Origin of the sequence: Pectobacterium sp. IFB5596 (assembly GCF_021432585.1) — a bacterium.
Taxonomy (GTDB): Bacteria; Pseudomonadota; Gammaproteobacteria; order Enterobacterales; family Enterobacteriaceae; genus Pectobacterium; species Pectobacterium punjabense.
In genome coordinates this window covers 403,700-461,370 of sequence record NZ_LXFY01000023.1, presented here as the reverse complement: position 1 = coordinate 461,370, position 57,671 = coordinate 403,700, and the positions used below count along the sequence as shown (strand labels likewise).

Genomic DNA, 57,671 nt, shown 5'->3' with positions numbered 1-57,671 from the left:
GAATAATATGCAGGGCAAGTTCCACCCAGGATAATGGTCCGCCGGTGGTAATGATGCCATCTTGTTCTTCCAGCGCTTTGCCCCACACCGGTTTTGCCTTCGGGTATTTCTGCTTAAAGGTGTGGTAGAGCCACCATGTTGTGGTGCAGAAGCGACCATCCAATAGCCCTGCTTCGGCCAGAATAAACCCACCCGCACAGGCACCGCCTATCAGCGAGCCCTGCTGGTATTGCTCCCTGAGCCAAATGGCGGACTCATGAACGGATGATGCCGCTAGCGGTAATTTATCCGGTCCGAGCATCATTCCGGTTGCCAGCACGACATCTGCTTTACCCACCGTATCAAACGAGCTGTCTACGTGAATGAGCCTGCCTTGGGCATCACGTACTGGCTTGCCGTCTGCACTGATGATGGACGTTTCAAAAGAGAGCGGAGGGGCGGAGGAAGAAGCGCTCTCAGGCGGTGTAATCAGTGCCTGATTGACCATCCAGAAGATATCGGAAAGCCCGGAGATGGCCGACTGCATACTGCCCGGCAGCGCCAGAATAGAGATGTGCATAGTGACGTTTCCTGTCCGACAATATTTGGCGAGTTTTGCATGAACTATGTCAAGTTTGCCATCTTACTGCAAGCGCCAACCGCGATTAAAATTCAACCATTCGCCCCCAGAAGCGATGTGTCGCGTCGGGGAACTGGCGATGGTATCAACCCGTTTAAGGAGAACGTATGGCGCATTATCGTATGAAATGGCTTGGGCACCTGGCTATCGCATTAGGTCTGGTGCTGTCTGCCAGCGTTCACAACGTTGCGGAGGCAGCAAAAATTAACAATATCGTTTTAGTCCACGGTGCCTTTGCCGATGGTTCCAGTTGGTCTGCCGTCACGACCCGACTACAGGAAATGGGATACCACGTAACTGCGGTGCAAAACCCGCTCACCTCTTTAGCGGATGACGTTGAAGCGACGGATCGCGTGCTGCAAAGGCAGCAGGGTGATGTGCTGCTGGTCGGGCATTCATGGGCGGGGGCTGTTGTGACGCAGGCCGGCAATGATCCCAAGGTTCGCGGCATCGTCTATTTATCAGCCCTGGTCCCAGACAGCGGGGAATCTGTTTCTGATTTATTGCAGCGCCTGAAGGCGCCGATGGACGGCATGGCACCCGATGCCAGCGGGTTAATTTGGCTGGATAATCCCGAGCAGTATCGTGCAGTCATGGCGGGCGATGTGCCGCTAGAAAAAGCGCAGGAGTTGGCTGCGGTGCAGCAGCCGATTGCGGCAAAAGCGTTTGGCGATCGTGTCCAGAAAGCGGCGTGGGAAGCTAAACCGACTTGGTATTTGCTGACGGAGAATGACAAGGCATTAAATCCATCTATTCAGAAAGAAATCGCGAGCCATATCGGTGCAAAGACGCGTTCTATTGCCTCCAGCCATATGTCTCTGGTGTCACATCCGGAAGCTGTTGCGGATTTTATTGATAGCGCGGCTAAAGCAGTTAACTAAGTGAGCTTTGAAACTCAAATGTAGGAGAGGCCATTGTGAACATTTTACATATAGACTCCAGTATTCTTGAGAGCGGTTCCGTTTCCCGACAGATTTCTGCTGACGTGGTGAATGAGTTAGTCAAACAACATCCCGATGCCGCCGTCTCTTACAGGGATGTGGTTAAGGATGAAATACGCCACTTAACGGGACCGATTGCCGCAGGGTTTCGCGAAATAGCGTCCTCTTCGGTAGATGACGCCACGCTGCGTGAACACCACTTGTCTGATGCATTGGTCGCGGAATTTCTGGAGAATGACGTGATTGTCATCGGGGCACCGATGTATAACTTTTCCGTCTCCAGCCAGTTGAAATCATGGCTGGATCGGCTCGCACAAGCTGGAAAAACCTTTAAATACACGGAAAAAGGTCCGGTAGGTTTATCTGGGGGAAGAACGGTTATTGTGGTTTCTTCCCGTGGTGGTTTCTATACCACACCGCCTTTTTTAGATATGGATTTTCAGGAGCGCTATCTTCAGGGTTTTTTCCAGTTTCTTGGTATTAGCGGTATTCATTTTGTCCGTGTGGAAGGTGCTTCAAAAGGGGATGAAATCAAGAATCGTGAAATTCACAATGCGAAATCCTCTATTCATTCCATTATTACATCTATGGCCGTTCAATAATTATTGAGGTAGCAATCATGCTCTATGCTATTACGCTTTCTTACACCAGCCCGAAAAATGAACTTGAAAAGAGTATTGATGCGCACAAAAAATGGCTGGCTGATAACATTAAAAAGGGAAATGTTATTTTTGCCGGCCCACTGGAAGATGGCTCCGGCGGGTTTATTTTAGCCTACGGGCTAGCACTTTCTGATATAGAAGATCATCTTTCCGATGATCCATTTGTCAATTTGGGATTAGTCAAAACAGAAATAAAGGCAATTGAGCCGGGGATCTGTTCGAACCATTTCTATGCTGAATGGGCAGGAGATGCGAAGTTGTTATAAGTAGCCTGTAGATATCCTTAATTATTATCATGAGCAAAAGCGCCATGTTCCCATGGCGCTCTAATATTAGAGTATAATAAATATAATTTCGGGAAATAATTTTCCTATTTATAGTCCTGCAAATTTAAATGGCGTAGCCTGTTTAAAATGTCCTGAGGCTTGACCAGAGTAAATTATACTTTGGTTTGGCCCTAAATCTAACTTGCTGGCGTTATTTCCTCGCGGAGCAAAATCGATCTTCTTCAAATCAACCCAAAAGATATTGGGAGAAACAGCAGATTCAAAGAAGTATTGCAGTGATGTATGGTCGATAACGGTACGCCAGCGCGTTGAGGCAATATTCGGCATGTTCGGTAAGGAATAGCCATAAGGAACCGACACATTACGTATGATACTGAATGCAGTGGCTAAGTCCGCTTTGTCTTTTTCTATTTTATTTTTCTCTGCTATCCCAGGAATGAGTTTATTGGGGGTAGAACTTTCCACATAGAATGAGGCTCGAACGAAACGGTCGGCAGCGCGGTTCGTTCCTGGTAGCATCACATTACCACCGATCTGATCCCAATAGGCATTAAGCGCTAATTGCTGATCGAACGTGGGGGAGTTGGTCATTACCTGATAGCTCTTATTATGGTGAATAACCTGTTTGCCGTCGATATATTCAATAATCGCACTGTCGCCAGAGGAATCTGATAACGAAAGGTGCAGTGTTGCCTTCCGGTTCTGCCCTGGTACATCTTTGGTAACCAGTATAAATTTTTCCTGTTGTAGCGATTTCACTGCTTCATCGACGGTAGCAAAATTATCCAACACGTACTGGGCCCACGCGGCGACGCTTAATCCCGGTTTTTTCGCTGTCGGTTTGGTTTTAGGGTATTCAGACTCCGCTAGCCAAAGCACGTTAGCCGCCAGCCCTTTCTCATTCAAACCATCGGTTGTGGAAGCCATTTTCTCGTCGCCATCAAAAGCAGAGGCAATAACACTGCCGTATTTTGATGTCCACTCCAGAGAATACTGACCAGCGGCGCCAGAGCGGTTTAATTCTCGAGGGAAAATCCAGAGATTAGTATGGGTATCCTCGGCCCAGTCCATTGAGCGGGCGGTAATAGGGTAATCAGGATTTTGTGGGTCCAGATAAACAAAGCGCGTACAGGCGAGTGAAACTGCGGAGCCCAATGTTAATGCGGCTAATGATAATGCACATACCGTAGACTTAATACGCTTATTATTTTTAATCATTTAATTTCTCCACTTTCTACCAGAGGTGTGTTGTTAATTGAATTTGCAGATTTATTATAGTCAGTGGTTTTTTAATAGTGATAAATAATTAAAATAAACTGAAAGATGTTTGTTGGTTGTTTAATAATTGCATCGTGTAAATATATTATCTCCATGGTTGTTTTTTTTACACAATATCATGCTGCTGTGTGCGGTGGATTTTTTAGATGCTTGATAAAGAAGTAATGTGACTCTCCAGGTAAGGGCGAATTTTCAACTTTTTCAATAATTTTATATCCTTTCTTCTCATAAAAACCGGGAGCGTTGAAGCTCATTGATTCCAAATAGACGAAGAGACAGCCTTCTTCTAAGGCCGTTTTTTCTGCCGCAGCCAGCAGCTGCCCGCCTATGCCTTTTCCGTGGTAACGATCGTCCACGACAACCATTTCTATTTGGAGATAATTGAAAAAGATGGACCCAACGATCCGGCCAACAACGTTATCGTCTTCTTTATAAATAAAGCTGACCTTCTTTTCTTTAAAGCAGAAATTATCCCCTAGCTTATTTTCCGTATACGCATCCAGCGCCTTACCGGCCTCTTTTTCGTTTTTCCTGTAATCTTCTGTGCAAATCATTTTTACATTCACTTGTTTTTGTTGCATGACGTGCCCCGAGTAAGCGTGATTTCACTCGGGCAATCGGGGAATTCGAGTGCAGCCAATCAGGCGGTTTCTTCTGTTTTTAATCCATCGAAGTTTTCAAAGTGCCAGGTTTCGCTGATGCGTCCTCCTTCAATACGGTGCATATCCATACCCGAAAAACGTACCTGTCGACCAGACGCTTTCCAGCAATCGAAATCACCGATATGTCGGCCACTCATGGCAATTCGGCAAACGATGAGATCGTTCTCGACAACGACCGCTTCGATATCAATATGGAAGCCTTCAAAAGCCGCATGCGTTTGCGCCACCGCGCGTTTGAATCCCGCGGGTGTGTTCGGTTGACCGGGGTCAGCAGGGTGATTGACCCAATTGGTCGCAAGTAGGCGGTCGAAAGCCGCGCTGTCATTGGTATTGAAGGCCTGATAGAACGCGGCCGCCAGAGACGAGTTATCGCTCATATTGTTGTTCCTTGGCATTTTTTAGCGTGGTGTATTTCGCACATAGAATGTGACATGAGGATCAGATAAAAGGAAGAATTTTACCTGCCTGCATCCGCACAGCGTAAAAATAGGTCAAGGTTTTATCCAATGCTTTAATCTGACTGCCAACTGGCAGTAAACTGGTTGCCGTGATTTTTTGACCGATTTTCACTGTGGGTACTCGCCCGCAGGCGTATCGATTCTGTTCCACTCCTTTTCTGCGAGCTATTTGGCCTATGACGTACCTCAAATTCTTGGGGATTGGGTTTATTTGTGTGCTGTTACTGTCTTTTTGGCAAAGTTGGGCGCAATCAACGCGTAACGGCGAGACGTTTAGTGGACAAAGTTGGTGGTCTGCTAAACGTGATTCCTCCGGGTTAGCGCCGAATCCGGTGCAATTCCGCCAGACTGCCGTTGTACAGGTGTATGCGGCGCCGACTTATGGCTGGCGCGGGCTGGTGGCGGTGCATCCGTGGATCATTTTCAAGAAAGCAGGGGAAACCCAATATCGCCGTTACGAAATTTTGAGTTGGGGGAGTGATAACGTCATCCATCTGAACCGTTCGGCAGCCGATGCGTATTGGTATGGCGCGAAACCGAAACTGTTGGTGGATCATCGAGGTAACAAGGCGGAAGCGATGATCCCGCAGATTGAAGCCGCCATCAAAAGCTATCCGTGGCCGAATACCTATCATGCGTGGCCAGGGCCAAATAGCAATACGTTTCTGGCGCACATCGGCCGTGAGGTGCCTGCGCTCAAGCTGGATATGCCTGCCAATGCGATTGGTAAAGATTACCGCCCAATCACGCGTCCCGTTGGCCGGTCACCGTCGGGGAGCGGTGTGCAGATTTCACTGCTGGGTGTCATGGGTATCACCATGGGCGTTGAAGAGGGGATCGAAGCCAATATTCTGGGACTGAATATGGGCGTGGATATCAACCCGCCCGCGCTGCGTTTACCCTTTATTGGCCGTCTCGGCTATGACAAAACGGGTAGCGAAGAAGGCTGAGAGCCACATTTTACCTTTACGCTCCGTATTGCCGCAGATGAGCGAGTAAGTTAGCCACTTCGGGTTGCAGAATGGCGCCGGATTTTACGCCGAGCCAAAGCTGGCGTGATGCCCATTCATCGGTGAGCGTGATGGCGCGTAACCCGGTGCCGAGCACTTCAGGGCGAATCGCGCCCTCTGGCAAGACGCTGATCCCCAGCCCTGCTTCTATCATGCGGCAAATCCCATCAAAGCTGCTGACCTGAACTCGCAGGCGCAGAACTCTTCCCAGTATATCCGAGGCGTCTTTCAGTTGTTTGAGCAAAGAGCTGCCGTTATTGAGACCAACGTAGTCGTAGCCCAATGTGTCGTTAAAGCTCACCTCTGGGTATGAGGAAAGCGGGTGCAGAGGCGGAACGAGTACGACCAGCTTATCCTGGCGATAAGGGATCTTTTCGACGCCTTGCGACCCCACATTGTCGGCGAAGATGCCAATATCAGCGTCCCCCATCGCCAGCGCCGTTACCACCGTTTTACTGAGCTTTTCCTCCAGGTTAATACGAATGAGTGGTCGCGTCAGAAGAAATGACGCCAGATCCTGCGGAAGAAACTGAATAATCGCCGAAGTATTCGCCCACATATGTACGTGGCCGCGAACGCCAGCGGCGTAATCGTTCATCTCACTCGCCATGCGTTCCACGTTGCTTAATACATTGCCTGCGAGAGTAACCAGTTCTTTACCGGCCGGGGTGAGCGTCAGGCCGCGCGGCATACGGATAAACAGCGCACAGTCCACGGTGCGCTCCAGTTCAGCGATACGTTTACTCAAGGCCGAAAGCGTGATGTGAAATTTTTCTGCGGCTTTGGTCAGGCTACCCGTTTGGGCAACCTGCAAAAAGATACGAAGTGACTGAAGGTCAAAATGCGCCGGATTAATCATGGTTTATCGAGAGTCCTCAGCATGGCTGGAAAACCGCACAATAGCTGGCAGTTTGATTCCGCGCAGCATGTCGTCACATGTCTTATGTCACGCTGTACGTTAACACAGTTGACGGTTTTCCTGACAGGAAAGGGTCATTGACGATTCAGTGATTATCAAAACGCGGCTCTGCACCTAGGATGGTGTTGTTCTCTCTCTATTTTTACCTTATGGGTTATCTGGTTAGGTTATGTTTAGCTTAATGATGTTCAGCGATATTTTGTTGTGTTTGCTTTTGGGGATCGGACTGGGGTTTTGCGGAGGAATGCTGGGGATCGGCGGGGGGCTTATCGCGATTCCGATTCTTGGAGTGCTCTTTGGGATGGATCAGCATATGGCACAGGGAACCGCGCTGGTGATGATAACACCTAACGTACTAATTGGTTTTCTACGCTATCGACAGCGTAACCGCATTGATACGCGGCTGGCGTTGACTATGTGTCTATTCGCCACGGGGTCTGCCTACCTTGCCGCTCATATCGCCTCATCGATTGATGTTCACAACCTTCAACGCGCCTTTGCCACTTTTCTGCTGGTGCTGGCGGCGTACTATATGTGGCAGTGGTATAACAAAAAGCGCAGCCAAACGTCGGAGATTGTACTGTCGACCAAGTATCTGCCGCTACTTGGTGTAGCGAGCGGGTTTATGTCCGGTATTTTTACCGTCGGCGGCGGTTTGGTGGTGGTGCCAGTGCTGGTTACGCTGTTTGCCTTTGCACAAACACAGGCGCAGGGGATGGCCCTGATTCTTGTTGTGCCGGGCGCACTGGCGGCGCTGCTATCCTATTCGCAGGCGGGTAATGTTGACTGGAGTATCGGTTTACCACTGGCGTTGGGAGGAATTGTCAGCGTGTCCTGGGGGGTAGCGGTTGCTCACAAGCTGCCGGTCGCTTATCTACGTGGCGCGTTTTGCCTGATGCTGGTCGGCGTGGGAATCGCTATGCTGGTGCTGAAATAACCGCTAAATTAACGCGTTTGTGCAGCGAAATGAGAACCATGCAGATGAAAAAAGGGAAAGTGTGGCTTGGTGTGTTGTCGATTGTCGTTATAGCCGCGCTGTTTACGCTTTCAGGGCTATCTGACTTTGAGTTGGATAACGCCACTGTGTCGACGCACCACTTTGCGTCGGGGCAGGATGATCTGGTTGGTTCTTTGATTGTGCCGAAAGGCATTGCGTCTCCGCCCATTGTGCTGATTGTTCATGGTGATGGGGCGCAAGATCGGTTCTCCGAGTCTGGCTATCTTCCTTTAATTAACCAGTTTATTGACGCTGGGATTGGCGTTTTTACCTGGGATAAACCCGGCGTTGGGGAAAGCTCAGGTGATTGGCTGAATCAATCCATGCAGGATCGTATTGATGAAGCGGGTGCTGCACTGAATGCAGTCAGATCGCTGCCTGAAATGGATCGGCGCAAGATCGGGTTTCTTGGGTTTTCTCAGGCTGGCTGGGTCATTCCATCCGCCGCTGGCCAGTTTCAGCCCGCGTTCTCCGTGATTGTTGGCGGGGCGCTCAACTGGAGAGAACAGGGTGCCTATTATACTCGCCAGAAGCTGGCGCATGCTGGATTGGCGGGAGCGGAGATTGAACGTCAGGTCAGCGCCGAGTTAAAAGCCAATGATGCTGTTTTCGGCCAGCCTGAACTTGCCTACCCTACCCAACGGCCGGATATCGAGCCTCGTCGGTTTGCCTTCATTGCTCGTAGCTATCTGGCTGATGCCACGAAAAGCGTTAGCGCAATGCCAGGCCCGGTGTTAGCGCTATGGGGGAGCGACGATCTCAATGTCGATCCGCAGAAGAATGCGGCGAAATATCAGCAACTCCTGACCGCCCGCCTTCATCAGCAAGTCGTCGTGGTGCCGGAAGCGACGCATGGATTACTGCGTTCACCGTTGTTCAACTACCAACTCGCGACGGAATGGCCGCAGTGGAAAAGGGGGGCTTTCATGATTCTAGGCAGGAAGGCTTATGCACCCGGCGCCATTAAGCAGATGACCGAGTGGATAACTACTGAGGTTCGCACTAACACATTATGAGTTCCTCACTTGCCTGAGTGAGGGGGTAATGTCCCGACGTGTACTTATTCCTTTAAATAGATAGACATTAAGCCTAAAGTTTTCAGCACTTTCTCCGTTGATAGGTAGGAAGTCTTGCGGTCAGGCGGAGTGATTTTTCAAATAATCCCTGACCGTTGCTGGAGCGGCCCGAGTGAAGCTGGGTCGGCGTCCTCTCTGAACCCCAATCTGAATAAGGCGTGATGTATGAGTCTCGTGAGCTATCTCGGAAAGCAAACTCTCGGTGTTCTGGCGGGTTATAAGCAGGATGGCATGGTCATCCATATTTGCGGCGTTTATCCCAATGCGGATAACAGCCTGCGCGTTTTTTTCCCGCACGGACATGAGTTTGTCGTTGGCGATCTGGCAACCATTCACCTTGATAACCGCTCTGGGGTCGATGAGTTTGATGCCAATATTCAGGTCTATCGCGCTTCTTACAAAGGGCGCGTGATAGCAAGCGAAGGTGATTGGGTGGTACTGGAACCGAGAGAATGTCAGCTCCTGCATGGTTTCACGCCTGTGCTGGACATCCGCGAGCCGGGCTATCAGTTTCCACAAGACGATCGCCCGTCCATGCCAGTGCCCCTGACGCCGATGGTCGATTTTCCGCCGACGGAAAAGCAGGATTTTTCCAACAAGGTCGGTGTCTTAATCACCATGGCTGCCGAACAGCCGCATACTACGGTGTTAGCGTTCCTCTCATCCGTGGATAACGATATCTTCCTGATTACGTTCCCTGAGACCTTTAAATCCCAGTTGCTCAAACGTAATCCGCACTGCTTTTTTGCGATGGATGAGCGCAGCCATTATACCTTTGAGCGAGCCATTGAGTGGAACTACACCCTTATCGAAGGGGAAGCGTTTATTATCGCGCGCGATAATCCGCTCTATGAAAAAGTACGCCATGAATTCGTCACCAAGAACCCGTGGGAAATTGCCTTTTTCACACGCCCTGACGTCGAGGTTTACCATATTAAAAGCAAGCAGCTTGTTTGCCCCGGTAATACCCAAGCGCTTAGCTAAGAGATGAATAAATAAACGGGATAGCGCTATCCCGTTTATACCTGTTTGCTAACTATCGCTTACATTGACAGATCGATCACCATACGGCCGGTGATTTTCCCGCCTTTCATTTCAGCGAAAATAGCGTTGATATCGTTTAGCGGACGGCGGGTGACTTTCGGTTTTACTTTTCCTTCGGCCGCAAATTGGAACGCTTCCTTCAGATCTTCACGCGTGCCGACCAGCGAACCCAACACTTGAATGCCATCCAACACCAGACGCGGAATATTCAGATCCATGGACTCCGGCGGTAGGCCGACGGCAACAATGCGTCCGCCCGCACGAACAGAATCCACGGCAGAGTTAAACGCTGCGCGTGCAACAGCGGTGACTACGGTCGCATGTGCGCCGCCCACTTTTTCCTGAATGATCTTGGCGGCATCTTCTTTGGCTGGATTGATGACCAGGTCTGCACCGACCTCTTTGGCAAAGGCCAACTGTGCGTCGTTCACATCAATCGCGATGACTTTGGCATTAAAGACATTTTTGGCGTATTGCAGCGCCAAATTGCCCAACCCGCCCAGACCATAAATGGCAATCCACTGTCCTGGTTTAATTTGCGAGATTTTCACCGCTTTATATGTTGTCACGCCAGCGCAGGTAATGCTGCTGGCTGCGGCAGAATCCAGACCATCCGGCACTTTGACTGCGTAATCAGCAACGACGATGCATTCTTCCGCCATCCCGCCATCAACGGAATAACCTGCATTTTTCACCGTACGACAGAGCGTTTCGTTACCGCTATTACAATATTCGCAGTGGCCACAGCCCTGATAGAACCAGGCTACGCTAGCGCGATCGCCGGGCTTTAGTGATGTCACGCCTGGACCGACTTCTTTAACAATACCGATACCTTCATGACCGAGCGTGATGCCAGTCACATCGCCAAAATCACCGTCTTTGACGTGCAAATCGGTGTGGCACACGCCACAGCATTCCATTTTTAGCAGAGCCTCTCCGTGTTGGAGGGGACGTAGTTTTTTGTCCTGAATCTCAACGGAATGATCCTTCGTAACGATAGCTGCTTTCATTAGTCTTCCTTTTACTGAATGTGTTGTGGAGGTAATGTATTTGGTTCTACCTATAAAAGAGTATACGCAGGTCGGCGAGTTAACTAATCAGGAAGCGTTTAATTTTGTTACAAAATGATGAGTTATTCAGTCGATGGTTTTCTATGGCGGGAATGTTGTTTACAGTAGTTTTTATGATGAGTTAGAGAGAGGCGCGTCCGTGCGGCCGTGTGATCGGATGAGGCTGCGTTGGATTACGGTTTTTTTTCTTGCGGCTCCAGAGCCCATTCCACTTTGCCTTTGCCGGTATTTTTGGCTTGATAAAGTGCAACATCTACGCGTTTCATAAAGTGTTCTGTGGGCTCCTGCGGCTGTTTTTTACCTGCCCCAATGCTGACAGAAAGGTAATGCATATTTTTAATAATGATTTTGTTGGCATTTTTTAATACTTCTCTCGCCAGCTTCTCTGCCCGATCCTGTGTTCCTGCATAAAGAATAATCGCGAATTCTTCGCCACCAATTCGGGTTGCGACGACTTCACTGTTATCGAAACGGGAAAGAATATGGCCGAATTTACTTAATATTTCATCGCCTTTCGTATGCCCATATTTGTCATTGATGACTTTGAAATTATCGATGTCGATGATAAATAAATAGGGTGTTTTCGCTTCGAGTTTTTTTAATTCGTTAATAAAAAACCGGCGATTAGGGAGCTGCGTGAGTTCATCGCTGAATGACTGTATTCTGGCTTCGACATACTTATTGTTGATTTGCTGTATTAGGGTATAGACACCGAATCCGACGCCAAACATACCAATAATTCTCAGCATATCCTCAACATAGTACCCAACTAGTTTGGGTTGATAGATAAACTCATCCATGAAGTCAAACGTGGCTGAGCATATCCAGACATGTAGCCCGAGCCGGATGGATAAGGCTGAAGTATGGTTCAGTGAGATTTTACTGGTACACGATAAGATAAAAAAAAGAAAAACCAACGCGATCGAATCGGTATAAGACCCCGGATTATTGTGCAACTGCTCCTGAAAATCGCGGTGCTTGAAGAACAGGAGATTAAATATAATGATTAACGCAGACAATAAAAGGGCGACCCTTACTGACGAGGAAGCCTTCTTATTTCTATCAATGAAGTCGTGGTCATACTCTTTAAAAGGCATTGCGGATCTCCTCTTGCATCACCTTCCAATCCTATCATGAAACCTATTGAATACATTCAGTCGCGTGGTGCCGGCGGTGTGTTCCAGAGAATGACGTTAATCTGACCAATGTGTAAAAAGCAGACGCCCGATCGCTCAGGCGTCTTTACCGATTAAAAATCGGCTTTCAGTACGACGCGGTAGCGGGCTTTGCCGTCACGTACGTGCTGGATGGCATCATTGATTTTCGACATCGGGAACAGTTCCGTCTGCGGTTTCACGTTGGCGCGCGCGGCGAGCTTCATCAGAGAACGCAGCTCATGCGGTGAACCGGTAGAAGATCCGGAAACGCTGCGGTCACCCGCGATAAGCGTAAAGGCCGGAACGCTGAATGGCTTCATCACCGCGCCGACGGTATGGAACTTCCCGTTATAGGCGAGCGCGTTGAAGTAGGGCTGCCATTCCAGATCGACGCTCACCGTGTTGATGATGAGATCGAACTGGCCTGCCAGTGCGGTCAACGCCTGCGGATCGCGGCTGTTGACGACCTTATCGGCACCCATCGCCAGCACTTCTTGCTCTTTGGCTGGGTTAGAACTGAACGCGGTGACTTCACAGCCCATCGCGTGCAGGAGCTTAATCGCGATGTGACCCAGGCCGCCGATACCGATCACGCCGACGCGGCTGGTCGCGGTGATATGGTGCATTAACAGCGGTTTGAAGACGGTGATGCCGCCGCACAGCAACGGACCCGCCGATTCGATATCAATGGAATCAGGCAGCGGGATAGCCCACTGCCAGTTCGCGCGAATCTTATTGGCAAAACCGCCTTTATTCAGAATCGTCGGCACGCTGCCTTGCTGACAGTTGGTTTGACTGCCGCTGATACAGGCATCGCAGTGCCCACAGCTGCGTGCTGTCCAGCCAATACCGACGCGCTGACCAACCTTCAATCCTTTGCTCTTCGCCGCGTCACCCAGCGCGTGTACACGGCCAATGATTTCATGCCCGGCAACCAGCGGATAGCTCGATATGCCCCATTCGTTATCGATCATCGACAGGTCGGAATGGCACACGCCACAGTAATCAACCACGACTTCTACGTCTTCCGCTTGCAGTTCACCCGCATCAAACTCATACAACTCCAGCGCTGCGCCTGCTTCCGGTGCGGCATAACTTTTTATCATCGTCATCACAATTTCCTCAGTATGGGTTTGATTAACCAGTCTAAAGGGTTATGGCATTTTTCTCTATGTCACAACGTGCCTGTGGTTTTTCATTTTGTGTCGGGCGGGACGGGCTTGCTTTGCTGGCATCACTTACTTATGCTGCGAGGCGTAGTAAATGACTCGGGGTGCCCTTCTTTGTGAAGGCTGAGAAATACCCGTACCACCTGATCTGGATAATGCCAGCGTAGGGAAGTCACGGTATGCCCCACCGGTTGCCGCCTTCTTCCACGCCGGTTGGGAGACTTATGAATACACAACCCGCCGACTTTTCTGCCGCTCAGGCAGCAACATCACTGACCCAATTTCGTTCTGCTTCACCGCTGGTGCACTGTTTGACCAACGACGTGGTGCAATCTTTTACTGCTAACGTGCTGCTGGCGCTGAATGTGTCGCCTGCGATGGTGGTCGATCCCGATGAAGCCGCGCAGTTCAGCGCGGTGGCCGATGCGTTACTGATTAATGTCGGAACGCTGGAACGCGCGCGCGCTGAGGCGATACGGGCGGCGGTAAGCAGCGCACATCAGGCGGGTACGCCGTGGGTGCTCGATCCGGTTGCCGTAGGCGGTTTGACCTTCCGTACCGAATTTTGCCGGGAATTGCTGACGTGGAAACCGGCGGCGATACGCGGCAATGCGTCTGAAATCATGGCACTTTCTGGGGTAGCCGCGCAGGGGCGGGGCGTGGATAGTGCCGATGATTCTCTTGCAGCGCTACCCGCTGCGCGTGAGCTGGCGCGACAGGTGGGGACGATTGTCGCGGTGACCGGCGTTGTGGATTATGTCACGGACGGTGAACGCGATATTGCGGTAATCGGCGGCGACAGCATGATGACACGCGTAGTCGGTACAGGCTGTGCGCTGTCGGCGGTGGTTGCGGGTTTCTGCTCCTTAGACGGTGACCGTTTATCCCACGTGGCGGCAGCGTGTTATGTCATGGCGTTAGCGGGGCAGCAGGCAGCTTCGGCATCACAAGGTACAGGCAGTTTTATCCCCCATTTCCTCGATCGGCTCTATACCCTACGTGCGGAGGATCTGGCATGAAACGTATCAATGCGTTGACGATTGCGGGTACCGATCCGAGCGGTGGGGCGGGGATTCAGGCGGATTTAAAAGCGTTTTCAGCCTTGGGTGCTTATGGCACGTCGGTCATTACCGCGCTGGTGGCGCAAAATACGCGCGGCGTACAGTCCGTCTACCGGATTGAACCGGATTTTGTCGCGGCGCAGCTGGATTCCGTGTTGAGCGATGTCCGTATCGACAGCGCCAAGATTGGGATGCTGGCGCAGGCCGATATTGTCGAAACGGTTGCCGAGCGTCTGCGTTATTACGCGGTTCCTTTTGTGGTGTTAGATACCGTGATGTTGGCGAAAAGCGGCGATCCGCTGCTCGCGTCTGAAGCGGTGGAGTCGATCCGCCGTGAGCTGCTGCCGCTGGTTTCCCTGATTACGCCCAACCTGCCGGAGGCCGCCGCGCTGCTGAATACGTCGCCTGCCGCCAGCGAGCGGGAAATGCGAGAACAGGGGGAAGCGCTGCTGGCGATGGGCTGTCAGGCGGTGTTGATGAAAGGCGGGCACCTCAGTGAAGCGGAAAGCCCAGACTGGTTGTTCAGCCGACAGGCCGATCCGCAGCGTTTTAGCTCCCCGCGTGTGAATACGCGTCATACGCATGGCACCGGCTGCACGCTGTCTGCCGCGCTGGCGGCGCTGCGGCCACGTTACGCTAGCTGGGGCGAGACGGTTAAGGTAGCTAAGGACTATTTACAGCAGGCGTTGCAGCAGGCCGACACGCTGGAGGTTGGGCACGGAATTGGCCCCGTTCATCATTTCCATCGCTGGTGGTAAATATTATATGCCCTCAATCCTTCACACTGCCGACTTCCTGCCGCCTGAAATATGGCGGGTATAAGTAAATTGACTTGTACTTTGCGTGACACATTTGCCAGTAATTTCAAAGTAAATTAAGCGTCTTCGGCATAGACAGTGAGTGAACGTCCGGTTACTTTGCTGTGAAATCTTGGTGTTAATGTGAAATAGGATGTGGGGATAACATATGGCAGGTTCTGCTCGCAGTGCAATGGCTGCCAAGGCGCTTCAGACGATACTCAATATCGGCCTGCTGGCGCTGGCGACTATTCTGGTGATTTTTTTAGTCAAGGAAACGTTTCATCTGGCGAAGGTGCTGTTGATCTCCAACGAGAAAGATTCCTCCTATCAGCTGATAGAAGGCATCGTGATCTATTTCCTTTATTTTGAGTTTATTGCGCTGATCGTGAAGTATTTCCAGTCCGGCTATCACTTCCCACTGCGCTATTTTATCTACATCGGCATCACCGCCATCATTCGCCTGATTATTGTCGATCACAAAAGCCCGTCGGATACGCTGGTCTATTCCGCGGCGATCCTGCTGCTGGTTGTGACGCTGTATCTGGCAAACAGTAATCGCCTGAAGCGGGAATAATAGAAACAGAAATAGTTAAAACGCGCCGCTATTCCAGCAGCGAACACTGAGGCGGTAGCCGACAGTGAATCGCTGCGGGAAGCACCTCAATGCGGAATCGTTTGGCGGTGAGCGGCTCGCCGTCCAGATTAAATGTCATATCGTCTGGCGCGGTGATCTCCAGCCAGGGTAGGGTAGCGGAAATCATGTTCTGGTTTTCGCTGCCAGTAAACCAGGCCTGAAGCATATTGGGCAGTAACTCGGTTGCCGATAGTACGCTCAGTTCCAACAACCCATCGTTAATCAGCGCTTCCGGGCAAAGTTCCTGTCCGCCGCCAGCCTGACGGCCATTCCCCACCGCGATAACCAGCGTATCGCCTTCCCAGTGAAAATCCGGCCCGCGAATTTCACAGCGTTCGGCTTGCAGCATGTCCATACGAAAGAGCGCGTGTAGCACGTAAGAAGCGCTCCCCAGTGCCGCTTTCATTTTGGCTGGTGTTTCCGTGGTAATGCGCGTCGCGAACCCGCCCGTCGCCATGTTGATGAAATAGTGCGTGTCGTTCACTTTGGCGATATCAATCGCAGTAGCACGGCCTTTTATCGCCAGCGTCACCGCATTGTGCATCTCCATCGGAATTTGACAACTGGTGGCGAAATCGTTGGCCGTGCCTAACGGTACAATCCCGAGACACGGACGCACCGCTTCCGGCTGTACGGCCAATGCCGCAGCGACTTCATTGACGGTGCCATCGCCTCCGGCAGCGATCACATTATCCGCGTTGAGCTGGATCGCCTCTTCCACGTAACGCTTCGCATCACCGTATTCCCAGGTCACGCGGACATGCAGCGTATAGCCGTCTTTGCGTAGCTCACCGATGGCTTCGCGAAGTTCTTCATTACCCGCACTTTTCCCATTCAAAATCAGCAGGGTGATTGGATTTTTTTCCATGTCGTCTTTCTCTGGCTGCGATGTTGTTAATACAGAAACGTTGCAGTTAATCATAGACACTAAATTGGTAGGCAGATATCAGAAGAGTCGGTGAATATACCCGTCATACTTCAAGTTGCATGTGCGTTGGCAGCACTTAAATACTCGGCCCGTCGTGGGCCTCGCCCTAAAGGGCCGCTGCAAGCAGCGTTCAAATCTGCTCCCGGCAGATTTGTCACCCGAATCACTTACCTGAGTAAGCTCATCGGGATGCCTTCTCTTGCCGCCTGCCTGAAACTCGAATTATTTAGGGTATATGTGCGGTGGGGAAATACGTGGGCGGAAGAAAAAGAAAAGCCAGCTCAAGGGAGATTGAGCTGGCCAAGGAGGTGGTTCCTAGTAGTATCACTACGCTTATTTTTCGTTCTATGTTTTCTCAGCGACGCAATACTAACCACAAGACCAGCGAATTGATGTGATCTGTTTCTAATATTCGTTAAAAACCCTGAGCTTTGTAACGATACCCACAGGCTATTAGCGTACTTATTTGTGGCAGAGGAGCGGTGATGATGGGGGACATTCCGTGAGAACGCGCTGCCTTGAGAGGGCATCGCCGGATGGTCAGGGCATCCGGCGATATGACTGATTTATTCCGCGTTAGGGTTACGCGTGGTAGTGCCCGGCAAATTACGTAGCAATAGGGCGTAGTCCAGCGAGACATCATCCGGCACCGGCAGATAAACGATATGGCCGTTACCCGGCGCAACCTCGGTCGGTTGGCCTTTGGCATTCTGCATCGATTCGATGGTGAATTGAATATTGCCGTTTGGCGTCATCATTTCCACGCTGTCGCCGCAGGAAAATTTGTTCTTCACTTCGACTTCTGCCAGCCCATCACGGCGAACGCCAGTGAATTCGCCGACAAACTGCTGACGATCGGAAACGGAATAGCCGTAGTCGTAGTTCTGGTAATCTTCGTGCACGTGGCGGCGCAGAAAACCTTCGGTATAGCCACGATGCGCCAGACCTTCCAGCGTTTCCAGCAATGTTGGGTCGAACGGCTTGCCCGCGACGGCATCGTCGATGGCGCGGCGATACACCTGTGCGGTACGGGCGCAATAGTAGAATGACTTAGTGCGACCTTCGATCTTCAGCGAATGGACCTGCATCTGCGTCAGGCGCTCAACGTGTTGAATGGCACGCAGATCGCGGGAGTTCATGATGTAGGTGCCGTGCTCGTCTTCAAATGCGCTCATGTACTCGCCGGGACGCAGATTTTCTTCCAGCATAAAGACTTTGTCGGTCGGTTCGCCGATGCCCAGCGCGGGTTCAACGTTTTTCACCGCGATAGGTTCGTGCTGATGGACGATGTTCCCGACCTCGTCCTCTTTACCTTCCTGAACCTTATATTCCCAGCGGCAGGCGTTGGTGCAGGTTCCCTGATTTGGGTCGCGTTTGTTGATGTAGCCGGACAGCAGGCAGCGGCCAGAGTAGGCCATGCACAGCGCACCGTGAACGAAGATCTCCAGTTCCATGTCCGGGACGTTCTGACGAATTTCCGCAATCTCTTCCAGCGACAGTTCGCGGGACAGAATCACGCGAGTCAGCCCCATCTGCTGCCAGAATTTCACCGTCGCCCAGTTGACTGCGTTGGCCTGAACGGAAAGGTGAATGTCGATCTGTGGGAAGTTTTCGCGCACCAGCATAATCAAGCCCGGATCGGACATGATCAGCGCGTCCGGCCCCATTTCGATTACGGGTTGCAGGTCACGCAGGAAGGTTTTCAGCTTGGCGTTGTGCGGTGCGATGTTAACGACCACGTAGAATTTTTTGCCCAGTTCATGCGCTTCGTTAATGGCTTGCGCCAGCGTCTGATGGTTGAATTCGTTATTGCGTACGCGCAGGCTATAGCGAGGTTGACCGGCATAAATCGCGTCCGCGCCATAGGCAAAGGCGTAGCGCATATTTTTCAGCGTACCGGCCGGAGAAAGCAGTTCCGGTTTAAACATGGTATCTCTCGATTCTGATCACAAGTCAGGCTGCTCCGCGGTGGGAGCAGTAAAGGCGGAGGATTCTAGCGCTAATAGGGGGAAATTGCAGTAGACGACACACGAAACGTGGGCCTATTGTTTGACGTAAATCAATTTTTTTTGACCTAAATAAAGAATGGCCTGCCGTAAACCGAGCAGGCCAGATCTCACCGTATTAACGCGTGGCGATACGGGATGTGCCGAGGGTGTCGCGGTTGTGTGGCTGGTATAAATCAACCTGTGGGCCAACCGGCACAATCTGTGTCGGGTTCAGCCAGGCAATACCGTAATAACCCGCTTTGATATGGTCGATATTGACCGTCTCCGCAATGCCCGGCCACTGATACAGTTCGCGCAGGTAATTTGATAAGTGCGGATAGTCGGCAATGCGTTTCAGATTACATTTGAACGCGCCGTGGTAGGCCACGTCAAAACGTATCAGCGTCACAAACAGACGCCAGTCGGCTTCGGTCAGCGTATCGCCCAACATGTAACGATGGCTGCCTAAATGCTCGTCCAGCTCGTCCAGCGTGGCGAAGAGCGTGGTGACCGCATCGTTATAGTGTTCCTGCGTTTTAGCAAACCCGGTTTTATATACGCCGTTATTGACGTTGTGGTACACGGTTTCGTTCCAATGGTCGATCTCACCGTGCAGTTCAGACGGGTAGAAATCGAGGTGGTTGCCTGTCAGATCGTTAAATTCGCTGTTCAGCATACGGATGATATCCGCCGATTCGTTGTTAACGATACGGCCTTCTACCCGATCCCACAGCACAGGCACCGACACCTTTCCGGTATAGTCGGGCACGCTGGCGGTGTACAACTGGTGCAGATAGTGAATTTCCCCCACGTGCTCGCCAGCATCCTGCGGCGTTGCAAATTCCCAGCCGTTATCGGCGATACGTGGGTTGGCAACCGAGAGCGAAATGATGTTCTCCAGCCCTTTCAGCTTGCGGAAAATCAGCGTGCGCGATGCCCACGGGCAGAGATAAGAAACAAAAAGCTGGTAACGCCCAGCCTCTGGCACCAGCTCGGTTTGCCGAAATTTGGTCTCTTCACGGTGGAACGCGCCATTTTTGATCTCTTCTGCCGCGACATCGCCGTTAACCCATTTGCCATCAACTAAACCTGACATACATTTTCCCCTGTCTATTGTTTTTAAGCCCCATTTTTTTGAAGAACAATGGCTTGGAAAAACCGTTGTTTTCAAAATCAATGGCGTTAAAAAATCAATGGTGTTGCAGGTGACCTGTACCCGCATAGGATGCGGATGGATACCTGTCATTATTGTAGGCTTGAAATGGTAACAGCCGTGGGAAAAGAAAAAATGACAAAATTTTCATTAAGTCGGACAGTATTTTTGACTGGCATAGGAAAATGGCGATTAACGTTCTGCCGCCAGCAAGCCGTAGAGCGCAGAATCAGACACTTCGCCGTCTACGATCCAACGCTGCCTTAATAACCCTTCTTGCGTGAATCCCAGTCGTTCCAGCGATTTGGCTGAAGCCACATTGCGGGGATCGATTTCGGCCTCCAATCGGCTTAGACCCGCCGTTTCAAAGGCAAAATCCCGCAGGGCAGAGAGCGCCTCCGCCATATAGCCTTTTCCTTGTGCGCTTGCTGCCAGGCAGTAGCCAATCTCTGCGCGTTTAGAGCCAATTTCAAGATTGAACAGTACGCAGGTGCCGATCAGTTCGCCGCTTGCTTTGGCTTCCAGACCCAGCTTCATATATTGCCCGGCGCACAGCGCGCTCCAGTATTCGTCAATCGCGTCATGCGCCTGCTCGATGTGCTGCCAGGGTGGGTGATTCCAGAAACGCATCACGACCGGGTCGGACATAAAAACGAACAGTGCAGGTGCATCATCACGATAGAGCGGGCGTAGCAGTAGGCGAGGTGTTTCGATTTTGGTGGTTTCGGAAAATAGCGCAGTCATTATCGTGAAAGCCTCTTCTTCGTGGGAAATGGATTGGTGGGTAATGAAAGGCGGTTATTCTGACTGATGGCTGGCTTGCAGTGCGTCAATATCACCCGCTGCGATGATATCCAGATGGCGTGTGATTTTTTCTATCGGCCAGTCCCACCAGCTCAGCGTTTCCAGTGTATTGATGACGTCTGGCGCAAAACGGGCTTTAAGGATTTTTGCCGGATTGCCGCCGACGACCGTATAGGCAGGCACATCGGCGGTGACCACGGCGCGTGAGGCAATAATGGCACCATTTCCGATATGAACACCGGGCATGATCAGCGCATCATAGCCAATCCAGACATCATTGCCGATCACGGTGTCGCCTTTGTAAGGTAAATCTTCTGGTTTAGGTGTTACTTTTTCCCAACCGTTGCCAAAAATCTGGAATGGATAAGTCGACAGGCCGGAAAGCCGATGATTAGCCCCGTTCATGATAAATTTTGCACCACGCGCGATAGCGCAGAACTTACCGATGATTAATTTATCGCCGATGAACGGATAGTGATAAAGCACATTTTTTTCGAAATTTTCCGCGCCGTCGGGATCGTCATAATAGGTGTAGTCGCCAACGTTAATATTCGGGTTGGCGACAATATTCTTGATAAAACACACTTGGGGGAAACCGGCCATCGGGTAGCGGTTATCAGGATCGGGTCCGTTCAAATTAGGCTCCATAACATCATAAGACGATTGGATTTATACCTCATTGCAGGGTGCGGCTTCCCAGCGATAGCCGATGCCGTATACCGTGCGGATAAATGAGGTTTCTTCATCCAGCTGTTCTAGTTTGCGGCGCAGGTTTTTGATGTGGCTATCGATGGTGCGATCGGTCACGACACGATAATCGTCGTAAAGCTTATCCAGCAGCGCCTCGCGTGAAAACACTTTGCCCGGTTCAGTGGAGAGGGTCTTGAGCAGACGAAACTCCGCGGGCGTCAGGTCAAGGTTCTGCCCCAGATAGCTGGCCTGAAAGCCGCTTTTATCAATCAACAGCGCTGTTTCGCTTTTCTCTGCGGCTTTCAGGCCGTCGTTCTGCCAGCCGCAGCGGCGCAGTAGCGTTCTGACGCGCACGACGACTTCACGCGGGCTGAAAGGCTTACAAATATAGTCATCGGCACCAATTTCCAGCCCCAGCAGGCGGTCGATCTCTTCACTACGGGCGGTGACCATGATAATTGGCACGTTGGAAAACTGACGGATGGTGCGACAGAGGGTCAGGCCGTCACAGCCCGGCAGCATTAAATCCAACAGAATGAGTGAAGGAGAATGCTGTCGCACCCACTCAACGACGTCATTGCCATTTGGCAGCCAGTGCGTGGCATAGTCTGCGGCCTGAAGGTAATCTACCAGCAGTTGCCCCAACTTGGGCTCATCTTCGACGATCAAAATGGGTGACGTCATAGCGAAATCGGGTGCGGTTGTCATGGTTCTGTTTATCTTCAGTTTCGCTTAGCGTGGCGTTTAATCAGGAACGTGCGATGGAAGCTCTATGGTAATCATCACTCCCCCTAATGGCGAATGTTCAGCATACAGCCGTCCGCTATGTGCCTCAACGATATTATTGCAGATAGCCAGCCCCAGACCTGCTCCACCGCTGGCGCGGTTGCGCGAGCTTTCCGCCCGATAGAAACGCTCGAAAATCAGTGTGAGTTGCTCATCGGTTACGCCAGGGGCGCTGTCCTGCCAGATAATAGCCCAGCACCTATGTCGCTGAACCAGTGAAATGGTCAATTGGCCCTGTTCATCGGTATAGCGCAGGCTATTTTCCAGCAAATTATTAAATAACTGACTTAACCGATCTGAGTCACCAAAAACGTCAGCCTGACCGGGTAAATCGGTGGTGAGCGCGATCTGCTTTTTTTGGAAACGTGCATGAAATGCAGCGATAGCAATATGCAGGGTTTGCACAACGTCTACGGACGTTTTGCGGTAGGCCAGCGCCCCGCGATCGGACAAGGTGAGCTGGTGCAGATCGTCTACCAGTTTGGTGAGCGTTGCGACTTCCGACTGAAGCGAATGCAGAGAGTGCGCGTCGGGCTTGCGTACACCATCCTGCAAGGCTTCCAATTCACCGCGCAGCACTGCCAGCGGCGTACGCAGCTCGTGGGATACATCAGCCATAAACGCGCGGCGAGACTGTTCATTTTTTTCCAGCGTGTTGGCAAGCTGATTGAAATCCTGTGCCAGCCTGCCCAGCTCATCGTGCGAGCTTGCCGTCACGCGGGTGCTGAAATCTCCTGACGCTAAACTGTGCATGCCGTTGACCAGTCGCTTGACGGGGGCGAGGAGGCCACGTGCAGTCAGCCAGGCGGCGATGATAGCCAGCAACATCGATAGCGCCACAATCAGCCAACTGGTGCGTTGTTGCTGTTGATCGAAACTGATGTCGGCGTTACGGGTCAGGCGTTCAACGGGGGAGGCGACAATCCAGCCGACGGTCTGGTTCTGTACCTGAATGGGCTGCCAGGTGCCTTCATTGGGTATAGGTGCCGGCGATCCGAACAGTTTGCGTTTACTGTTATCCAGTACCCAAAGACGTACCCGCCATCCCTGCATGCTGTTGTCGGTGTCGCTGTTCTGATCCACAGAATGCAGCATCTTGAACACCAGACGCTCATTATTGCGCAGGAATGACCAATCGCCGTGCAACTGATATTGCTCTGCCAGCGCATCGCGCAGCTGCATAACCCGCTGTTCATTGCCGCGCTTAATGTAGTCGATAAAGCCGCGTTCAAAGCTGACACGCACACCCCAGTGCATGGTTACCAGCACCAGCATGCAGGTGGCGAAAATCGCGAGAAACAGTTTGGCGGTGATTCCGAATTTCATAACGACCTCACGATTTACGCGGTAGCGTTGACTGTTTTACGGTGTCAGGTGGGACACGATTAAAAATCAACGCTGGCAGCGCGATGATGACGACCATGCTGAGATAGGTGTAGAGAAATACCGTGTGGGTTGTCCCACTTTCTGCGGCGATGTGCGGTTGAGAAAACATGCCTAAGAGAATACCCGCGATGCTCACCCCCAGGCTGGTGGAGAGCTGCATGGTCATCGACAGCAGGCTATTGCCGCCGCTGGCGAGGGAATCAGGCAGATCTTTCAGCGTCAGCGTGTTCATGGTGGAGAAGCGAATGGCATTCACCGTACCGAGGAAGAACAGCACCACCGGGATCATCCAGATCCATTGCATCAGTGCGACCAGCGCAAACAGCGCCGTGACCAGCGCAAACAGCGCCGTGACCAGCGCCAGCAATAACGTCGAGGCGACCAGCACGTTGCGGTAGCCAAACCGATTGACGATCTGCACCACCACGCGTTTTATTCCCATGCTGCCAAGTACCATTGGCACCATCATCAGCCCGGCATGGAACGGGGAAAACCCCATTCCCAACTGCAAAAATAACGGTGTCATAAACGGTAACATACCGCTGCCGATGCGAGCCAGCAGCCCACCGGTGAGGCCAATAGAAAAAGTATGGGTGTCGAACAAACGCAGATTGAACAGCGCCCGTTCGTTATGACGGGCGTGTAGCCAGTAGCTTAATAGTGCGATAAGCCCGATGGCAATCAGCGCAAAAATGGCAATCGGCGGAATGCCGAGACTACGGTTACCATCCAACGCCAGCGTCAGCGTCGCCATACCGACGGCAAGCCAAACGAAACCGCTGATATCAAAGCGCTGAGTTTGCATGGTGTAGTTGGGCATCAGAAACCAGGTTGCCAGCGCGCCGATGATGCCAACCGGCAGGTTGATAAGGAAAATCCAGTGCCAACTGGCGTATTCCACCAGAAAACCGCCGAGCGCGGGCCCCAATAATGGGCCGATCTGGCCGGGCAGCGTCACGAAGGTCATTGCCGCCATATATTGATCGCGCGGGACGATCTTCATCACCGTCAGACGTCCTACCGGCACCATCATCGCGCCGCCAATGCCCTGAATCACACGGGAAACCAGCAATTCGTCTAATGTTTCCGAACGGGCGCACAGCAGCGACCCCAGTGTAAACAGCAGAATTGCGGCAAAAAAGATGTTTTTCACGCCGATACGATCCGCCAACCAGCCGCTGGCGGGCAGCATCACTGCGACGGTCAGCACATAGGAAACAATCACCGAATGCATATGCAGCGGGCTTTCATTCAGACTCGCGGCCATCGAAGGCAACGCGGTATTCACGATGGTGGTATCCAGCGTCTGCATAAAAAAGCCAAAGGCAACAATCCAGAGCTGCCAGCGGACGGAAGCTGGTTGGGTCATCTTCCATGACCCTCTGGATTGTTGGATATATTCGGCATAGTTGGTGGTGTCCTCACATTGCACGTGGTGTTTTTAAATATTTTGGAGAGGTTTCGTGCGCTCAAGCATCACCGTTTTTCTAGTAGCGTTCCGAACGCGCCCGACCAAGGGCGGCTCAATTGCCGTCGCCCTTGGAACCCTGGCTTTTGGCGGGAAATTATGCCGCTTTGCGGTACCTTCGGGAAAAGCATCCTCTTTGCGGACCGCCGCTGACGCGTTCCCTACGCGGCATCGGCTTGCGCGGCATCCATGCCGCTTATCCGAGAGTCTGCCTTTCCCTCAGCATAATTTACGCCAAGGAAAATGCTAAGCGCACGAAACCTCCCCTGAAATAACATATTGATTATTATCACGACAGTGACAAATCCTTCTCCGGGGCTTTGCGCCGAATATTCCTCAGCTTGTCGAAAAACAGGTATACCACCGGGGTGGTATACAGCGTGAGGATCTGGCTCATCACCAGCCCGCCGACAATCGTGATGCCGAGCGGTTGACGCAACTCTGCACCGTCACCGCTGGTCAGCACCAGCGGCAGTGCGCCAAACAATGCGGCTAATGTGGTCATCATAATCGGGCGGAAACGTAGCAGGCAGGCCTGAAAAATGGCGTCCCGTGCGTTCAGCTTGCCGCTGCGCTGTGCCACCAGCGCGAAATCCACCATCATGATCGCATTCTTCTTCACGATCCCAATCAACAGCATGATACCAATCAGTGCCACCAGACTAAACGGTACGCCAAACCACTCTAGCGCCAGTAGAGCGCCCACGCCCGCCGAGGGGAGGGTAGACAGAATCGTCAGTGGGTGCACATAGCTTTCATACAGCACGCCCAGCACGATATACACCGTGATAATCGCCGCCAGAATCAGCAACAGCTGGGAAGACTGTGATTGCTGGAACGCCTGCGCCGTACCGGAGAACTGACCGCGTACCGAGGACGGCACGCCCAGTGACGTCATGGTTCTTTCTACCGCCGCTGTCGCCGTGGAAAGATCGGTACCTTCAGGCAGGTTAAAAGAGATGGTTGACGCGGCAGATAGCCCCTGATGGTTCACCGACAGCGGTGCGTTGATCGGCTTCCAACTGGCGAAATAAGAAAGTGGGATGGGTTTACCGTCGTTATTGATGACGAACATCTTGTTCAGTGAACTGACATCCTGCGTGTAGGCATCGTCTACTTCCATCACGACCTTGTACTGGTTTAACGGTTGATAAATGGTCGAAATCTGACGCTGGCCGAAGGCATTATTAAGCAATGCATTGGCGGCAGAGACGTTGATGCCTAACTGTGCCATCGCATCACGATCGTAGGTTAACGCCATTTCTGCGCCTTTATCCTGTTGATCGGAATTCACATCGGCCAGCTCAGGCAGTTTGCTGAAAGCAGCACGAATCTTTGGCTCCCAGGTTCGCAGTTCGCTCAAATCATCAGACAGGAGCGTGTACTGATACCCGGCGCTCGATTCCCGTCCGCCGATACGGATATCCTGCACTGGCATTAAAAACAGATTGGCGCCGGGTTCCTTGGCCAGCTTGACGCGCAGACGACTAATTACCTGCTGTGCGGAAACATCGCGCTCGGACAGCGGCTTAAGCGAAATAAACATCGAGCCGCTGTTGGTTCGCGATCCCCCCGTAAAACCGTTCACGTTATCCACCGCAGGATCGCTGCTGACAATGGTCATGAAATTCTGGAGCTTCACCGTCATGGCCTGAAAAGAAATACTCTGGTCAGCCTGAATAAAGCCCATCAGCCTGCCTGTATCCTGTTCCGGGAAAAAAGTCTTCGGAATACTGATGTACAGCCAGACGTTGAGTGCGATGGTGCCCAGCAGGAGCAACAAAACCCAGCGAGCATGGTTGAGTACCCACTTCAGCGATCGCCCGTAGCCTTGCTGCATGGCGAGCAATACACGATTAAAACCCCGTGTGCGCGGCTGGCTGCGTTTGGGCACGGCACGCAGCAGTCGTGCGCACAGCATGGGGGTGAGCGTGAGCGAGATCAGCAGGGAAATCATGATCGCCACCGACAGCGTTACGGCGAATTCACGGAATAGTCGCCCCGGCAGGCCGTCCATCAACAGCAGCGGGATGAACACCGCCACCAGCGACAGACTCATGGATAACACCGTGAACCCCACTTCTCTGACCCCTTGAAGCGATGCCTGGAGCGGCTTCATTCCCGCTTCGATGTGGCGGGAAATATTTTCCAATACCACGATGGCATCATCCACCACAAAACCAGTAGCAATGGTGAGCGCCATCAACGACAGGTTATTCAGGCTGAAGCCACACAGATACATGGCAGCGAAGGTGCCAATGAGTGACACGGGAACGGCGAGTGCCGGAATAGCGGTTGCCCGCCCGGAGCGTAAGAACAGGAAGACGACCAGAATCACCAGCGCGACGGCGATCAGCAGCGATTGCTCGACTTCTGCCAGCGAGGCGCGAATCGTGGGGGAACGATCCTGTGCGACATCCAACTGTATTTCGGCAGGCAGGCTGGCGCGCAGTTCCGGCATCGCAGCACGGATGTTGTCTACCGTGGTAATAATGTTGGCATCCGGCGCGCGGCGAATCATCACCAGAATGGCAGGCTTCGCATTCGCCATCCCTGCATTGCGCGCGTTTTGCACGGAATCTTCCACCGTGGCGACGTCGCTCAGGCGAACGGCGGCGCCGTTGTTGTAGTGGATAATCAGTGGGGCGTAAGCATCGGCAGTTTTGAGCTCATCGTTGGTTTGTATCTGCCAACTTCTCTGACTGTTTTCCACATTCCCCAGCGGTCGGCGCACATTTGCCTGTGCGATGGTCTGTCGTACGTCATCCAGGGAAATGCCTTGGTTAAATAACGCCACCGGATTCAGCGCCACGCGCACGGCGGGGAGCGAACTTCCGCCGATGGAGACATCGCCAACGCCTTCCATCTGCGAGATTTTCTGTGACAACTGGGTGGACGCGAAATCGTACAGTTGACCTTGGCTGTAGGTATCCGAGGTCAGCGTCAGAATCATGACCGGTGCGTCGGATGGGTTGACCTTACGGTAAGTCGGGCGGTTGGACATACCGGACGGCAGCAGGTTCTGCGCGGCGTTGATGGCCGCCTGAACATCGCGCGCCGCGCCGTTGATATCCCTGTCGAGGTTAAACACCAGAATGACGCGCGTACTACCGAGCGAGCTGGTGGACGTCATTTCGTTGACGCCTGCAATTCTACCGAGCGCACGCTCCAGCGGTGTCGCGACGGCAGAGGCCATGGTTTCCGGTGATGCGCCGGGCAGCGAGGCGCTGACCGAGATCACTGGGAAATCCACCTGTGGCAGCGGGGATACCGGCAGCAGGCGGAAACCTAATACGCCACAGAGCGCGATGGCTAACGTCAACAGCAGGGTGGCGACGGGGCGGTGGATGAACAGGGCGAAGAACTTCACTCGATTTCTTCCTCCTGACGCGGTGCACGACGGAAGCGCGCTGCCAGACGGTCAAACAGCAGGTAAATTACCGGTGTCGTAAACAGCGTCAGAATCTGGCTCATGATCAGGCCACCGACCATACAGACCCCTAGCGGCTGGCGCAGTTCCGCGCCGACGCCAGTGCTCAGCATCAGCGGCAGCGCACTGAGTAGGGCGGCCATCGTGGTCATCAGAATCGGTCGAAAACGCAGCAGACAGGCCTGATAAATAGCGTCATACGGTGTCATGCCCTGTTCTCGCTCCGCCGCTAGCGCGAAGTCGATCATCATGATGGCGTTTTTCTTCACGATCCCGATGAGCAAGATGATCCCGATAATAGCGATCACATCTAGCTCATTCCCCGCCATCATCAGCGCCAGCAGCGCACCGACGCCCGCCGTTGGCAGCGTAGACAAGATGGTGATCGGGTGAATAAAGCTTTCGTACAGCACGCCGAGCACGATGTACATCGCGACAATCGCCGCAACGATGAGCCACACGGTGCTGCTCAGCGCCGACTGAAACGCCAGCGTACTGCCCTGAAAACGGGTCGTGATATCCGCGGGCAGGTTCATCTGTTGTTCAGCCTGCGTGATGGCATCAACCGCTTCGCCCAGTGCATAGCCGCTGGCGACATTGAAAGAGATCGTTGTCGAGGGGAACTGGTCGATATGGTTGATTGCCAGCGGTCCCTGCCGCTCTTCAATCGTGGCGATGCTGCTGAGTGGAATGGTGCCGCCGTCGCTGCTGATGAGGCGCACGTCGTTCAATGCGTCCAGACCGGTATTGTGGGTCGTATCGTGCTCCAGCACAACGCGGTATTGGCTGGCCTGCGTATAGATGGTGGAAACCAGACGCTGACCAAAAGCGTTATACAGCGCACTATCGACCTGAGACATGGTGATGCCCAGACGGCTGGCGCTGTCGCGATCGACGTTGACGTAGGCGACTGCGGCACCGTCTTGCCAGTCGCTGCTGACATCCTCTAGCTGCGGTAGCTTTTTCAGTTCGGTCATCAGCTTCGGCACCCAGACGCTCAGTTCATCCAGCGACATTGCCTGCAACGTAAACTGATATTGCGTGCGGCTAATCTGGGTGTCGATGGTGAGATCCTGCACCGGTTGCAGATACAGTTGAATACCGGGAATCTGGGCTGTTTGCTGTTGCAGGCGACTGATGATCGCCTGAATACGCTCACTGCGTTCACTGAGCGGTTTCAGGTTGATTTGCAGTCGACCGCTGTTCAGTGCGGCATTCGTCCCATCAACGCCGACATACGAGGAAACGCTCTCTACCGCGGGGTCCTTCATGATAATGGAGACGACGCGCTGTTGGCGGTCAGCCATATTGCTGAACGAGACCGTCTGCGGTGCCTGTACGGTGCCCTGAATGATGCCGTTATCCTGTAGCGGGAAGAAGCCTTTCGGAATCCAGATATAGAGCAGGATAGTGAGCAACAGCGTACCCAGTGCGACGCTGAGTGTTAGCCACGGATGATTGAGTATTTTGCGTAGCCAGATGCCGTAGACATTGATCAGACGGGTGAAGAAACGCTCACTGGCACGAGTAAAACGGTTCTGTTTACTCAGCGACTGATGGCTTAGCATCCGTGCGCACATCATCGGGGTGAGCGTGAGCGACACGACGGCAGAAATCAAGATGGACACCGCCAGCGTCACGGCAAACTCGCGGAACAAGCGTCCGACGATATCACCCATAAACAGCAATGGGATCAGCACGGCGATGAGTGAGAAGGTCAGAGAAATGATGGTGAAGCCGATTTCTCCCGCCCCTTTCAGCGCCGCGTTAAGCGGTTTTTCCCCTTTTTCGATATACCGGGAGATATTTTCGATCACCACGATGGCATCATCTACCACGAAACCCGTGGCGATGGTGAGCGCCATTAACGTCAGGTTATTGATGGAAAAGCCGAGGAAATACATGGCGGCAAAGGTGCCGATCAGCGACAGCGGCACGGCGATGCTCGGGATCAGTGTGGCAACGGCGTTACGCAAAAACAGGTAAATCACCATCACAACCAGTGCGATAGCCAGCAGTAACTCGAACTGGACGTCTTTTACTGAGGCGCGAATGCTGGTGGTGCGGTCAGTTAGCGTAGTGACATCCACAGAGTTCGGCAGGCTGGCTTTTAACGCGGGCAGCATCTTGTTAATGCTATCCGTGGTCGTGATGACGTTGGCACCCGGCTGGCGCTGAACGTTAATAATGATCGCCTGCTGCCGATTCGCCCAGGCACCGAGGTGAATATTTTCGGCGGCCTGTTCAATAGTGGCAACATCCTGAAGCCGTACCGGTGCGCCATTTTTCCACGCAACAATCAGCTTGCGGTAGTCATCAACGGATTTCATCTGGTCGTTGGCGGAGAGCGTCACCGAACGCGTTGGACCATCCAGACTCCCCTTGGCGGAGTTCACGTTGGCGGCGGTAATCGCGGTGCGAATGGTCTCGCTGGTCAGGCCGTAAGCCGACAGCGCCGGCGCGTTTAGCTTTACCCGCACGGCCGGTCGTTGGCCACCGGCTAACGACACCAGCCCGACGCCCGCGACCTGCGAAATTTTTTGCGCGATCCGGTTGTCCACCATGTCCTGCACCTGTGTCATCGACATTGCGGTGGAGGTGACGGCCAGCGTCATAATGGGCGGATCAGCCGGGTTCACTTTGCTGTAAGTGGGTGGATAGGGCAGATCGCTTGGCAACAGATTGCTGGCCGCATTAATGGCGGCCTGTACATCCTGCTCCGCGACATCCAGCGACAGTTCAAGCTGGAACTGAAGCGTGATGACGGATGCGCCGCCTGCACTCTGCGTCGACATCTGTTTTAGCCCGGACATCTGGCCGAACTGCCGTTCCAGCGGCGCGGTAATCGCCGAGGTCACCACGTCGGGGCTGGCTCCAGGATACAAGGTAACAACCTGAATCGTCGGATAATCAACCTCGGGCAGCGCTGAAACGGGCAGTGCCCGATAGCCAATAATACCGGCCAACAGAATGGCGAACATCAACAGCGTCGTTGCGACGGGGCGCAGAATAAACAGGCGTGACGGCCCGCCTCCGCTGGCTGGAACGGTGTCCTGCATCAGGATTTCTCCCCAGAGATTGCAGGCGTTTTCTCCGTCAGCGTAGAGGGAACGACTTCCACTTTGGTTCCTTCGGTCAGACGATCGATACCGTCAGTGACCACCTTCACGTCGGCATCCAGTCCGGCAGTGACCACGACCAACTGGCCGTACTGAATACTGGTCGTGACCTGACGTTTACTGACCTCGTTCTTATCATTCAAAATCCAGACGAAGCGGCCTTCATTGCCCATTTGCACCGCAGCGGAGGGGGCAACAACGGCGTTTTGCAGCGTATCGACCTTCATGCGGATATTCACAAATTGATTCGGGAACAGGGCATCATCCAGATTATCAAAACGCGCCTTGAGCTTGATCGTACCGGTGGTGGTGTCGATCTGGTTATCCATACTGAGCAGGCTACCCTGCGAGAGTTTCTTCTGATTGGCGCGATCCCAGGCTTCTACCACGGGCGGCTGACCTGATTTCTGCGCGCTAATAATGGTGGAGATTTCCGCTTCCGGTACGGTAAAGACGACATCGATAGGGTACGTCTGTGTAATCACGACAATGCCATTGGTGTCGCCGCTGGTGATGTAATTCCCCACATCGACCTGTTTTAAACCGATCCGGCCGCTGATCGGTGCGGTAATTTTGCTGTAATCCAACTGGAGCTGTGCGCTGGCTACGGCACCGTCATCGGCTTTTAGCGTGCCTTCCGCCTGACGCACGGCGGCGATCTGCGTATCCAGTTCCTGACGGGAGATCAGGTTGGTTTTCACCAATTGCTGATAGCGTGCTAAATCCTGCTGAGCGTTAGCCAGAACGGCCCGATCTTTTGCCAACTGCCCCTGTGCCTTCGTCAGTTCAACCTGAAACGGGCGGGGGTCGATTTCTGCCAGGAGATCGCCCGCCTTAACCTGTTGCCCTTCCTGAAAGTGAAGCGCCATCAGTTGCCCGTTCACCCGACTGCGTAGCGTCACGGTATTGGCCGCCGTTACTGTGCCTAAACCGGAGAGATAATAAGGTACAGAGGCAGATTGCGTCAGCGCAGCCTGTACGGGAGCCAGCGTGCGCATGGCCGCCCTGCGTCCACCACCACTGCTGCTACCCGAATTTGACGTACGGGCGGCGTGCTGTTCACTCTTGCCGGGTGCGGCAGGCGACGTCTGGGTAAAGTGGCGCCAGATCAGTACGGCAATAGCAATAACGGCGGCAAGTACCAGCAGGCCTCGGATACGTTTAGCATTCATAGTGGTGGATTACTCTCTCCAGGTTGCGCGGGAAGCACGATCTACCCGTCATACTTCACGCTGCATGTGCGTTGGCTGTCATACTCAGCGTGTTATTGGACCAATGGCCACGTGCCGATCGTTTAAGAACCGAGATACACTGAGCGAGGTTTCCCTGCGGGAACCTCATCCCCGTGTTTCTCCTAAAATGAGGCTTAAGCGATCAACATTAGCCAATGGCCGCATTTTACTAGTTTAAACAGGGGATGCCGGACAAAAATGAAGGAAATATGGAAGATGTGTCAGGGTTTGTAGGAAAAAAAATCCGGCAGTGTAAGACTGCCGGACTGGGATAAGGATTTTATAACGTGATGAAGGGTTACAGCACCAGACCCGCGATAGATGCAGAAAGGATGCTCACCAGTGTGGAACCGTAAACCAGCTTCAGGCCGAAACGGGAAACCACGTTACCTTGCTGCTCATTCAGGCCTTTAATCGCGCCCGCAATAATACCGATAGACGAGAAGTTGGCGAAGGACACCAGGAACACAGACAGGATGCCCACGCTGCGTGGAGACAGTTCGCCTGCCACTTTTTGCAGTTCCAGCATCGCGACAAATTCGTTAGAAACCAGTTTGGTTGCCATGATACTACCAACCTGAAGCGCTTCATGAGACGGGATACCCATGATCCAGGCGAATGGGTAGAACGCGTAGCCAAGGACTTCCTGGAAGCTGATACCAAAAATGGCGCTGAAAATCGCGTTGACTGCGGCAATCAGTGCAATGAAACCGATCAGCATGGCCGCCACGATCACGGCAACTTTGAAGCCTGCCAGAATGTATTCGCCCAGCATTTCAAAGAAGCTCTGGTTTTCATGCAGATTACCCAACTGCAATTCCGGCTCTTCACCGACTTTGTAAGGGTTAATCAGTGACAGCACGATGAAGGTACTAAACATGTTCAGAATCAGCGCGGCAACGACGAATTTGGCATCCAGCATAGACATATACGCGCCGACGATGGACATTGACACGGTGGACATCGCGGTAGCGGCCATGGTGTACATGCGTTTTTCGGACATCTTGCCCAGAATATCTTTATAGGCAATGAAGTTTTCGGACTGACCAAGAATCAGTGAACTGACCGCGTTAAAGGATTCCAGTTTGCCCATACCGTTCACTTTGGACAACACTGTACCAATGGCGCGGATGATGATTGGCAGCACTTTAATGTATTGCAGAATACCGATCAGCGCAGAAATGAAGACGATAGGGCAGAGCACTTTGAAGAAGAAGGAAATCAGGTTCTTCTCACTATTCACCATGTCACCGAATACGAAGTCCGTCCCCTGGCCTGCAAATCCGAGTAATTTGTCGAAGACTGCTGCGAACCCTTTGACCACACCTAACCCAACGTTTGAGTACAGGAAGAAATAGGCGAGCAGAATTTCGATGACGAGTAGCTGAATAATAAAACGAATACGAATGCTTTTACGATCGCGGCAGGCGAGTAGCGACAGCGCCGTAACAACAACCAGCGCCAGAACAAATTGCGCGATATGGGACAAGGACATGTGTGCTCCGAATATGAGGCAGGCCAAATTTTCCACGTCATTTTATGTAACGCGTGCACTAAAAATGAGAGGAAGAACGCAAAAAAACAATTATACCTTCGGATTTTATCTAAACTAAATGCTAAGTCTCGTTATTTGGGTCTTTCTGTTCATTCATTATTCTTATCCTACATAGAAAGTTGTATTGCCCGACTTTAAGGTTGCGGGTTGGCGAGCCTGTTTATGATGTTTTCTGCATGATTCAAAAGGAGAGTGATTATGTCAGTATCAGATACCTCACGTGAGCTTGGTCGTTCAGGCATTGTGGTCCCGCCTTTTTCGTTTGGTGGTAATGTTTTTGGTTGGACGGTCGATCGGGCGACGTCATTTAGTCTGCTGGATGCACTCGTGGCGCATCGGCTGAATTTCATTGATACCGCCGATGTTTACTCACGCTGGGCACCCAGCAATCAAGGTGGTGAATCCGAAACGATCATCGGCAACTGGCTGAAAAAAAGCGGTCAGCGCGACAAGGTGATTATTGCCACCAAAGTCGGCATGGATTTGGGTGATGGCAAGAAAGGGCTATCTGCTGGCTATATTCGTCAGGCGGTCGAGGCTTCATTACAGCGCTTGCAAACCGACTACATCGATCTCTATCAGGCACATACTGACGACAAGGAAACGCCGCTGGAAGAAACGCTGGCCGCGTTTGATGCGCTGATTAAAGAGGGCAAGGTACGCGCGATTGGGGCGTCCAACTACAGCGCTGCGCGTCTGGCTGAAGCGCTGAAAGTCAGCAAAGCCAACCATCTGGCACGCTATGAAACCCTGCAACCGGAATACAATTTGTACGATCGGCAAGGGTATGAGGCCGCGCTTGAACCGCTGGTGCGTGAGCAAGGGGTTGGCGTTATTAGCTATTATTCGCTGGCCAGCGGGTTTCTGTCAGGCAAGTATCGTCAGCCGAAGGATGCGTCGAAAAGTGCGCGCGGGCAGGGCGTAGTGGAAAAATACCTGAACGAGCGTGGTCGCACCATTTTGGAAGCACTGGATAGCGTGGCGCATGCGCATCAAACGACGCCATCGCAGGTTGCGCTGGCCTGGCTGATCGCTCGTCCGAGCATCACTGCCCCGATCGCCAGTGCGACGTCTCTGGAGCAGGTCGCTGAACTCGCAGGCGCGACGCGGCTGGTGCTGCCAGCAGAAGATATTGAGTTGCTGGATCGTGCGAGTCGTTATTAATTAGGAAGCGGCTTTCTTCGTCACACTTTTATATTAATGCGAACGGGGGAACGGTTTCGTGCGCCATAGTATCGCCATTTTCATGCTACCTCGTAGCACGCGCCCGACACAGGGGGCTCGCCAGCCCCCTGTGAACCCCGGCTTTTGGCGGGAATTATGCCGCTACGCGGTCCCATCGGTGTTCATGACCGCTAATCGAGCCACCAGTGACGCGTTTACTCGCCCCATAAATAATGGGGCTCACCCTTCGGGTCAGCACAAGTGCTGTTCAAAAACGTCTCTGACGTTTTTGTCCGACGCGGCACTGGTTTTCGCGACGTCCTGTCGCTCACTCGGCGGTCAAGCCCACCGCTGCATAATTTTTTACGCCGGATAACGGTATTCGTACATTCACAACATTATTATCGCGCACGAAACTGCCTCAATAGTGGCATAGAGACTTTGACCAAGCAGGTCTAAAACCGCTACCGCGCTTCTGCACCATCATCCTCAAACCAGGCGGCTAGCTCTTTGCGTAGGTTATCCGACTGGGTGCCGAAGATGGCCTGTACCTGATGACCGACAATAATCACGCCGATAGCCCCCAGTTTTTGCAGGCTGTCGCTGTTGACCAGTCGCAGGCTGTGAACCTCAACCCGCAGGCGGGTGATGCAGGCATCCAGACTGACGATATTTTCTTTGCCGCCAAAGGCGTTCACCAACTGCTGCAAATTCTCTTTGTCTAACGGTGAAGCGATTTCAATTTCGGTAATTTGCTTACCCAACATTGATGCGAACAATTTCCGAAAATTGTGAATCTTGCCCATCGTAGTCACCTCTTCGTTTGTTTATCAGCGTGCGTATGATAATGCCGCTCACCTGACATTACTGTTAGGCGACACACGGCGATGAGGTTTCGTCGAAACGCTCATCACCGGTGCCCTATCAGTATTGCGATACTTAACTGACCAGCATGAATCTTTACTGTAATGCGCGGCGTAGAATCCGGCAGCCGTAGCCTGACAGGTCGATAGACCCTGAAAGCGTGCTACCCGTGGTCATTTCTTCGTAGGCGGCAGGCAGCGTAATGTGCTGCGGCGTTGCCGTGTAATTCTGAACGAAGATAAACTCGCTTTCCCCGTCATCACGACGATGAGCGACAATGCCGTAAGGCAGATCGATTGGCAGCGCGCGCGGTAGATCCAGCGTTTGTATCAGCGTGGTGAAGAAATCCCGCTGGAAAGCGAGATCGTTGCGCGATGCGATGTAGTAAGCCTGTCCTTTGCCGTAATCATTGACCGTAACGGCCGGGCGTCCGGCATAGAAGTCGCTGTCATAGGTCGCCAGCGCCCGCGCGCCTTCCAGATGAATCAGCTCGCACAGGTGGGTGACCTGATACGGGCCGATCAGGCGTTGCTCGTTACCGTCCAGACCGCTGATGCTGTTGCTTTCATGATCGTACAGCCCGTCGATTTCTTCCGCCCAGATCCCCATGATCGGACGCAGCGGACCAGGGAAGCCGTTTTGGTGGCAGAGATCGGTTTCGTTGACGACGCCAGACCAGTAGGTGGTGACGAAGCGGCCGCCCTGTTTGACGAAGGCATCGACACGTTCGGCAAAGCCATCGCGCACCATGTAAAGCATTGGTGCAATGACGACCTGATAGCCGCTGAGGTCGACATCGGCGTTGATGATGTCCACCGCCACGCCTTGCTCCCAGAACGTACGGTAATGCTCAGTGACGGTTTTTTCGTAGAACAGCCCTGCGTTGCGCGGCCCTTGAGCGTTATCCATCGCCCAGCGGCTTTCCCAGTCGAAAATGATAGCGACTTTGGCGTCCACCCGACTGCCTGCCACTGGGGCGAGTTTGTTGAGGATGTCACCCAACTCCTGCACTTCGCGCCCAACGCGGGTGTTGATATGCCCGACATGATCGACGACGGCACCGTGGAACTTCTCGACGGAACCGCGGCTCTTACGCCACTGGAAATACTGCACGGAGTCTGACCCGTGTGCGACAGCCTGAAGTGAAGACAGGATATGCATGCCTGGCTTTTTCAGTTTGCTGATCGGCTGCCAGTTGGTCAGGCTCGGCGTTGACTCCATCAGGTAGAAAGGCTTGCCGCCTTTTAGCGTACGCATCAGGTCGTGATACATCGCGGTGTAGGCACCCAGCGTGCAGTCATCTTCCGCGTTATGCCACAGCGGGTAGCTGTCCCAGGAGATGAAGTCGATCACCTTCGCTAACTGCCAGTAGTCGTAATCATAGAAGTATTCCATGAAATTCGTCGTGGTTGGCAGAGACGGATTTTCGGCTTTGAGCGGTGCGATTTCTGCCGCACAGAAATCACTGACCTGTGAGGTGTTAAAGCGTTTCCAGTCCAGATTCAGACCGTGGATAGAGACTTCACCGATGGGTGATGGCGGTTCTAACTGCGACCAGTCGGTATAGGTATGGCTCCAGAAGGTGCTCCACCACGCTTTATTCAACGCGTCTATCGTGCCGTAGCGTGCTTTCAGCCAGCTTTGGAAGGTGCTGCGACAGGTATCGCAGTGGCACTCGCCGCCGTATTCATTAGAAATATGCCAGCCGATCACCGCAGGATGGTGCGAGTAGCGTTTTGCCAACTGGGTGTTCATTTGTTTTACTTTTTCGCGATAGTTCGGCGAACTTAGGCAATGATTGTGGCGACCGCCGTGTAGCGCCCGTACGCGGTTGCTGCCCACGCGCAGCACGTCAGGGTATTTCTGCGATAGCCAGGCCGGGCGGGCACCGCTGGGTGTTGCCAGAAAAACGAAGATCCCATTGGCATACAACGTATCGAGGATGCCGTCCAGCCAGCCAAATTCATAACGACCTTCTTCCGGTTCAAGCCCGGACCAGCTGAAAATCCCCACTGACATGACGTTGCACTGAGTTTGCTTCATCATCTCAATGTCTTTTTCCAGTACCTCTGGGTCATCCAGCCATTGGTCAGGGTTATAGTCAGCACCATGCAGTAGAACAGGCACCTTGCTGCTTAGCGGGGGAAATTTGAACATCGTTCTCTCCTAAACGGGTTGTCGACGTGTTGAATGCGGTTTACGGCTTAAATACTTTGATGGAAGGCAGTACGTTGCCTTTGCAGTCGAACAGCGCCTGATTTTCCCGTGCGTTGCCTTCCTTCCATTCGTCATTGTTGTATTTCATGCCAGCTTTCGTGGCCCAGGTTGCGCCGGGGGTCGGCAGCCAGATAGGCTCCCAGTAGAAGATGCCTTTGCCGCGCTGATTGGGCACGTTGATGACACTTTGCATCAAATCGTGCAGGTAATTGGCCTGACCCTGAACGGAAGCCGGGTAGCCGCCCGCATCCAGCTCTTTCTGCTGGAAGCTATTTTCCGCGTTATCGCAGTTTTCGAGCGTGTAGGCATAGGCGGCTTCAACCACAATGATGTCTTTATTGTAGCGTTTGGTGACGTCGTTCATATTGTACTGCAACGCGCTGATAGGGCCGTTCCAGTAGGTGTAGAATGAGGCACCGATGACATCGAATGGAACATTGCGTTTGACGATTTCATCAAACCACCAGATAAAGGTATCGTTTTTGGTGCCTTCTGCCAGATGTAGCATGATTTTGACGTTATTCGCGCCTTGTACGTCCTTCACGCCCTGAATGCCGGCTTTTAGCAGCGCCGCGAGGCGATCGAACTCGCCGCCACCCTGGCCCCAGCTTTTTCCTTCTGGCCACAGCATCCCGCCGTTCAGTTCGTTACCGATCTGCACCATATCCGGCATGACGCCCGCTTTTTGAAATTCGCTAATCGTGGCTTTAGTGTAGTCATGTACGGCAGTGGTGAGCTGTTCCACGTTGAGGCCTGACCACGCTTTAGGCTTGTTTTGGTGAGCCGGATCGGTCCAGAAATCGCTGTAGTGAAAATCCAGCAGCACTTTCATACCGTTCGCTTTGGCGCGTTTAGCCAGCGCCAGCGTGGTGGCCAGATCGTTGTTGCCGCCGCCATAGCCGTTGCCCGCAGCATCTTTCGGATCGTTCCAGATGCGTAGACGGATATAGTTAATCCCGTTCTCTTTCAGAATCAGCATGGCGTCTTTCTGTTTGCCATGCTCGTCATAAAATTTTCCGCCGTGCTTTTCCACCTCGTTCAGCATGGAGATATCCGCGCCTTTAATGAAATCGGCAGGGACATTCGTCAACTTATTGATCGTCACATTTTCTGCGGCATACAGGGTTTGCGGCAGGGAGAAGGTCAACAGGCCAGTTGCCAACATGGCGGCCATCAGTACGCGTTTTTTCATTTTCATTTTACGTTCCTGGAATAGGTACAGATGTTGAGTAATTATCCTTTGGTTCCGCCAGACGTCAGGCCGGAGACAAAGTATTTTTGCAATGAAAGATAAAGAATGGCGACCGGCACCGCGATCAGCACGGCTCCGGCGGCGTAGGTGGTGTAGCTAGCGCCCATTTTCTGTGCGACCAGGTTGTACAGCCCGATCGGTAGCGTGTATTGATCCGGCGTGCGCAGAATGGTGCTGGAGAGAATGAAATCACCCAGCGGGCCAGTGAACGAGAACAGGGCAATGACCGCGATGATTGGTTTGGACAGCGGCATAATGATCTCAATAAAGATGCGGAAGTTGCCTGCACCGTCCATACGCGCGGACTCATCCAGATCTTTCGGAATGGCATCCAGATAGCCTTTCATCAGATAGGTATTCATCGGGATCATACCGCCGACGTAAACCAGTACGAGGGCGATATGGCTGTTCACCAGCCCCAGCATCTGCGCCAGTACGAAGATGGCGATCAGGGCAGAGAACTGTGGAATCATTTGCAATAGCAGAAACAGCATCAGCCCGTTCTGACGGCCGCGAAAGCGGAAGCGCGAGAAGGAATACGCGGTGAAACTGACGCTGATGAGCGTCAGAACCATAGTTAGGAAGCTGATTTTCATCGAGTTCCAGTACCAGGCGGCATAGTCAATCTGGCCGTTGAACAGCTCCTCATAGTGAATGAAGGAGAAGTTATCCGGGATGATTGAGGTGTTGAGCAGGCTGCTGCCGGGATTTAACGATGCACCAACCGTCCAGATCAGCGGGTAAATAATGATGATGGCCACAATCGTCAGCAGCAGGTAGGTCAGGCCAAGTTTGATAAAATTTTGGCGTTTAACGCTATGTTTTTTCATCTGCGCGCTTTCCTATGCCATGTTGTCTTGTTTGAAGGAATTGGTGGCACGGAACTGCCACAGCGCGATTCCCACGACAAAGATCGACAGCAAAATGGTGATGCTGGCTGCGATCGCATATTGGGAAGAAGACATGGTCAGCTTATAAATCCAGGACACCAGAATATCCGTCCCGCCCGCGTTGGAGCCGATTACCGCCGGTCCACCGTTGTTGAACAGATAGATGATGTTGAAATTATTAAAGTTGAACGTGTACTGCGTGATGATGATCGGCGCAATGGAGTAGAGTACCAGCGGCAGCGTGATGGTGGTCAGCTTGTACCAACTGCTGGCTCCGTCAATGGTCGCAGCTTCGTACAAATCATCAGGAATAGCCTGCAATACGCCGGTGGTCATGGCGAACACAAACGGAAAGCCTAACCAGGTTTGCATTAGGATCAGCGCGGTTTTGGTCCAGAACGGATCGGTCATCCACGCTTTAGGCTCAATCCCCAGCGCGGCCAGAATACCGTTATTGATTACGCCAAACGTTTCGTTAAACATGCCAGCAAAGACCAGAATGGTGACGAAACCCGGTACTGCCCACGGCAGGATCAGGATGGTGCGAATCAGCGGTTTAAAACGTAGTCCTTTTTGGTTCACCAAAATCGCCAGCAGGATACCCACCGCACACTGGAGTGTGGTCGCAATCAGCGTCCAAATTACCGTCCATTGCAGCACGTCAAAGAATGTGGACCGCCAGAGGTCGAGCCGGAAGATATTGATGAAATTCGTCATCCCCACCCAGTCGACCAGCTTGGCGGGCGGCGTGTGATAGAGGTTGTAGTTGGTAAAGGCAATGGAGAAGCCGAAAATAATCGGGAAAACCACGACAAAGACCAGCAGAATAAAGCCCGGTGTGATCATCAGATAAGGGAAGCCTTCGCTCAACAGCATCTGATATTGCTTCTTCACGCTGTTCAACGGCAGACCTTTATCACGTCTGGCTCCGCACACGTAGGCATCACGCAGGCTGCAATAGTAGACGCCGACGCCAAAGGCGGCGACGATCACACTGATAATGCCTTTTGCCAGCAGAAAAATAGAGTGATCGCGTGGCAACTCGGTGCCCAGCGTGATAAGCCCCCAAGCGCCATTTTGCAGGAAATCATGGAATATGCCGATGAAGCAAACCATGACGATAGAGAAAAGCGCGCCTTTGACGAACTGGCGATTATAAATCTGTCCGAGTCCGGGGACGAGCGCCAGCAATACCGCTGTTCTGGCGTGGCGATGTCCTCTTTCTTGTGGCGTAAGGCCGCTGGCGTTGACGGTCACATCTACCTCCATTTTCTTAAAAACATGGGTATCCCCGTATCCCGATATCTAGTGGGGATAAACAGGGAGAACCCATGTTGACTCACGGTGGAGCAGTGGTTTACTGGTTACTGTGGTTAGCTTCGATCTGCATTTTTATTACCTTCACGGCGGATTCCAGCGCCGCTTTGGTGTCCTGCTTGCCCGTCACGCTCAATTGCAGCGCGCTGTTGGCTGGCGTCCAGACTTCCTGCATTTCCGGTACGCTCGGCATAGGGACGGCATAACCAGACTGGATCGCGACAGCACGAGATTTTTCGTCATCTTTAATCAGTGGATCGTCAACCAGTGCGGCAATCGGCGGGATTTCACCGGTCAACTGGAAGCGAACTTTGGCGTATTCCGGCTGATTGATGAACTCAATGAATTTCTGTGCCAGCTCTTTGTTCTTGGAGTAGGTGGAGATGCTGTAGCCTTTTACGCCCAGCAGTGAACGCGGATGTTCACCGTTTGGCAACAGCGGCAGTGGTGCTACGCCATAGTTTACGCCCGCGTTTTTGTACGGTTGAAACGCCCACGGACCGGTAATCACGGCAGCGGCTTTTTTCTCGGTAAACAGGGAGTCGATGGCGTTAGCGCCGGTTTCACCGACGATGCCCGGCGGGAACAGGCCATCAGCGTAGAATTTCTTGATGTAGTTGACGGCATCGATGGTGGCTTGTTTATCCAGACCGAGGTCTTTGACATTCGGTGAACCGTTGCTGTTTTGGCCGAAAATGTAGCCACCCATCCCGGCGATGACGCCATAGGCGTAATAAATCTCATCAAATTTCGCCAACAAACCATAGCGACCTTCGGCACGTTGCTGTTTGGAGAAGGCGAACAGGTCGTCGAATTTTTCTGGCGGCTGTGGCATCAGATCTTTGTTGTACACCAGTACGGTGGTTTCAACCGCTTTCGGCACGCCATACAGCTTACCGTTGTAGGTTTGTGCTTCCAGTGCGGGTTTGGTGAAACTCGACAGGAATGTCTGATCCAACGTCAATTCGCTAATTAATCCCTGAACCACAGCGGTGCCAACCTGATCGTGTGGCATCACTATCACATCTGGGCCGATCCCCGCAGGGCCATCCAGACGGAGTTTCTCAATCTGTTGAGCGTAAGGTGTTTCCAGCACTTTTATTTTTACATTGTTTTGTTTTTCAAAGGCTTTTATCGCATCGGCAATGCCGTCTGATTTCTTGATATCTTCCCATACCAGAAGTTCTTTGTCGGCTGCCAGCGCTGATTTGCTGAGCACGCCAGTGATACCCAGTGAAATCATGATGACGGTAGTCAGCGTTTTCATTTTCATCATTAGTCCTCAAAGCCCTGGTGGGCCAATCATGGTAGGAAATCGTCACGTACTTTCCGCTTTCGCCGTTTTTGTCGTCCCTGTGCGATGTTGGTGTAACGTTACATCACACGGCAGGGAATGAGACATCTAACCGTACGCGTTGTGTGGTGATCGTCGCTGTGTGGCGCTTGACGCTTTATTGTGCGTTTTCCACAAAGTAGGGTAACGGTTACACCAGTGGCGATTACATTAAGCAGAGTGCGCCACGTCTGCCAGTGAAACATGTAAAGGCTGTGATCTTATGCACAAAAGTAACCCCCTGTTTGTGCAAACGGTTACACCATGCTGTTATATTGCGATTATGACCAGCGTGCAGGTCAGCCTGGCCGGATGCTGATACGTCTGGAAGGGCTGCCGAGCCATTTTGAGTAGACGACCACTGGGCCGTTGTGACTCAGCGCTTATATCCTGAAAAGCAAAATTATCAAGAGGTTACCGTTATGGCGTCGATCCAGTTGGATAAAGTTAGTAAGCATTTTGGCAAAACGATTACGCTTCACGATGTGAATCTGACGATTGCAGATGGAGAGTTCGCCGTTTTTGTTGGACCGTCTGGCTGCGGTAAGTCGACGTTGCTAAGAATGATTGCCGGACTGGAAGATGTCACGGGCGGTGAAATCATGATTGATAATGCGGTAGTGAATGATGTTGCCCCCGCGCATCGCGGCGTTGCCATGGTGTTCCAATCCTATGCGCTATACCCGCACATGACCGTCGCTGAGAATATGGGCTACGGCCTGCGCGTTAATGGTGTCCCGAAAGACCGGATTAAGCACCAGATTGAGATGGTGGCGAAGACGCTGCAATTGTCTCACCTGCTGGAGCGCAAGCCGAAAGAGTTGTCAGGCGGCCAGCGTCAGCGTGTGGCGATAGGGCGTGCGATCGTACGTAATCCGAAAGTGTTCCTGTTTGATGAACCGCTGTCGAACCTTGATGCGGAGTTGCGCGTGGATATGCGGTTGCATATTGCCAAGCTGCATCAGGAATTGAAAACGACCATGATCTACGTAACGCACGATCAGGTTGAAGCCATGACGCTGGCTGACAAAATCGTAGTAATGAATTACGGAAAAGTTGAACAGGTTGGATCGCCGATGGAGCTTTACTATCATCCGGTTAACCAGTTTGTCGCGGGTTTTATCGGCTCGCCAAAAATGAATTTCCTGCCTGCGCAGGTCATCGACTGGACGCCGGATAGCCTGACGGTCAATGTCGCCGAGCAGCTACAGCTTGAACTGCCGGTTCGCACCAGTGAGCTGAGCGCTGGGAGCATGATTACGCTGGGGCTACGGCCAGAACACGTTTCACCGGAAGGTGAGGGGATTCGGCTGTCATTCGGCTGTGAGGTCGTCGAGCGTTTAGGCAATAGCACCTATCTGTTCGGCCAATGCTGCGGGATTGATAATTTCAAACTGCTGCTGGCGGGCGACAGTGCTTTTAAACCCTATGAACACATTGAGGTGTTCTTCTCTCCTGCTAACTGTCTGGTGTTCAACGCCGATGGTTTGCGCATCAGCGCTTAGTCAAGCGACTGCATCGCTGAATCTCAATAGCCAACATCCCTTCTAAATATAACCAGCGCCCCTCGCGGGCGCTGGCTCTGCTGCCGCTGTCTACGGCCTCTTGTAGAAATTGTTCTTCTTTATGCTGATGCGGTGTAAGTGTTTCGTGCGTGTTAGGCATCTTATTTCTCTGTAACATCGTTACACGCCCGACAAGGCGCGCTTGTATCTCAATCGCCGCAGTGCCTTGACCACTGGCTTTTCAGCGTGATTCGCGCCGCTGCGCGGTGCCTTCGGTGTTCATGTCCACTATTCGGACCGTCTGCGACGTGTTTACTCGCTTCATAAATGGGACTCGCCCTTCGGGCCAGCACAAGTGCTGTTCAAAAACGTCTCTGACGTTTTTGTCAGACGTGGCGCAGGCTTTCGCGGCGTCCATGCCGCTCATCCGACAGTCATGTACACCTCAGCGCGATTTTTTACGCCGATATAAGACAAAGAGCGAGTGCTTTGGATGATGCAGATGTTAGCTATAACGGAAAAAGGCTCTCCGAAGAAAGCCTTTTGGGAAATACCCGACGGGAATGATGAGCCCGTCGGGTTGAGGGTTAGAGACGTATTACCACCAAGCTTCCGCTTGAATACCGAAGTTCACTGCATTGCTGCGATCGTCGTTGAAGGTGTTGCGGTTTTCATTTCCACGGTTTTGGTAAGACACGAAGAAGCGCAGTTCCGGGCGTGTCAGCATGGGAATATCGGCACTGAAGGCGTGTGCCAGCGTGTATTTTTCACCACTGTATTTGGTTTCTGTACCCGCTTTCCAGCTGTCTTTTTTCTGATATGCACCCACTTCCAGATAGGTTTTCTGGTTCTTGGTCCAGGCATATTGGCCGCGGCCTACCGCAGACAATAACTCTGTGCTGTCGCGCCAGCGGCTGATTTCATCCGCTTTACCGTAGGTCAGCACGTGGCTAAGGGAAATATGATCGGTGATTGGCAGGTCACCTGCCTGAATGACGCGATAGCCTTTGGCGCTGTCGTTGATGCTCCAGACGTCATACCAGCCGCCGCCCTGATCGACCATGTTATGTGCCAGCCCTTTGTCGGCATATTGCAGCACCAGTTTCTGGTTAGATTTGAGGCCAGAGAAATAGTGGCTGAGTTCAGCCGTGAGCATCATCGAGTTTTTAGGATCGAATTTCCCTCCCCCTTCAGCGGGTGAGACGATGAAGATATTTTTCTGGGTATCCGCTTCATTTGGCATTGCGTAGGAGATACCGAACTCTGTCCAGGCACCGTCCCACGGCTTCCAGCCCGCATAGCGTGCGTCCAGATAGTTGATATTCAGATCGTTATAAGTGTCAGTTCTGTCTTTACATGCTTGAGTACTGCTGTCGCAGCCTAAATCAATGTTCATGTTCTCTGCATCAGCACGAATCCAGGCAAATGAGAACGCACCTTCACCCGCTTTGATGTTTTCGATCCCGGCACCCGCACCGGAGATATTCCAGTATTTGGTATCGATGATGTGCAAATCATGACGCTGATAATAACGTTTCCCTGCCCAGACGGTGGCATCTGGCAGACCAGGAACAAAGCCCTTCGCCTGAAGGTTCAACTGGCGCAGGCCAAACTCGGCGTCGTCATTTTTTGTGGTTTCATTGTCGTTCGAGCCATTAGAGAACATGGAAATCATACTGTCGAAGTAAAACGTTTTCCCATTTTCGTTATACAGCTGCTGCCCTAATTGGATTTCGCCGTAGGTGTCATCTTCGTTACCTAATCTTCCTACATAGCTTTTATCGGCCGCCTGTTGCTTTCCGTGGTTTGAAGCCCCCACGCCAGAACGGAAGTACCCTGAAAAATCAACAGAATAAGAAGGGGTTGCCAGCATTGCCAGACTCAGGGCAATGGATGTCGTCAGCAGTTTTCTTTTCATAATATACCTTTCGCTTATTCGGGTAAGGATGTGGATGTTCCAAATAACATGACGTGAACGGAGGTAAAACGTTTCCACTCATGGCGAAGGATTATGGGGGAATAAAATAACGCGTGACATGATTGTTCTCACAAAATACAAAAGAGTTACACCAAAATTTACACTGATTTAACGATGGCACAGGCTGAGTTTAGGCGATTTATCAGGTTATAGATGATGTTATTTGCTGTGTAATGAGGTGTAACTGGTTACACATTTTGTTTTTTAGCCTCAAATGCAGCATAAAATTTTTTTATGTCAGAATCGGAAATGTTTCTGGAAAAGAGTGAAAGGCGTCTGCGTAAGAGAAATAAAGAACAAGATGTGTGAGTGCGGAAGGGGGAATGATGTCACTGTTTGCCTGATGTAAACGAGTACCACATCAGGCAAACAGTGCGATAGCGGTTACTTCTTACGGGCTGGGGGGCTAACAGAATGGCGGCGTACCAGCGTCGGGCTAAACATATTCGTCGTTTCGCTGAGCTGTTTACCGTGGGATAACGCGATAGCCAATTCTGCCGCCTGAATGGCCATGGCGGAAACCGGATAGTGCACGGTGGTCAGGCGAGGGCGGAGGTAACGAGCGATCAATACGTCATCAAACCCGACCACCGACATATCCTGCGGTACACTGATGCTGTTATCACTCAGGACGGAAAGGGCGCCAGCTGCCATGGAGTCGTTGTAGCACACCACCGCTGTCATATTACCACCACGACTTAATAGTTCCGTCATGGCTGACTCGCCGCCCACTTCGTCCGGTGAGGCGCGGGCAATGAGGCGCTCATCCCGTGCGATGCCGTGCTCTTGCAGTGCATCCATATAGCCTTGTAGGCGGTCGGTGGAGTCGGAAATTTGGTGGTTGGAACAAAGAAAACCGATCTTCTGATGGCCTTCCTGAATCAAATGGCGTGTTGCCAGCCAAGAACCATAGCGATCGTCGAGCGCAACGCAGCGGTGTTCATAACCTGGTAAGGTGCGGTTAATGAGCACCATATCAGGAATATGGCTCATCAGCGCCGCCAGTTCCTCATCTGAAAGCATTTTTGCATGCACGATCAGCCCTGCACAGCGGTGGCGAATCAGCTGTTCAATGGCTTTCTTTTCCTGTTCGGCATTGTGGTAGCCGTTCCCAATTAGCAGGAAGTTGCCGGTTGCCTGTGCTATTTGTTCGACAGATTTGACCATTGTCCCGAAAAAGGGATCGGACACATCCGCAACGACCAGCCCCATTGTCTCTGCACTTTGGTGTGCAAGCGCTCTGGCATTGGCATTTGGGTGGTATTGCAGCTCCGCCATCGCCTTGTGTACGGCTTCCCTTGAGGCCGTACTGGCTTTGGGCGAATTATTGATGACGCGCGAAACCGTAGCGACTGATACACCTGATAGACGAGCAACATCCTTTATTGTGGCCATTGGCATTCCTGAACGGTCAAATGCGTGGTGAGGCGGACCGCAGCCTAACGCACAAGTTAAAAGAAAAAATCGATTACTTATATTGATAAATGTACAGGTTTTTGGGGGATGTTACCTACCCGACCTGCTTTCCTTTTTGATCCAGACCGTACTTATGTGATCGCTATCAACAATCATCGACTATTTCTCTCTTCCAAAATACCATCCTGAGGTTTAAATTTAGGGTAACCGATTACACCTATGCGGTGGCTAAACGATAGCAGTCTATCTGTATTCAGCATTATTACAGCTATTTTATCCATAGCTTAGGGTGAAACTGATTACATTAACGGGGTTTTCTGGTTAGGTTTACTGTCTTTTTAAACGCTTTTTCCAGACTGCTGACTGGCTGTTAGCGCCCTACAATTGGCTGCGGATGGCTACCACTGCTGTACTGAATTCGTATTTTGTATTGAGGAGTAGCTTATGCAGTTTGAGCCAACTGAACATCCGCATCGTCGTTTTAACCCACTTAAAGGCGAGTGGATTTTGGTTTCTCCACACCGTGCCAAGCGCCCTTGGCAAGGCCAGCAGGATGAACCCGACCGTGCCACGCCGCCGCCTTACGATCCGACCTGCTATCTGTGTGCGGGCAATAAACGTATTACGGGCGATATCAATCCGCACTACCAGAGCACCTTTGTTTTTACCAATGACTTTTCGGCACTGATGGAAGACACACCGGAGGCTCCCTCGGGGGACGACGAGTTGTTCCGCGTGCAGCAAGCCCGTGGGGTAAGCCGTGTGATCTGTTTTTCTCCCGATCACAGTAAAAGCCTGCCACAGCTTTCGCTGCCAGCACTGAAAGCCGTGATCGATACGTGGAGCGATCAAACCGAGGAACTGGGCAAGCGCTATCCGTGGGTGCAGGTGTTTGAGAACAAAGGCACGATGATGGGGTGTTCTAATCCGCACCCACACGGGCAAGTTTGGGCTAATGATTTTTTACCCAACGAAGTGCTGCGTGAGGATGAACAGCAGCGTGACTATTTTACTCGCCATGGCTCGCCATTATTACTGGACTACGTTCAGCGAGAGCAGTCTGACGGTTCACGCATTGTGGTGGAAACCGAGCACTGGTTAGCCGTTGTCCCTTACTGGGCGTCGTGGCCGTTTGAAACGCTGGTACTGCCCAAGTTTGCCGTGCAGCGATTGCCACAGCTAAATGACATTCAGCGTGACGATTTGGCATTGATACTGAAAAAACTGACCAGCCGTTACGACAATCTGTTTCAGTGTTCATTCCCCTATTCGATGGGGTGGCATGGCGCACCGTTTAAGGGTAACGACATCCAGCACTGGCAACTGCATGCCCATTTTTATCCCCCGTTATTACGCTCCGCCAGCGTGCGAAAATTTATGGTTGGCTATGAAATGCTGGCTGAAGCACAGCGTGATCTGACGGCAGAACAGGCCGCTGAACGCTTACGCAGTGTGAGCGATATCCATTTTAGTGAGCAAATTTGAGGTCATTTTATGAGCCGTATTGATTCTCTACGTCAGTTAACTGAGTCTGTTTTTGTCCGATTATTTGGCTATGCGCCGCACGCTGCTATTCAGGCTCCTGGCCGGGTTAACCTGATTGGTGAACACACCGATTATAACGACGGTTTTGTCTTGCCTTGTGCTATCGATTACCAGACGGTTGTCAGCGCGGCGGTACGTCAGGATGGCATCGTGCGGGTGGTGGCGGTGGACTATGACAATCAGCAGGATGAATTTGATCTTGCTAAAGAAATAGTGCCTCACCCGGAATATCTTTGGGCCAACTATATTCGCGGAACGGTGAAGTTTTTGCTGGCGCGTGGCCTGCCGCTTAGCGGCATGGATATGGTGGTCTCTGGGAATGTGCCTTCCGGCGCCGGGCTGAGTTCTTCAGCTTCGCTGGAAGTGGTAATCGGGCAGACGTTCAAGGAATTGAATAATCTGGATATCAGCCAGTTGGATGTGGCGTTAAACGGTCAGCAGGCGGAAAACCATTTTGTCGGCTGTAGCTGCGGTATTATGGATCAGTTCATTTCCGCTCAGGGGCGTGTAGGTCAGGCGATGTTGATCGACTGCCGCTCTCTGGAAGGGCGCTCTGTGCGCATGCTCGACGGTGTCGATGTGCTGATCGTGAATTCCAATGTGCGCCGTGGGTTGGTGGACAGTGAATACAACACGCGCCGCCAGCAGTGTGAAGCGGCAGCGCGTCACTTTAACGTTAAAGCGCTGCGTGATGTATCACTGTCACAGTTTGAGGCGGGCATCGAGGGGCTGGACCCGGTGGCGGTACGTCGTGCGCGGCACGTCATTACCGAGAATCGCCGGACGTTGGAAGCCGCCGATGCGCTGGCGCGTCAGGATGCTCACCGCTTGTTTACACTGATGGCAGAATCACATGTCTCCATGCGTGACGATTTTGAAATTACCGTACCGCCGATCGATACGTTGGTCACGTTGATTCAGGATTATGTCGGTGAGCGGGGCGGCGTACGCATGACCGGTGGCGGTTTCGGTGGCTGTATTGTTGCCCTTATCCCTTCGGCGCTGACGGATGAAGTCAAACAGGTGATCGAACGTGAATATCCGGCGCGCACCGGGCTTCAGCCGTCAATCTATCTGTGCCAGGCATCCGATGGTGCGGGTCGTTTGAGTTAAGTTCAGGCTAGTTAAACGCAAGCGAAAAGGGCTTTATGCGTAAAGCCCTTTTTACAGGTCTTCGCCTTAAGGCAGCAGAAACAGCGTCGCTAATCCAAGGAAGATAAAGAAGCCGCCAGTGTCGGTGATTGCCGTAATCATCACGCTGGAACCGATGGCCGGGTCGCGTCCAAGCTTCATCATAACCAGCGGAATCGCGACACCCATTAGCGCGGCGAGCAGTAAATTCAGCAGGATTGCCAGCATCATCACGCCACCCATAGCAGGGCTGCCATAGAGCAGGAAGGTCACTACGCCCATGATCGTGCCCCATATCACCCCGTTTACCAGCGCAACGCCTAATTCTTTGAGCAGTAAATACGATTTTTTACCGTGCTCAAGCTGATGCAACGCCAGTGCGCGTACAATCATGGTGATTGTCTGGTTACCGGTATTTCCGCCGATGCCGGCAACAATCGGCATGAGCGTCGCAAGCGCCACCAGATGCGATAGTGTGTGCTCAAATAGACCAATGACCCGCGAGGCAATGAGCGCCGTGCAAAGGTTGATAGCCAGCCATGCCCAGCGATTGCGGAACGACTTATAGACGGGCGCGTAGACATCTTCAGAAGGTGTTAACCCCCCAGAACGCCGCAGGTTACTATCACTTTCCCGGTTTACGACATCGACGATATCTTCAATCGTCAGGCGTCCCATTAGCTTGCCTTTGCTGTCCACGACGGCGCTAGAAATTAAGTTATAACGCTCAAAGGCGCCAGCGGCCTCTTCGACTTTATCTTCAGGCTGAAATCTCAGCGGCTGAGCATCCATCACGTCAGTCACCAAAGCATGAGGCGACTGGAGCAGGATACTCGCCAGCGATAGCTCACCGATCAGCGTGTTTTTGCGATCGGTCACGAACAGCTTATCGGTAGATTCAGGAATGGTTTTGCGGTAGCGCAGATAGCGTTGTACGGCTGTGAGGGTGACGTCGGCGCGTATGGTGATGAGTTTGAAATCCATCATGTGGCCGAGGCAGTCTTCATCATAGTTGATGGCAGCCCGTAGCTGCGCACGCTGCTTCGGCTCAAGTGAGGTGAGTATTCGACCCAGCAAATGGCGGGGGACAAGGCGAGATAATTGCGCCTGTTCATCCACATCCAGTACCCGAACTGCCCTTAGAATTTCCTTATCCTGCATATCACCGATCAGATCGTCGGAAATACTGTCTGAGGCCTCAATTAAAACGTGGCCGCGTTTCGCTATGGGGATAAGCCGCCAGAGCGCCAGGCGTTCATCCTGTGGTAACGATTCCAGCAAATCGGCCAGGTCAGCAGCATGAAGATCGACGATCAGTTCGCTAATTTCTGCGGTTTGATCGAGCAGAAGACTTTTTTCACGTAGCTTGATTTTTTTACTTACTACCGTTTTGTCGCTTAACGTGGTTTCGTCATGTTCTGTGATAGGGGATTGCCGATTGATGATGTCTTCAACCAGCTCTTTATTTTCTAATAGCAGAAGGGAAATGCGACGCCGGAGGTCGGTAAGTTTTTTTACACTCGACATAATGTTTTATGCTCGGTCTGTTTTTTATCCATGTTTTATTAAACGTAGCGCAAAATCAGTAGATTAAGAATAGGATTACTGGCGAATCACAGTCTGAAAAACGAGCTAATACTGGTCAAACGTGTTTTTCAGGATGTTTTTTATTTAATGTGATATTAAATCGTTTGCTATTTGGTTTTGGGCGATGTAGAGTCAATACCAGAAACGCAACAGATACCGATGGCAGAGACGATGAACGATAACGCTTATAAACTGGATGGACAGCTATGCTTCGCACTGTATTCTGCCAATCTGGCAATGAATAAGCTGTATCGTCGTTTACTGTCTGAACTAAACCTGACCTACCCCCAATATCTGGTGATGTTGGTTTTGTGGGAACGTGATGGATTGACGGTATCTGAGTTGGGCGAGCGGCTGTATTTGGATTCGGCTACGCTAACGCCATTGCTCAAGCGCTTACAAAGTGCAGGGCTCGTGGTACGTAACCGAGGGACGGAAGATGAGCGTCAGGTACTGATCGGATTAACCGAAGCGGGTCGTGCCCTTCAGCAACAGGCGCGGGCGATTCCTGAAAGTGTGTTTTGTGCGACGGAATGTCATCTCGAACAGCTACAGACGATCAAAAAGGATCTTGAGATGCTACGTAAAAACCTGATCGGACACCTTTAAACACGCGCTTGTTCTAGGCATATCGTAAGAGTTGTTAGGTTGCGTCATATTTTTAAGTCATTTATTTTAACCAACTAAGTAGTGTGCGATTTAATTTTTTGCTATGTAAATAAAATGAAGCAGCATCCCTATTTCCTTAACTATCTGGAGTCACATTATGTCTATTGAAAAAGTCTTATACGTTGCTCATGCTCAGGCCACTGGTGGTCGTGATGGTCGCGCGGTATCTTCCGACAACGCGGTTGATATTAAATTAACGACGCCACGTGAACTGGGCGGTGCAGGCGGTGCAGGCGGTGAGGGGACGAACCCAGAGCAGCTATTTGCTGCTGGCTATTCTGCCTGTTTCCTTGGTGCAATGAAGTTTGTTGGTGCACGTGAGAAAATCGCCGTACCGGCTGGTACAACGGTAAACGGTAGCGTAGGCATCGGTGCCATCCCTACAGGGTTTGGTATTGAAGTTGAACTGAAAATTTCCCTGCCAGGTTTGGATCGCGCAGTGGCTGAAGATCTGGTGCAGAAAGCCCATATCGTTTGCCCTTACTCCAATGCAACGCGTGGCAACATCGATGTGACTTTGACTATCGTCTAAGTCCAGTTTGATGTGAGGGTATTATTGAGCGTTGAAAACGGTGGCTGCGAAGATTCGCACTGCCGTTTTTTTTATTTGTGCGACATAAGCTGAATGGGCAACGCGTGCTGATGTGAAGAACGGGCACGAAGAGACACAGGCAATAAAGCCTAACGAGGCAATATAAGAAACGGCTTTAGCTAAGCGTTACTCTTTCTGATTAATGAGTACGTTGGTAGGAGGCAGTAGCTGTTCAGCACGTTGCTGCTGTTTGTCTTGATGATGGGCAAACGCGGTGATAGTGGAGTAGGCAAAACGACCTAAAAGAATAATGAAGCTGATGAGCAAAACAGCACGAGCGATACGGGAGCCACTTCGTCGTGGGCGTATCGATAATCGTCGTTTGTGGGTAAGCGTGGACATTACCAGTAAATCCTCTGTGAAAGCGAACATTCGCTGTTGTTTATTTAGGCACAAGCAGTGGCCTAGGTCAATCTGCCGCAGTGAAAAAGGTGATGGACGAACGGGTTTCCGCACGTTCAGTGCAAGGATAGGATTTTAGGAACGAGTACGGAGAGGGAAGTGAGTGAGAATTGGGGCGGTGGTATAAAAAACCCGCTCAAAAACGGATAAGCGGGTTGTGTAGTACGGCGGAATTACGCCGTGGTATTGACGTTACGCCCAATCGCCGGGTTTGCTGGCAGTGGGGGTAAGGCTTGCAAAATACCTAAAGCAACAGACTCTTGGCTGTCGAGCGCTTTTTTCATCACAAGCGTACTGGCCTCACTGCTGGTGCGCAGGTTGCTGAGGTCGGTTGCGAATGATGCAATCTGTGAGACATCCATTTTACTCTCCTTAACGTTGAGTTGGATTACTATCCGATATATACCCGTCATACTTCAAGTTGCATGTGCGTTGGCTGCGATACTCGGCTTACTTACGTGAGCCTCGCCCTTGCGCGCCAACGCTTTGCGTTGTTCAAAACGCTAACGTTTTGTCCTGAAACTCGAATTATTTAGGGTATGGAAAGGAAGTGCGCCTTTCCACCGAGGTTGCACGATGTTGGTGAATATTCTCACCAGTCATCAATTTAGTATCGGCCTCATTCTGGCTAACTTTATGTTAACCAGAATGAACCCGCCAGCGCGGTGGCGCAATTTGCGCCTTATTATGGTGCCCAATGCGCGCCAGATTTCTTGCGCAACGCCTTCGGTAATCAGGCTTTCTCTTCCTCAATCATCAGCTTCCAGCCGGTGACGTCCTGCCAATATTCCTGTTCACGTTCCAGATCGAGTTGTACCAATGTGTTATTGGTAAAAAAGTCGTGCGGGAACGTCAGCGTCCAGTAATTGTCATCGGTATGTAATTGCAATGATTCTGGCGTCGTCGTTGCCTGCCGCTGGTTGTTTAACAGCGTGGCAAGACGTAGCAATTGTACCAGCGGCAAATACTGTTTCTTTTTAAACAGGTTCAGTCGTGGCAACTCTTCCAGCTTGATGGCCTTACGGTGCAGCCGTACGATCATTGACAGGACGAGCTGTTGTTCCTGATTGAAACCGGGCAGGTTGGTATTTTGCAAAATGTAGGCGGAATGGCGGTGCATGCCGCTATGGTTAATGCCCAATCCGACTTCATGCAGCATGGAAGCCCAGTTTAGGATGGCCTCAAGCTGTGGATGCACCAGGCTGGGGTTTTGCTCTGCCCATTGCGCATAAAGCTGTTGCGTGGTTTCCCGCACGCGTCGTGCCTGCTCTCGGTCGATATTGTAATGGGTTGCCAGGCTTTGCGCGGTACGGATACGAATATCCTGATGGCGGAAACGGCCTTCCATTTCGTACAGCACGCCTTCGCGCAGTGCGCCATCAGACAGGCGTAACTCTTTGATCGCCAGCGCATCGAAAATACCACACAAAATCGCCAGACCGGGCACCAGCACCGACTGCCGATCTTCGGATAGCCCCGGTAGGCTCAGCGATTTGAAGTGCTTAAACTGTAAAATTTGCGTGCGTAACATTTCCAGCCGCTCGGGGGTAATCAGACCGTCTTTTTCCCCCATTTCCACCAGAATTTCGTGTGTGGCTTTGATCGTTCCAGATGCACCGAGGGCAAATTTCCAACCGTATATGCGGTACTCCCAGGACAGCGTTTCCAGCTTCTGCGCCGCAGCCAGCCGAGCGCGCTTGAAATTGGCTTCGCTGATCTCACCATTGGGGAAAAATTGCTGTGCGAAGCTAACACACCCCATTCGACGACTTTCTACCAGCATCGGTTCGAAATCCTCACCGATAACCAGTTCTGTAGAACCACCGCCGATATCGATAACCAGTTTGCGGCCTTTTTCCGGCTGCGTATGCTCCACGCCCATAAAAATCAGGCGAGCTTCTTCATGACCGGAAATGATCTCTATTGGATAGGGAATGATGTCTGCCGCACGGCGCAAAAACTCTTGCGCGTTGGCCGCCTGACGCAGCGCGTGCGTGCCGACAATAGAAACGTTCACCGCGGGGAAGCCTTGCAGACGTTCAGCAAACAGCGCCAGACAGCTTAGACCGCGTTGAATGGCCTCTTCACTGAGCACATTTTTGTTGTCCAGCCCATCGGCCAGATGTACCCGCTGTTTTAAACGCCCCAATACCTGAAGCGCACCGTTTACCACACGAGCGATCACCATGTGAAAACTATTGGAACCCAGGTCGATAGCCGCGAATTCTTGCGGCTTCATCTCAGTTTTTTCATTGTTCGTTAGCGGCATTATTCAGGCTTATCTCCAGGTTGCTCCAACGCCTTGATGTAGTCGTAAATGGCATTTTGCGCGCGTACTTTACGCCGGTTGCCGCGTGATACATAGCGGTTGCTCGATTCTTTATCAATGACGCGGGCTTTCACCGTGTCGCTGAACAGGATATCCAGCGTTTCCAGTACGCGGTTTTTCAAAATAGGATCAAGGATTTCCACTGCGACTTCAATGCGATAATCAATGTTGCGTGTCATCCAGTCTGCGGAAGAGAGGTAGACTTTTTTGTCTCCGCCGTTGTTGAAGACATACACCCGATCGTGTTCCAGATAGCGGTCAAGGATACTGATGACCTGAATATTTTCGCTGATCCCCGGCAAATTAGGAATCAATGAACACATGCCGCGTACCAGCAGATTAATCTTCACGCCCGCAGACGAAGCCTGATACAGCTTTTCCGCCAGCCCTTTATCCACCAGATTATTTACCTTAAGCGTAATGCCTGCATCACGATTCGCCAGCGCGTTTTCGATCTCGGTATCGATCAGTTGGTAAAGTTTGTCGCGGGAGTTTTGTGGTGACACCAGCAGGTGCTCAAAGCTGACCGGGCGGTAAGGGTTTTCAATAAAGTTGAAGACGCGACGGACTTCGTTAGTAATGCGTTCGTCGGCAGTCAGCAGCGAATAGTCGGTATACAGACGGGCGGTTTTTTCGTTGAAGTTACCGGTGCCGATATGCGCGTAACGTACGATGTTTTCCCCTTCACGGCGGGAAATCAGAAACAGTTTGGCGTGAATCTTCAGCCCCGGCACCGAGAAAATGACGTGCACGCCGGCTTCGGTTAAACGTTTGGCCCAGTGAATATTCGCTTCTTCGTCAAAGCGCGCCTGTAGTTCGACGACCACGGTCACTTTCTTACCGTTGTGCGCTGCATGGATCATCGAATTAATGATGCGCGAGTCTTTGGCGACGCGGTAAATATTGATTTTGATGGACAACACGCTGGGATCGAACGAGGCTTGTCGCAGCAGTTCTAATACGTGCTCGAAGGTGTGGTACGGATAATAGAGCAGGATGTCACGTTCGCGGATCGCATCAAAGCCGTTGCGAAAATGGTTGAACCCAGTGTGTCGCAGGCGCGGCAACGGTTTGTTGACGAGATTAGCGCGTCCGAC

At 52.1% G+C, this 57,671-nt stretch carries 50 protein-coding genes and 1 riboswitch (2 of these 51 running past the window's edge); of the genes, 17 read left to right on the top strand and 33 right to left on the bottom strand.

Features of this window, described 5'->3' with window-relative positions:
- Nucleotides 1–559, bottom strand: the 5' portion of a protein-coding gene (locus A6301_RS15750; RefSeq protein ID WP_234258210.1) for a GlxA family transcriptional regulator. It extends 470 nt beyond the left edge of the window; only the first 559 of its 1,029 coding nucleotides appear in the window; the start codon lies at nt 557–559; its stop codon lies off the left edge, out of view.
- Nucleotides 560–598: 39 nt separating this feature from the next.
- Between A6301_RS15750 and A6301_RS15745 the strand changes: the two genes are divergently transcribed.
- From A6301_RS15745 to A6301_RS15730, 4 genes are read left to right on the top strand one after another with little or no spacing between them, the layout of a single operon-like run.
- A complete protein-coding gene (locus A6301_RS15745; RefSeq protein ID WP_234258209.1) occupies nt 599–745 on the top strand; it encodes a hypothetical protein in 147 nt (48 codons plus the stop codon).
- Nucleotides 727–1,500 carry an alpha/beta fold hydrolase gene (locus tag A6301_RS15740; RefSeq protein ID WP_234258208.1) on the top strand — a complete coding sequence of 258 codons (774 nt, stop codon included), beginning with the start codon at nt 727–729 and terminating at the stop codon, nt 1,498–1,500. Before A6301_RS15745 ends, A6301_RS15740 begins: the two co-directional genes overlap by 19 nt.
- Before the next feature lie 35 nt (nt 1,501–1,535).
- Nucleotides 1,536–2,162, top strand: coding sequence for an NAD(P)H-dependent oxidoreductase (locus tag A6301_RS15735; RefSeq protein WP_234258207.1), 627 nt, complete (start codon nt 1,536–1,538; stop codon nt 2,160–2,162).
- A gap of 17 nt (nt 2,163–2,179) precedes the next feature.
- Entirely contained in the window at nt 2,180–2,488 is a 309-nt protein-coding gene (locus tag A6301_RS15730; RefSeq protein WP_234258206.1) for a YciI family protein, read from the top strand.
- A 108-nt stretch (nt 2,489–2,596) separates the two neighbouring features.
- Here A6301_RS15730 and A6301_RS15725 read toward each other — a convergent pair whose 3' ends face one another.
- The 3 genes from A6301_RS15725 to A6301_RS15715 all read right to left on the bottom strand — a co-directional run bounded on the left by A6301_RS15725 (nt 2,597) and on the right by A6301_RS15715 (nt 4,826).
- Complete coding sequence (locus A6301_RS15725) at nt 2,597–3,727, bottom strand: linear amide C-N hydrolase (RefSeq protein ID WP_205543142.1); 1,131 nt, start codon at nt 3,725–3,727, stop codon at nt 2,597–2,599.
- Between the two features lie 176 nt (nt 3,728–3,903).
- Nucleotides 3,904–4,368, bottom strand: a complete 465-nt coding sequence (locus tag A6301_RS15720; RefSeq protein ID WP_234258205.1) for a GNAT family N-acetyltransferase — start codon at nt 4,366–4,368, stop codon at nt 3,904–3,906.
- A 59-nt stretch (nt 4,369–4,427) separates the two neighbouring features.
- Nucleotides 4,428–4,826 (bottom strand): ester cyclase, encoded by a 399-nt coding sequence (locus A6301_RS15715; RefSeq protein ID WP_234258204.1) that lies wholly within the window; start codon nt 4,824–4,826, stop codon nt 4,428–4,430.
- 257 nt (nt 4,827–5,083) lie between these two features.
- Here A6301_RS15715 and A6301_RS15710 point away from each other — a divergent pair, with 257 nt between their 5' ends.
- Nucleotides 5,084–5,857: a DUF3750 domain-containing protein gene (locus tag A6301_RS15710; protein WP_107170476.1), complete on the top strand. Its 774-nt coding sequence runs from the start codon at nt 5,084–5,086 to the stop codon at nt 5,855–5,857.
- A gap of 16 nt (nt 5,858–5,873) precedes the next feature.
- On the opposite strand, the gene A6301_RS15705 is transcribed toward A6301_RS15710, so the two are convergent.
- Entirely contained in the window at nt 5,874–6,776 is a 903-nt protein-coding gene (locus A6301_RS15705; RefSeq protein WP_107170477.1) for a LysR family transcriptional regulator, read from the bottom strand.
- 229 nt (nt 6,777–7,005) lie between these two features.
- Between A6301_RS15705 and A6301_RS15700 the strand changes: the two genes are divergently transcribed.
- The 3 genes from A6301_RS15700 (at nt 7,006) to A6301_RS15690 (ending at nt 9,893) form a co-directional block, all read left to right on the top strand.
- Nucleotides 7,006–7,773: a sulfite exporter TauE/SafE family protein gene (locus tag A6301_RS15700; RefSeq protein WP_233671805.1), complete on the top strand. Its 768-nt coding sequence runs from the start codon at nt 7,006–7,008 to the stop codon at nt 7,771–7,773.
- 38 nt (nt 7,774–7,811) lie between these two features.
- The gene (locus A6301_RS15695; protein ID WP_234258203.1) at nt 7,812–8,849 is read left to right on the top strand and encodes a S9 family peptidase; all 1,038 of its coding nucleotides are present in this window, start codon (nt 7,812–7,814) and stop codon (nt 8,847–8,849) included.
- A gap of 225 nt (nt 8,850–9,074) precedes the next feature.
- A complete protein-coding gene (locus A6301_RS15690; RefSeq protein WP_205543139.1) occupies nt 9,075–9,893 on the top strand; it encodes a hypothetical protein in 819 nt (272 codons plus the stop codon).
- Nucleotides 9,894–9,952: 59 nt separating this feature from the next.
- On the opposite strand, the gene adhP is transcribed toward A6301_RS15690, so the two are convergent.
- The 3 genes from adhP to A6301_RS15675 form a co-directional block, all read right to left on the bottom strand.
- On the bottom strand, nt 9,953–10,963 hold the full coding sequence (adhP, locus tag A6301_RS15685; RefSeq protein ID WP_107170479.1) for an alcohol dehydrogenase AdhP: 1,011 nt from the start codon (nt 10,961–10,963) through the stop codon (nt 9,953–9,955).
- Nucleotides 10,964–11,196: 233 nt separating this feature from the next.
- Nucleotides 11,197–12,120 carry a GGDEF domain-containing protein gene (locus A6301_RS15680; RefSeq protein ID WP_107170480.1) on the bottom strand — a complete coding sequence of 308 codons (924 nt, stop codon included), beginning with the start codon at nt 12,118–12,120 and terminating at the stop codon, nt 11,197–11,199.
- A gap of 152 nt (nt 12,121–12,272) precedes the next feature.
- Nucleotides 12,273–13,292 (bottom strand): NAD(P)-dependent alcohol dehydrogenase, encoded by a 1,020-nt coding sequence (locus A6301_RS15675; protein WP_234258202.1) that lies wholly within the window; start codon nt 13,290–13,292, stop codon nt 12,273–12,275.
- A gap of 147 nt (nt 13,293–13,439) precedes the next feature.
- Nucleotides 13,440–13,536, top strand: a riboswitch (TPP riboswitch).
- 37 nt (nt 13,537–13,573) lie between these two features.
- Here A6301_RS15675 and thiM point away from each other — a divergent pair.
- The 3 genes from thiM (at nt 13,574) to psiE (ending at nt 15,784) form a co-directional block, all read left to right on the top strand.
- Complete coding sequence (gene thiM, locus A6301_RS15670; RefSeq protein ID WP_234258201.1) at nt 13,574–14,368, top strand: hydroxyethylthiazole kinase; 795 nt, start codon at nt 13,574–13,576, stop codon at nt 14,366–14,368.
- A complete protein-coding gene (gene thiD, locus A6301_RS15665; protein WP_234258200.1) occupies nt 14,365–15,168 on the top strand; it encodes a bifunctional hydroxymethylpyrimidine kinase/phosphomethylpyrimidine kinase in 804 nt (267 codons plus the stop codon). The genes thiM and thiD overlap by 4 nt, the downstream gene beginning before the upstream one ends.
- 208 nt (nt 15,169–15,376) lie before the next feature.
- Nucleotides 15,377–15,784: a phosphate-starvation-inducible protein PsiE gene (gene psiE, locus A6301_RS15660; RefSeq protein WP_039492362.1), complete on the top strand. Its 408-nt coding sequence runs from the start codon at nt 15,377–15,379 to the stop codon at nt 15,782–15,784.
- 28 nt (nt 15,785–15,812) lie between these two features.
- Here the strand turns inward: psiE and yegS are convergent, their stop codons facing one another.
- From yegS to A6301_RS15600, 12 genes are all read right to left on the bottom strand, one after another.
- Nucleotides 15,813–16,712: a lipid kinase YegS gene (yegS, locus tag A6301_RS15655; protein ID WP_107170484.1), complete on the bottom strand. Its 900-nt coding sequence runs from the start codon at nt 16,710–16,712 to the stop codon at nt 15,813–15,815.
- 626 nt (nt 16,713–17,338) lie between these two features.
- The gene (gene yegQ, locus A6301_RS15650; protein ID WP_107170893.1) at nt 17,339–18,700 is read right to left on the bottom strand and encodes a tRNA 5-hydroxyuridine modification protein YegQ; all 1,362 of its coding nucleotides are present in this window, start codon (nt 18,698–18,700) and stop codon (nt 17,339–17,341) included.
- Between the two features lie 196 nt (nt 18,701–18,896).
- Nucleotides 18,897–19,856 carry a glutathione S-transferase family protein gene (locus A6301_RS15645; protein ID WP_234258199.1) on the bottom strand — a complete coding sequence of 320 codons (960 nt, stop codon included), beginning with the start codon at nt 19,854–19,856 and terminating at the stop codon, nt 18,897–18,899.
- A 249-nt stretch (nt 19,857–20,105) separates the two neighbouring features.
- A complete protein-coding gene (locus tag A6301_RS15640; RefSeq protein ID WP_234258198.1) occupies nt 20,106–20,657 on the bottom strand; it encodes a GNAT family N-acetyltransferase in 552 nt (183 codons plus the stop codon).
- Nucleotides 20,658–20,711: 54 nt separating this feature from the next.
- A complete protein-coding gene (locus A6301_RS15635; RefSeq protein WP_234258197.1) occupies nt 20,712–21,365 on the bottom strand; it encodes a Vat family streptogramin A O-acetyltransferase in 654 nt (217 codons plus the stop codon).
- Between the two features lie 21 nt (nt 21,366–21,386).
- Nucleotides 21,387–22,115 (bottom strand): two-component system response regulator BaeR, encoded by a 729-nt coding sequence (gene baeR, locus A6301_RS15630; RefSeq protein ID WP_107170889.1) that lies wholly within the window; start codon nt 22,113–22,115, stop codon nt 21,387–21,389.
- A 36-nt stretch (nt 22,116–22,151) separates the two neighbouring features.
- Complete coding sequence (baeS, locus tag A6301_RS15625) at nt 22,152–23,519, bottom strand: two-component system sensor histidine kinase BaeS (protein WP_234258196.1); 1,368 nt, start codon at nt 23,517–23,519, stop codon at nt 22,152–22,154.
- A gap of 7 nt (nt 23,520–23,526) precedes the next feature.
- Nucleotides 23,527–24,948 carry an MFS transporter gene (locus A6301_RS15620; protein WP_234258195.1) on the bottom strand — a complete coding sequence of 474 codons (1,422 nt, stop codon included), beginning with the start codon at nt 24,946–24,948 and terminating at the stop codon, nt 23,527–23,529.
- Nucleotides 24,949–25,336: 388 nt separating this feature from the next.
- Nucleotides 25,337–28,417, bottom strand: coding sequence for a multidrug efflux RND transporter permease subunit MdtC (gene mdtC / locus A6301_RS15615; RefSeq protein ID WP_234258194.1), 3,081 nt, complete (start codon nt 28,415–28,417; stop codon nt 25,337–25,339).
- Nucleotides 28,414–31,536, bottom strand: coding sequence for an MdtB/MuxB family multidrug efflux RND transporter permease subunit (locus A6301_RS15610; RefSeq protein ID WP_234258193.1), 3,123 nt, complete (start codon nt 31,534–31,536; stop codon nt 28,414–28,416). The genes mdtC and A6301_RS15610 overlap by 4 nt, the downstream gene beginning before the upstream one ends.
- Nucleotides 31,536–32,768: an MdtA/MuxA family multidrug efflux RND transporter periplasmic adaptor subunit gene (locus tag A6301_RS15605; protein ID WP_107170884.1), complete on the bottom strand. Its 1,233-nt coding sequence runs from the start codon at nt 32,766–32,768 to the stop codon at nt 31,536–31,538. Before A6301_RS15605 ends, A6301_RS15610 begins: the two co-directional genes overlap by 1 nt.
- A 358-nt stretch (nt 32,769–33,126) precedes the next feature.
- Nucleotides 33,127–34,317, bottom strand: a complete 1,191-nt coding sequence (locus A6301_RS15600) for a NupC/NupG family nucleoside CNT transporter (RefSeq protein WP_304622722.1) — start codon at nt 34,315–34,317, stop codon at nt 33,127–33,129.
- Between the two features lie 264 nt (nt 34,318–34,581).
- Between A6301_RS15600 and A6301_RS15595 the strand changes: the two genes are divergently transcribed.
- Nucleotides 34,582–35,547, top strand: a complete 966-nt coding sequence (locus A6301_RS15595; RefSeq protein ID WP_234258191.1) for an aldo/keto reductase — start codon at nt 34,582–34,584, stop codon at nt 35,545–35,547.
- A gap of 464 nt (nt 35,548–36,011) precedes the next feature.
- On the opposite strand, the gene A6301_RS15590 is transcribed toward A6301_RS15595, so the two are convergent.
- The 6 genes from A6301_RS15590 to A6301_RS15565 all read right to left on the bottom strand — a co-directional run bounded on the left by A6301_RS15590 (nt 36,012) and on the right by A6301_RS15565 (nt 43,360).
- Nucleotides 36,012–36,353, bottom strand: coding sequence for a glucose PTS transporter subunit EIIB (locus A6301_RS15590; RefSeq protein WP_234258190.1), 342 nt, complete (start codon nt 36,351–36,353; stop codon nt 36,012–36,014).
- 154 nt (nt 36,354–36,507) lie between these two features.
- On the bottom strand, nt 36,508–38,568 hold the full coding sequence (locus tag A6301_RS15585) for a beta-galactosidase (RefSeq protein WP_234258189.1): 2,061 nt from the start codon (nt 38,566–38,568) through the stop codon (nt 36,508–36,510).
- Nucleotides 38,569–38,608: 40 nt separating this feature from the next.
- The gene (locus A6301_RS15580; RefSeq protein ID WP_370642236.1) at nt 38,609–39,826 is read right to left on the bottom strand and encodes an arabinogalactan endo-beta-1,4-galactanase; all 1,218 of its coding nucleotides are present in this window, start codon (nt 39,824–39,826) and stop codon (nt 38,609–38,611) included.
- Nucleotides 39,827–39,861: 35 nt separating this feature from the next.
- Nucleotides 39,862–40,710, bottom strand: coding sequence for a sugar ABC transporter permease (locus A6301_RS15575; RefSeq protein WP_107170880.1), 849 nt, complete (start codon nt 40,708–40,710; stop codon nt 39,862–39,864).
- A 12-nt stretch (nt 40,711–40,722) separates the two neighbouring features.
- A complete protein-coding gene (locus A6301_RS15570; RefSeq protein ID WP_107170879.1) occupies nt 40,723–42,039 on the bottom strand; it encodes a carbohydrate ABC transporter permease in 1,317 nt (438 codons plus the stop codon).
- Nucleotides 42,040–42,127: 88 nt separating this feature from the next.
- Nucleotides 42,128–43,360, bottom strand: coding sequence for an extracellular solute-binding protein (locus A6301_RS15565; RefSeq protein ID WP_107170878.1), 1,233 nt, complete (start codon nt 43,358–43,360; stop codon nt 42,128–42,130).
- 482 nt (nt 43,361–43,842) lie between these two features.
- On the opposite strand from A6301_RS15565, the gene A6301_RS15560 reads away from it, so the two are divergent.
- Nucleotides 43,843–44,925 carry an ABC transporter ATP-binding protein gene (locus A6301_RS15560; protein WP_234258188.1) on the top strand — a complete coding sequence of 361 codons (1,083 nt, stop codon included), beginning with the start codon at nt 43,843–43,845 and terminating at the stop codon, nt 44,923–44,925.
- Between the two features lie 598 nt (nt 44,926–45,523).
- Here A6301_RS15560 and A6301_RS15555 read toward each other — a convergent pair.
- The gene (locus tag A6301_RS15555) at nt 45,524–46,843 is read right to left on the bottom strand and encodes a maltoporin (RefSeq protein ID WP_234258187.1); all 1,320 of its coding nucleotides are present in this window, start codon (nt 46,841–46,843) and stop codon (nt 45,524–45,526) included.
- Nucleotides 46,844–47,287: 444 nt separating this feature from the next.
- Nucleotides 47,288–48,298, bottom strand: coding sequence for an HTH-type transcriptional regulator GalR (galR, locus tag A6301_RS15550; protein WP_107170875.1), 1,011 nt, complete (start codon nt 48,296–48,298; stop codon nt 47,288–47,290).
- Between the two features lie 465 nt (nt 48,299–48,763).
- Between galR and galT the strand changes: the two genes are divergently transcribed.
- On the top strand, nt 48,764–49,804 hold the full coding sequence (galT, locus tag A6301_RS15545) for a galactose-1-phosphate uridylyltransferase (protein WP_205543113.1): 1,041 nt from the start codon (nt 48,764–48,766) through the stop codon (nt 49,802–49,804).
- A gap of 9 nt (nt 49,805–49,813) precedes the next feature.
- Nucleotides 49,814–50,977 (top strand): galactokinase, encoded by a 1,164-nt coding sequence (galK, locus tag A6301_RS15540; protein ID WP_215484001.1) that lies wholly within the window; start codon nt 49,814–49,816, stop codon nt 50,975–50,977.
- Between the two features lie 66 nt (nt 50,978–51,043).
- On the opposite strand, the gene mgtE is transcribed toward galK, so the two are convergent.
- Nucleotides 51,044–52,522 carry a magnesium transporter gene (gene mgtE / locus A6301_RS15535; protein WP_234258186.1) on the bottom strand — a complete coding sequence of 493 codons (1,479 nt, stop codon included), beginning with the start codon at nt 52,520–52,522 and terminating at the stop codon, nt 51,044–51,046.
- Nucleotides 52,523–52,741: 219 nt separating this feature from the next.
- Between mgtE and A6301_RS15530 the strand changes: the two genes are divergently transcribed.
- Together A6301_RS15530 and A6301_RS15525 are read left to right on the top strand one after the other, a co-directional pair.
- A complete protein-coding gene (locus tag A6301_RS15530; RefSeq protein ID WP_234258185.1) occupies nt 52,742–53,191 on the top strand; it encodes a MarR family winged helix-turn-helix transcriptional regulator in 450 nt (149 codons plus the stop codon).
- A gap of 157 nt (nt 53,192–53,348) precedes the next feature.
- On the top strand, nt 53,349–53,783 hold the full coding sequence (locus tag A6301_RS15525; RefSeq protein WP_234258184.1) for an organic hydroperoxide resistance protein: 435 nt from the start codon (nt 53,349–53,351) through the stop codon (nt 53,781–53,783).
- A gap of 186 nt (nt 53,784–53,969) precedes the next feature.
- Here A6301_RS15525 and A6301_RS15520 read toward each other — a convergent pair whose 3' ends face one another.
- The 4 genes from A6301_RS15520 to ppk1 form a co-directional block, all read right to left on the bottom strand.
- Nucleotides 53,970–54,185 (bottom strand): YfgG family protein, encoded by a 216-nt coding sequence (locus A6301_RS15520; protein ID WP_107170869.1) that lies wholly within the window; start codon nt 54,183–54,185, stop codon nt 53,970–53,972.
- Between the two features lie 233 nt (nt 54,186–54,418).
- Complete coding sequence (locus tag A6301_RS15515) at nt 54,419–54,607, bottom strand: YjfB family protein (protein ID WP_107170868.1); 189 nt, start codon at nt 54,605–54,607, stop codon at nt 54,419–54,421.
- Between the two features lie 371 nt (nt 54,608–54,978).
- Nucleotides 54,979–56,514: an exopolyphosphatase gene (ppx, locus tag A6301_RS15510; protein WP_107170867.1), complete on the bottom strand. Its 1,536-nt coding sequence runs from the start codon at nt 56,512–56,514 to the stop codon at nt 54,979–54,981.
- Nucleotides 56,514–57,671: the 3' portion of a polyphosphate kinase 1 gene (gene ppk1, locus A6301_RS15505; RefSeq protein ID WP_107170866.1), read on the bottom strand. The gene runs 915 nt beyond the window's last position; 1,158 of the gene's 2,073 nt are visible here — the last part of the coding sequence; its start codon lies off the right edge, out of view — the gene reads right to left on this strand; the stop codon is at nt 56,514–56,516. The genes ppx and ppk1 overlap by 1 nt, the downstream gene beginning before the upstream one ends.

What these genes read in the sequence shown, in the direction of transcription:
- A6301_RS15745 (WP_234258209.1), top strand. Translation starts at nt 599, where the DNA reads ATGAACTATGTCAAGTTTGCCATCTTACTGCAAGCGCCAACCGCGATT.
- A6301_RS15740 (WP_234258208.1), top strand. Translation starts at nt 727, where the DNA reads ATGGCGCATTATCGTATGAAATGGCTTGGGCACCTGGCTATCGCATTA.
- A6301_RS15730 (WP_234258206.1), top strand. Translation starts at nt 2,180, where the DNA reads ATGCTCTATGCTATTACGCTTTCTTACACCAGCCCGAAAAATGAACTT.
- A6301_RS15725 (WP_205543142.1), bottom strand. Translation starts at nt 3,727, where the DNA reads ATGATTAAAAATAATAAGCGTATTAAGTCTACGGTATGTGCATTATCA.
- A6301_RS15720 (WP_234258205.1), bottom strand. Translation starts at nt 4,368, where the DNA reads ATGCAACAAAAACAAGTGAATGTAAAAATGATTTGCACAGAAGATTAC.
- A6301_RS15715 (WP_234258204.1), bottom strand. Translation starts at nt 4,826, where the DNA reads ATGAGCGATAACTCGTCTCTGGCGGCCGCGTTCTATCAGGCCTTCAAT.
- A6301_RS15710 (WP_107170476.1), top strand. Translation starts at nt 5,084, where the DNA reads ATGACGTACCTCAAATTCTTGGGGATTGGGTTTATTTGTGTGCTGTTA.
- A6301_RS15705 (WP_107170477.1), bottom strand. Translation starts at nt 6,776, where the DNA reads ATGATTAATCCGGCGCATTTTGACCTTCAGTCACTTCGTATCTTTTTG.
- A6301_RS15700 (WP_233671805.1), top strand. Translation starts at nt 7,006, where the DNA reads ATGTTTAGCTTAATGATGTTCAGCGATATTTTGTTGTGTTTGCTTTTG.
- A6301_RS15695 (WP_234258203.1), top strand. Translation starts at nt 7,812, where the DNA reads ATGCAGATGAAAAAAGGGAAAGTGTGGCTTGGTGTGTTGTCGATTGTC.
- A6301_RS15690 (WP_205543139.1), top strand. Translation starts at nt 9,075, where the DNA reads ATGAGTCTCGTGAGCTATCTCGGAAAGCAAACTCTCGGTGTTCTGGCG.
- adhP (WP_107170479.1), bottom strand. Translation starts at nt 10,963, where the DNA reads ATGAAAGCAGCTATCGTTACGAAGGATCATTCCGTTGAGATTCAGGAC.
- A6301_RS15680 (WP_107170480.1), bottom strand. Translation starts at nt 12,120, where the DNA reads ATGCCTTTTAAAGAGTATGACCACGACTTCATTGATAGAAATAAGAAG.
- A6301_RS15675 (WP_234258202.1), bottom strand. Translation starts at nt 13,292, where the DNA reads ATGACGATGATAAAAAGTTATGCCGCACCGGAAGCAGGCGCAGCGCTG.
- thiM (WP_234258201.1), top strand. Translation starts at nt 13,574, where the DNA reads ATGAATACACAACCCGCCGACTTTTCTGCCGCTCAGGCAGCAACATCA.
- thiD (WP_234258200.1), top strand. Translation starts at nt 14,365, where the DNA reads ATGAAACGTATCAATGCGTTGACGATTGCGGGTACCGATCCGAGCGGT.
- psiE (WP_039492362.1), top strand. Translation starts at nt 15,377, where the DNA reads ATGGCAGGTTCTGCTCGCAGTGCAATGGCTGCCAAGGCGCTTCAGACG.
- yegS (WP_107170484.1), bottom strand. Translation starts at nt 16,712, where the DNA reads ATGGAAAAAAATCCAATCACCCTGCTGATTTTGAATGGGAAAAGTGCG.
- yegQ (WP_107170893.1), bottom strand. Translation starts at nt 18,700, where the DNA reads ATGTTTAAACCGGAACTGCTTTCTCCGGCCGGTACGCTGAAAAATATG.
- A6301_RS15645 (WP_234258199.1), bottom strand. Translation starts at nt 19,856, where the DNA reads ATGTCAGGTTTAGTTGATGGCAAATGGGTTAACGGCGATGTCGCGGCA.
- A6301_RS15640 (WP_234258198.1), bottom strand. Translation starts at nt 20,657, where the DNA reads ATGACTGCGCTATTTTCCGAAACCACCAAAATCGAAACACCTCGCCTA.
- A6301_RS15635 (WP_234258197.1), bottom strand. Translation starts at nt 21,365, where the DNA reads ATGGAGCCTAATTTGAACGGACCCGATCCTGATAACCGCTACCCGATG.
- baeR (WP_107170889.1), bottom strand. Translation starts at nt 22,115, where the DNA reads ATGACAACCGCACCCGATTTCGCTATGACGTCACCCATTTTGATCGTC.
- baeS (WP_234258196.1), bottom strand. Translation starts at nt 23,519, where the DNA reads ATGAAATTCGGAATCACCGCCAAACTGTTTCTCGCGATTTTCGCCACC.
- A6301_RS15620 (WP_234258195.1), bottom strand. Translation starts at nt 24,948, where the DNA reads ATGACCCAACCAGCTTCCGTCCGCTGGCAGCTCTGGATTGTTGCCTTT.
- A6301_RS15610 (WP_234258193.1), bottom strand. Translation starts at nt 31,536, where the DNA reads ATGCAGGACACCGTTCCAGCCAGCGGAGGCGGGCCGTCACGCCTGTTT.
- A6301_RS15605 (WP_107170884.1), bottom strand. Translation starts at nt 32,768, where the DNA reads ATGAATGCTAAACGTATCCGAGGCCTGCTGGTACTTGCCGCCGTTATT.
- A6301_RS15595 (WP_234258191.1), top strand. Translation starts at nt 34,582, where the DNA reads ATGTCAGTATCAGATACCTCACGTGAGCTTGGTCGTTCAGGCATTGTG.
- A6301_RS15590 (WP_234258190.1), bottom strand. Translation starts at nt 36,353, where the DNA reads ATGGGCAAGATTCACAATTTTCGGAAATTGTTCGCATCAATGTTGGGT.
- A6301_RS15585 (WP_234258189.1), bottom strand. Translation starts at nt 38,568, where the DNA reads ATGTTCAAATTTCCCCCGCTAAGCAGCAAGGTGCCTGTTCTACTGCAT.
- A6301_RS15580 (WP_370642236.1), bottom strand. Translation starts at nt 39,826, where the DNA reads ATGAAAATGAAAAAACGCGTACTGATGGCCGCCATGTTGGCAACTGGC.
- A6301_RS15575 (WP_107170880.1), bottom strand. Translation starts at nt 40,710, where the DNA reads ATGAAAAAACATAGCGTTAAACGCCAAAATTTTATCAAACTTGGCCTG.
- A6301_RS15570 (WP_107170879.1), bottom strand. Translation starts at nt 42,039, where the DNA reads ATGGAGGTAGATGTGACCGTCAACGCCAGCGGCCTTACGCCACAAGAA.
- A6301_RS15565 (WP_107170878.1), bottom strand. Translation starts at nt 43,360, where the DNA reads ATGAAAATGAAAACGCTGACTACCGTCATCATGATTTCACTGGGTATC.
- A6301_RS15560 (WP_234258188.1), top strand. Translation starts at nt 43,843, where the DNA reads ATGGCGTCGATCCAGTTGGATAAAGTTAGTAAGCATTTTGGCAAAACG.
- A6301_RS15555 (WP_234258187.1), bottom strand. Translation starts at nt 46,843, where the DNA reads ATGAAAAGAAAACTGCTGACGACATCCATTGCCCTGAGTCTGGCAATG.
- galR (WP_107170875.1), bottom strand. Translation starts at nt 48,298, where the DNA reads ATGGCCACAATAAAGGATGTTGCTCGTCTATCAGGTGTATCAGTCGCT.
- galT (WP_205543113.1), top strand. Translation starts at nt 48,764, where the DNA reads ATGCAGTTTGAGCCAACTGAACATCCGCATCGTCGTTTTAACCCACTT.
- galK (WP_215484001.1), top strand. Translation starts at nt 49,814, where the DNA reads ATGAGCCGTATTGATTCTCTACGTCAGTTAACTGAGTCTGTTTTTGTC.
- mgtE (WP_234258186.1), bottom strand. Translation starts at nt 52,522, where the DNA reads ATGTCGAGTGTAAAAAAACTTACCGACCTCCGGCGTCGCATTTCCCTT.
- A6301_RS15530 (WP_234258185.1), top strand. Translation starts at nt 52,742, where the DNA reads ATGGCAGAGACGATGAACGATAACGCTTATAAACTGGATGGACAGCTA.
- A6301_RS15525 (WP_234258184.1), top strand. Translation starts at nt 53,349, where the DNA reads ATGTCTATTGAAAAAGTCTTATACGTTGCTCATGCTCAGGCCACTGGT.
- A6301_RS15520 (WP_107170869.1), bottom strand. Translation starts at nt 54,185, where the DNA reads ATGTCCACGCTTACCCACAAACGACGATTATCGATACGCCCACGACGA.
- A6301_RS15515 (WP_107170868.1), bottom strand. Translation starts at nt 54,607, where the DNA reads ATGGATGTCTCACAGATTGCATCATTCGCAACCGACCTCAGCAACCTG.
- ppx (WP_107170867.1), bottom strand. Translation starts at nt 56,514, where the DNA reads ATGCCGCTAACGAACAATGAAAAAACTGAGATGAAGCCGCAAGAATTC.